The sequence below is a fragment of the Clostridium sp. AF34-10BH genome (genome assembly GCF_003478095.1).
GTDB classification, from domain to species: Bacteria; Bacillota; Clostridia; order Lachnospirales; family Lachnospiraceae; genus Acetatifactor; species Acetatifactor acetigignens.
The window spans coordinates 1-57671 of record NZ_QUEC01000017.1; the positions used below are offsets into that span (position 1 = coordinate 1).

A 57671-nucleotide genomic window follows, 5' to 3' on the forward strand; every position below is an offset into this window, starting at 1 on the left:
TCGCATGCTCCGGGAGTTCGTGGATTTTGCCAATGTATTTCACTAACTCTCAAGTTAGTTTGGTGTAAAAACTCTAAAAACAATGAATTCCGTACAAAAAAATTCCCAAATCCGGAATTTTTGTACGGAATTTCTTCATTTTGCACGCTCAGCGAAAATAACAGCTTTTTGCATGGCAAAATCTCCTGTTTTTGTATTTTTTTTAGAAAAAATAGCGTTTTTAATACAAACAGAACTCCCCGCGTAACTCTCCATCAACTACGCTTGGCAGCATGTTCCAAATAGAGAAAAAAAGCCACATTCAGAACAATGCCCACTGCAGTAGAGATGGGGGCTGCGAGGCCGATATTGGTGAGACTTGCGTCCGGTTGGATACTCATATAGTAAGCGAAAGGAAGTCGGACGAGAAGTGTCTGGATCAGTCCCTGAAGCATGACCCACACGGTCTTGCCATTACCGTTAAAATATCCCATCATGCTGAACAGCACAGCAGTCAATAGTGTTTCCGGTGCGAAACCTTTCAGATACTCATATCCTCTCTGCACCACTGCCGCATCCGCGGAGAAGATACCTGCCAGCAGATCCCCCCGGAAGAACACCAGTGAAAAGGCAAAGCATCCCACCAAAAGTCCGATGCCGATACCGGTGAACATGGTCTTCTTCGCCCGCTTCTGTTCTCCGGCACCTACATTCTGTGACACGAAAGAAGAAGTGGACTGCATCAGTGCACTGGGGATCAGCATGGCAAAGTTAACGATTTTGCATGCCACGCCGTAGCCGGAGGAAGCTTCCAGTCCCAGGCGGTTGACAAAGGCACACAGTGCCAGGAAAGAGCCTTGCGTCAGACACTCCTGCAAAGCTAACGGCAGACCAATCTGCAGGAATTTACCACACTGGGGATTCCAACGGAAATCGTATCCAGTAATGGTAAAGGGCAGTCCCTTTTTCACAAGGCGTACAATTGCAAACACTACGCTCAATGCCTGTGCAAAAACAGTAGCCAGCGCTGCTCCCATGGCATCCATGCCCAGTCCTGCCACCAGCACCAGATCACCCACGACATTGACAATGCACGCCACGAATACAAACAGCAACGGGGAATTGCTGTCACCCAGTCCACGGAAAATGGCTGACAATACATTATATGCCACAATAAAAAAGATTCCGGCACCGCAGATCCGGATGTAAGCAACGGTCAGCCCTACCGCCTCTTCCGGTGCCTGCATGAGAACCGCAATAGGACGGGCAAAGCCCACCATAATTACAAACAGCACCAGCGAGATCGCTGCAAATACAACGGTTCCGCCGCCGATGATACTGCCGATCTGATCCTCTCTCTTCTCCCCGAGATACCGGGCAATCAGCACGGTGATACCCATGGCCAGCTGAGTCACCACAAAGGTCACCAGATTCAGCACCTGACTGCCGGTGGATACACCGGAAAGTCCGGAGGTGGAGCCGAAACGTCCCACTACCAGCAGATCCACTGCACCGTAGGCCGCCTGTAAGATCAGTGCTCCCAAAATAGGAACCATAAAGCGAAGCAACTTTTTCAAAATACTTCCCTGTGTAAAATCCATCATGTCATTTTCTTTATTTTTCAAAATACTCTCTCCTCTCGCACATCACCTGATAAAAGGTCTCTATGGTCTGTATCATCACTTTCGCATCTGCTTCGGAAATGCTCTCCAGATACGGTGCCAGACCGGAAAAATAATTCTCGTTATATTTTTCCGACAGCTTTCGTCCCTCTTCGGTCAGGGAAATATAGGTGATCCTACCGTCTTCCGCCGCATTGGCTTTCCGCAGATACCCCTTTTCTTCCATTTCTTTTACTGTCCGTGTCACGCCGGGACGGGGGATATTCAGATAGTCACTGATATCTGAAATCTTCACAGCAACCCCCTGCCTCTCCATGATCTGGATCACATCCAGAAAATGAATATAAGAGGGTGTCACGCCTGAGGGCAGCGCGGGAAGCATCTCCCGGATTCTTTTTGCCTGATAACAGGCATCCAACATTCGTTTTATGGTCTGAACCGTCATTCTTTTTCCTCTCTGATATCTTTTTTCTATTCTCTAATTGTCTTTATAGTTACCACTAGTAATTATCTTTGGTAATTATATGGAGCCAATTTCAATTTGTCAATGAGATATTTTCATAAACACAAAAACAGCAGACTCTTTTGGAGAATCTGCTGTTTTCCTTTCTCTTCATTCAGATCATGAAGTTTCCACCTGGATGATTGTTTACGCATCCGATCTGGCATAGGCATTTTTCATCTGTCCGCTAAGTTCGTACAGTACCTTGTCCAGCGTGTCGGCTGCTGCCTCCCGCAGCATTTGGGCCGTCTTTTCGTTGGCTTCTTCCTGCAATTTCTTACATTTGTCCTCTTCGTTCTCCTGCTCCAGCAATGTATCGTAACGGTTCAGGATCTCGTGGCTTTTCGCTGCCACCTTTTCCTGATAACGTTCGATATGGAACACGGATTTGCTATAAGAAGCATCTGCCATGGCTGCGATCATACGGCTCATCCAGTAGAAGTTCTCCGTGGAGACTTTTCCGGTGGTCGCTGACAGGTACTCAGGTGTCCTATCGATGCCGGTATAAAAAGGTGCCAGTACATTAAAGGCATTAGAGGCCAGCGCCAGCCACTGAACCGGCTCTCCCTCCGGACGCATCTGGATCAGGGTCATGACGTCATTGCGGTTGATGCCGATGGAACGATAGGCTCCCCGCATGGACTTATCTCCATAAGCCGCATAAGGATCGTAGGGCGTTCCCTGATAATGGGAAGACAGCACATATTTCACATCTTCCACCGTGATTTTCTTCTCCGGCACCATGCACCAGGGCAGATCATCGGAAAACGGTGTGTACTCTGCATTCGGGCCATCCCAGACCTTTGTACGGGGATTCAGGGTCCGCAGCATATACCAGGCTCTTGCGGTATTGTATACATGGTCGGAATCGTCATGGCTTCCAAAGGCATCTCTGGCGGAAAAACTGCCGTCCTGTGACAGATCCAGGTAGTTCTTTTCAATAAATTCTTTCAGATCCGCGGAACACATATGCTCCTTTTGCTCCGTCAGCGCATCTTCTAGATCAAAGGCATCGATTCCGAACTGGTTCGGCATCACCACATAAGCGTCGTCCGGCACTCTCCGGGCAATCCAGTGATGGCCGCCGATGGTCTCCAGCCACCAGATCTCGTTTTTATCGGAAAAAGCAATACCGTTCATCTCGTAGGTACCGTATTTCTCCAACAGGCTTCCCAGACGTGTGACACCCTCTCTGGCACTGTGAATGTAAGGAAGCACCAGAGACACAATGTCCTCCTCGCCGATGCCGCCGGAGATCTCTTCCACACCATCCTTCGCCGGAACATATTCCACCAGTGGATCCGCTCCCAGAACTCTGGCATTGGAAGTGATGGTCTCTGTGGCCGTCATGCCCACACCTGCCGCATTGACACCGTGCGCTGCCCAGATACCCTCTCCGTCCAGTGCATTGGGGACTGCGGTATAACGCATGGGATCCTCCGGCAGATCGATCTCCACATGGGAAAGCACGGATTCGTATTTTTTCGGCTGTTCTTCCGGATGCACCACAACGAATTTCTTCGGTGTGAACTGCCCCGAAGGAGAATCGTCATTCCGGGCGATCATGGTGGAACCGTCATAAGATGCTTTTTTTCCTACTAATATGGTTGTACATGGCATAATCATTACCTCCTGATACTGTGTTTCAAAATTTTCTTCTCCGGCACCGGAAATCTGTGTTCCAGTCCTGGCACTTATGCCAGCTTCTGTCCGTTAATGACTACATTTTGAATTGTCTCCGGCCTGCCCTGTAAAGGCTCGATCTTTGTGAACTGTCTGCAGCCGGTGACTTCAATATTCTCCATCTGCAGATTTCTGAAATACGGGATGTCGTCCTCATTTTCCATGGCAATGGTCTCTTCCCGGTTCAGGGAATTGAGCACATAGGACATGGTCAGGATCACTGCCTCGCCCTTGATCTCGCTCATATGGATATTGCGGAGAGTGATATTTTCTACCACGCCGCCGCGGCCCAGCGCACTCTTCATGCGGACACCCACATCGGTTCCCACGAAAGTACAGTTCTCCACCAGAATATCCTTTACTCCGCGGGACATCTCACTGCCGATGACGAAACCGCCATGGCCTTCGTTCACCAGACAGTCATGGATGTAAACATTGCTGCAGGGCCCCTGAATCTTGCGGGCAATGGCATTTTTGCCGGACTTCATGCAGATGGCATCATCTCCGGTCTCAAAAACACTGTGATGAATATGCACATTAGTGCAGGACTCCACATCAATGCCGTCACCGTTCTGGGCATAATAAGGATTGCGGACCTGTATATGCTCCACCGTAAGGTTCTCGCAGAAATAGGGGTGGATATTCCATGCCGGAGAGTTCATGAACGTTACGCCTTGCAGAAGCACATTTTTGCAATGGCGCAGACTGATCATCACCGGGCGGTAAAAATCGTAATAGGGTGCCGCGGCGGCCAGTGCTTCCTCGGTGTTTCCCTGAATATTGTGGTGATTTCCTTTTAAAATCGACTCTGTGGGCATCCAGATCGCTGTTTCTTTCGTCTCTAACACATAAGGACTGATGGTAAACAACGCATCCCACTGCTTTTCCGTCATCTTAAACTTCTTGACCGGACGCCATTTATCACCGCTGCCGTCAATGATGCCTTCTCCGGTAATGGCGATGTTTTCTGCATTTTCCGCGGTAACGGGAGATACGGTGCGAATGCAGTCCTGACCTTCATAGCTGGTGATCCGCAGCGGATAGTCCTCTTTGGACTTGATGAATTTTAACATAGCCTGACTGTCCAGATGAAGATTGACACCGCTTAACAGCCGGAGCGGAGCCACCGCCCAGATGCCTGCGGGAACTCTTACCGTACCGCCCCCCTGCTCCGACACTTCGCAGATCGCGCGGTTAATGGCCTCCGCATTGTGTCTGCCGGTCTCGATCTGCAAATCGCCGCTCTTCGCGCCGTATTCTGCTATGGACACCTCCCGGTCCGGGAACTGGGGAAGTTCTACTTTATAATTCTGATTATACATGGTTATTGTTTTCTCCTTTGAATATTTTCATGGATACTTTCACATTTTCTACGTTTCTGATTCTAGCGTGTTCCGTTTCGGACTTCCACCCGGTTTTTGCGTTTTTCCGAAGGGTTCTACTGCTTATTTGTGCCCTTCCGCGCAGATCCAGTCCTCGCCGTCTTTTAAGTGAATCCGTACCTCTTCAAATCCTGCATTTTCCAGCAGTTCCCGGAATTCTTCCGGTGTGGGATTAAACAGATGGAATCTTTGAATGTTTTCCCGTACCTGTTCCGGCAGATTCTCCTTCTGGTAAATGTCGGCCACCAGTAAAAAGGTTCCCTGCTCCTTCAATACCCGGTAGACTTCTTTCAGATTCTCCGCGGGATCCGGCCAGAAATAAAAGCTTTCCACCGTAATGATCTTGTCAAAAGCATTGTCCGCAAAGGGCAGTTTTTCCACTGAGGCTTCCACGAGATCCATTTTTCCCTGCTGCAGTGCTTCTGCATTGGTTTTCCCGGAAAGCTCCAGTGAAGTGGCGGAATAATCCACTCCGATCAGATGTCCGTCACGCACCTCTTCACTCATGCGTTTCAGAGTTGCTCCTCCACCGCAGCCGATGTCCAGAATCCGGTCATTCTCCCGGATCTTCCAGTGTTCCAGCGCCCAGCCGGTCACTGCGTAGTGGCTTTCGTTCATGCGGCACAGCATCTTCTCCCCATCCTCCCCGACCGGTTTCCCGGGGTTGCCGGAGATGGTGATCTCCTGCTGGGTGCGTTCGTTGGTGGTTAGGTTTATGGTATTATTTTCTGTTTTTTCAGTCATGATCTTTATTCCTTCTTCCAGCCGCTTTCTTTTTGGATCTTTGCGGTTTTCTTTGCAATTTTTACTATCTCTATTATAATAGTAACTGTTTATAATCATGTAAAGGGCAATCCCGTTATTGAGAATATCTCTGAATAAGGGATTTGGCAAAACACCCGATACAAAGTACAATCTGCGAAAGCATACGCCGGAATGCAACGGAACGCTTGCAGGTTACGGAAAGGCATACATTTTTTATGAAATATTATCTTGCCCCCATGGAGGGACTGACCACTTATAATTTCCGCACTAACTGGAACCGCTGTTACGGCGGCATGGACAAATATTTTACCCCTTTTATCTCCAATCGGCACATGAACAGCAGAGAACGCAACGATGTGCTTCCGGAACATAATGTGGGCATGTACACCGTACCGCAGATCCTGACCAATAAGGTGGAGGATTTTCTGTCGCTGGCAGAGCAGCTGGCCGGATATGGCTACCACGAGGTCAATCTGAATCTGGGCTGTCCTTCCGGGACGGTGGTGGCAAGAAACCGTGGTGCCGGCTTCTTAGGCACGCCCCGGGAACTGGAGGATTTTCTGGACGAGATCTTCGAAAAATGTCCACTGGAAATCTCCATCAAGACCCGCATCGGCATGGACTACATGGATGAATGGGCTCCACTGCTTAAAATATATCAAAAATTCCCCATGAAGGAACTGATCATTCACCCCAGACTGCAAAAGGAAGGTTACAAGGGGACACCCCATCTGGAAGCTTTCGCAGAGGCGGTGGAAGCCCTGCAATGTCCGCTGTGCTATAACGGGGATATTACCTCTCCGGAGTCGCTAACGCAGATTCTTACGAAGCTTCCCAGTATCGATACGGTCATGATCGGCCGGGGAATTTTGCAGAATCCGGGATTATTGCAGGAATTGAAGGCTGCCTCCACGGAGAGTGTTGCGCTGCCGTCTTGTGAAGAGCGGCTGGCTGTCCTGAAGGAATTCCACACTTCCCTCCTGACCGGTTATCAGGAGATCATGTCCGGCGATACCAATACGCTCTATAAGATGAAGGATCTCTGGACTTTCTTAAGCCACAGCTTCGAATCTCCGGACAAATACGTAAAAAAGATCCGCAAAGCCACAGATGCCAGCGACTATAAGCTGGCCGTCAATGCGTTATTCCGGGAGTGCGCATTGAAGTCGGAGAATTCTTGATCCTGACATCATCCCATACCTTTATTCCCCGGTGTCGAACTGTTCTCCTTCGTTGGCGTCTTCCATGACGACCTCCGGCTCCGGGATGCCTGCATTTTCCACATAGCTGAAATGAATGACCGCCTGTGGCCAGTTGAAGCTGATCCGGGCGGTCTTCTGCCGCTCCTCGCCTGCCTTGCGGATCAGTTCCAACAGTTCCTGCAAGACTTCTCTGGTCAGATAGCCTCCCCGCCACTGGAACGTCATGGCCCGGCCTTTTTTCGCCATCTGCTGTGCTCTTTTATATACTTCTTCCGTTTTCGTAAAGGAAAGTTTTTTCTCCTTGTAATAAAAATGATCGTTGTCCGGACAGCCGGGTGCCGGGGCGATCAACGGTTCATGATCCCGGAACACTGCTTTATCTCCCAGATTGAAATAGTCGTAGCGGATCTCTCCGGGTGCTTCCGCATTGCCCTGATGTTTTCCCAATGTATTGTCAAATGTGGCATCCAGATGATAATACTGCCCGCCGATCCGCACAATATTCCAGGTGTGACGGTACTTGATCCCTTTCTCCGGATTGTTGCCGCAGATAGCGATTACACACCACACACCCAGCGCATCACAAAGCACCTTCACCGATTTGGCAATGCCCTCGCAGACACCCACGCCCTGTCCCAGCGGTCCGATAATCTCATGGGAATAGGGCTTTTTCAACTTATCGTAGGTGATATTTTCGCAGATAAAGTCGTGAATGTACTTCTCTTTTTCCCACTCTGTGAACTTTGCGGCAGGTCTTGCCAGCTTTTCCACCCGGGACTGCATGGCTTTCTGATGTTCTCTGATCTTATTTTTCTCAAACAGATACTCCGGCACGAAGATGATGTTGGGGGAGTCCTGATAATATCTATACCGATAACTCACCACCCAGAAGATCTCCGGATGATCCAGCCGCAGTCGGAAAAATACGTCATACAATTCTTCCGCCGGGATCCGCGGCAGCTGGATCTCGTCTGCCAGCGCCAGCACTCCCTGCTGCATAGCGTGATAGGCGGCCTGCTGGGGCTTGTTCATTTTCTGGTAGTAATATGCTTCCATAGTAGTTTCCTGTTCTATTGTTTTCATCTGTCTTATTTTTACATTTTAACAGAAGGTTTTTCTTTTGGGTGGATGTTTTTGATATTTTTTTGATATTTTTTTGATATTTTTGAAACTTTTGCAGCAGATGCATAGTCTAACCATCAGAGACCTGTAAGATATGGTTTTATTTAAGAGAGGAGTTTTACTTATGAAAAACAAAATGATCTGTGCACTTTTAACTACTGTGATGGTATTGTCTTTTGCTGCCTGTGGCAGTCAGGGAAATGGAGCAGCTTCGGCGGAAAGTACGGTGACTTCCGAAAGCGGTGCGGAGGCTTCTACTGCTGAAAGTTCTGCTGCTGAAGCTAGTGCTGAGACAACTACAGAAGTTTCTGCTGATGCGGCCAATGGTACTTCATATGAAGACAACTTTGCAGTTTCCACAGAGGATGCTGCCGCTTTCGCTAAAAAGATCCAGGATGCCGTAGCCGCTGAAGACCTGAATGCTCTCGCTGATCTGGTCAATTATCCGGTCTATGTTGCTCTGGGCGATGGCAGTGTGATCGAAACCAGGGAAGACCTGATTGCCTTAGGTGCAGACAAAATCTTCACCCCTGAGCTGAAAGACTCTATGGCTAATGCTGATCTGTCCGAATTAAGCCCCAGTATGGCAGGCTTCACCCTTTACAGCACCGGTGACGGCCCCAACATCACCTTCAATGTCCAGAACGGAGTACTCGGCATCAGCGGTATCAATTACTAATCATTCTCGTACAAATCGGGGGAGCCTTTCATCAGGCTCCCCTTACTCGTTCCGAAACAACCGTTGTCAACGGTACCATAGTGATATCTATGTTCCCGTCTGTCTTACGCGTGATCAGCGTGGCTCCCCGCTGGATATATTGCTTCGCGATGCCGGAATATCCCAGATAATCAATGGACATTCCGTAAGTCATGCGGATACCTTTATAGGTCAATGACAACGTATTCAGATGATCGTGTCCACAGAAAATCCATTTCAGCCAGCCGTTATCCACCGCTTTTTCAAAAAAATGAGGTGGTCGGTTCGATATTCCGAAATACTCATCCTTTTCTCCGATACTACCATGTTCATAGATCACAGTGTGATCGCCTAGCTTCATCTTCTCGTAGGCTTCCTTGAACTCCGCGGGCGGCATGTGGAAAAATGCCATAGCCGGTACCTTTCTCTCGTTCAATTTCTCCATGCACCAGTCCGTCTGGTCCTCATGAATGCAGTCGAAACCACTGAAAAACCAGCCGTCACCATACATGTTGGAATCCAGCAGAATCAGCGGAAGTAACAGTTTTCCCTGATCATCTGTGAGGTCTACTACAAAATTCCCTACGCCGGTAATGGGATTCTGAGGACTGTGTTCATATCTTCCTTTGGTAAAAACGGCATATTTTCCCGTAGTGAAAATCTCCGCCAGCTGTTCCTTATTGCAGGTGGAGCCCATTTCACAGTCATGGTTACCAAAGACCAGAGTATAGGGAATCTGAAAACCATCCAGAAATGCCAGCAGTTTTTCTGCCTGCTTTCGGTTGTTCATGGTACCGCTTTTCGGGAAAAACGGGAAAACAGAATCTCCGGTCAGGACCATCAGATCCGGTTCCGTCCGGTGGATCAGCTCCGCCACCGCTTCCAGAGCCAGTTTGTCCTTTTTCCCGGAAAACATGCCGAAACCAAGGTGCAGATCCGTCAGCTGCAATATTTTATAATCTCTGTCCGTCGGGATGCAAAGGGAAAAAGTCTCTTCGTCCCGGATCTGAAAGTTTTTGGAAGTATACATAAGAATCTCTTTTCTTTTTGGGGATTAACTCAACGGGATCAATGCTCCTATTGCAGAAAGTACTGTTGAAATCACCATCAGCACCTGAAAAGGCACCGTGCCGATCACACCGCAGATAGGACTGCTGCCCGCCTTTTTTCTGGATTTACCGTATGTCAGCACCAGCATGATGCTCACCAGTACCACTACACCGCTCATAATCCGCGTCAGAACAATAAAGCTGTTCACGCCGAACACGGCAAACAAAATGCAGGGAACCGTAGCGATCAGCCAGCTGATGCGGTTGCCGCTGCCGATCTGCTCATGAACCACATCGCGGAGGGCGAGAGTATTGCTCCAGAACGTGGTAAGTAAAGCAAACAGGGAAAATACGCCTGCCAGGATCATCGCCCAGGTACCGATACTTTCTCCCAACTGCATGTATGCCAGTTCTTTTTCCAGCGCTCCCTTGGTTCCCAGGAGAACCGTGCCCGTTACGACCAGGACAAACACTGAGGAAAGCCCAAAACCGATGAAAATGGAACGGCGGATCTGTTTCGCGTTGCCATCCAGGCCTTTCACCACCTGGATCACTGCCTGATTGGCGGAAGTTGCGAATACCACCATGCTGTACAGCGCCAACAGATTGTTCCAGTGGAACTGTGCCCGTTGTAAGGAATTCAGTGGATGCAGGAATGTGCCTACCGTCATCACCGCCACAATTCCCATGAGGACAATGACTGCGTACTTCTGTGCGATGCCTACGGCTTTCATGCCGATAAATACCACAACTCCGGCGATCACATAGTACAAAACCTGCGCTGCCACGAAAGGCATTCCGAACCAGTTCACAAAAATCTGTGCTCCGCCGTTGATATTACCGCTCACACCGATCATAATTGCCAACCCATAGACGATAAATACACTCCAGCTGAAGATCTGCTTCATTTTCCCATGAAACAGCTCTCCTTCAAAGCTTTTCACTAGTTGGACACCACCATTATTGTAAGACAACTCAGCAATGATCAGGTGCAGGATCACGTTCACACAATAGGCGATCAATACCATCCACACGACATCCAGCATGCTATTTTTCGTGGCAAGATACGGAACGGCGATGATGCCAGTGCCGATGCTGTTGCCGACGATCATGCTGATGGCTTCAAAGGTCGTGAGATGGGCTTCGGATTGGATGGGGTGGGACATGGGGAGGACCTCCTTGGTAAAAATACTGATTTTCTATAGTTATAAAAGTTTAGCGGTAAGTGCTTCCTGCAATACTTTGGAGCAATTGATTCCTCGCTTATCGGCAAGTTTGGACATCCATGCCGGAAGCGAGACATTTTTGCGAACTGCCTTGGTGTCAGTCATGCTACGATATTTTATAGTGTCTGCCTGAATGATCGTAAGAATATCTGTCGGTAAATGAGGAATCTCTGACTGCGGTGTAGGCTCATTCGGAGTAATTTCCTCATCTTCCAGACCAACAAGACAAAGATTCAATGCATCTGTAATAAGGGCAATCGCCTCTGCCAAAGTCGATGCTGTAGTAATACACCCGTCCACATCCGGAACCTTTGCATAGAAAGTGCCATCTTTTTCAGTAATAACTGCGGTATATGTGTATTGCATGTCATTTGCCTCCTTCTATATTTGCTTCTTTGAAGATATAGCGCATATCATCTTCATTAAAATCATGACGTTTTACAGGAATTGTCTGCTTGGTATTCGGTTGAAAATACAAATCATGACTTGCTCCATGTCTTTTAAAAATAAAACCGTTCTTTTCCAATTCTTTAATTGTTTTCTTTCGTGGATGCATTCTTTTCTCCTTTTATATTATACACAATCTTACACAAAATCAATAGCGAAATACACAAATTTACACAAAGCCATGCGACATAACATTAAAAATTCAAATTGTTACGTAGGAAATATAAATAGATTTTCTTAAAACTGACTTTAAAAGATATTGTAATTATCAACATGTTGTACAATATCAGACATAAAATAGAATAGTATAAGAAATTATTACAATCTGTTTTGATTTCAATATAAAGTATTTCTTGTCTGTAAATAAAAAAATCCAAAGAACTAATTATGCTTTCATGTTCTCTTCTTGCATCCAAAGTGGCATATAGTTTCCATCTTTTTGCTTATAAAAATTTTTACTCAAATATCTGTTTTCCATCTCGTATTCTTCCGGTGTCATTCCGTTTCTCCAAAATAGGGCTTCCATATGCGTTTCCGTTGCCCAATCACTTTGCCTAACCGTCTTACTCAATTAGATATCCTCCTTCTATGTAATCACATAGTACATGATATACGATTGTCTTTTCTATTTCAATGGTCGCTCCCGCAAGGGGAGCGACCATGTTGAAAAAACAGATTATCCCCATCGTCCGTGCATTTCAATCCGCGCTCCCGCGAGGGGAGCGACAACAGATTGGAGGCAGTCCGGATGAAGACAGAAATATTTCAATCCACGCTCCCACGAGGGGAGCGACTTCCTGACGCCGGAGTCCGCAGTCTAACATCAGATATTTCAATCCACGCTCCCACGAGGGGAGCGACCCTATACCGGAGGCTATGGTGGTAGTGTTACCGATTTCAATCCACGCTCCCACGAGGGGAGCGACCGCAGTTGGACAGATGCGTTGATGTGAATTTGATATTTCAATCCACGCTCCCACGAGGGGAGCGACGTCCTGACCCGGACGATTTACCTTTATTTTCCGGAATTTCAATCCACGCTCCCACGAGGGGAGCGACCTTTTCCAGTTACTAACCAGTCAAGGCTTACTTTATTTCAATCCACGCTCCCACGAGGGGAGCGACATAGATGAGGCACAGCTGCTCTTTAACTCCAGGATTTCAATCCACGCTCCCACGAGGGGAGCGACTTGCCTGTGTCTTGATAAATACCGGCTCATACATATTTCAATCCACGCTCCCACGAGGGGAGCGACCACCGGCTCCGGAAACCTCTTCGGTGATAGCATCATTTCAATCCACGCTCCCACGAGGGGAGCGACGCCGATGCTGCAACTAAGGTACAGCCGGAAACCGATTTCAATCCACGCTCCCACGAGGGGAGCGACGGAAAGCTCTTCGCAGCACACGCTGTATTGACATATTTCAATCCACGCTCCCACGAGGGGAGCGACAATTGGCTTGCACGCCATTTACGCTACCCCGGTAATTTCAATCCACGCTCCCACGAGGGGAGCGACGTACAACGGGGCAAAATATTTTATTCATTGCGCAGATTTCAATCCACGCTCCCACGAGGGGAGCGACAAAGCAATATCGTGCAAAAACAAACGTAAATGCAAAATTTCAATCCACGCTCCCACGAGGGGAGCGACAGATATCAACTTATCCGGTATTGTGGCGACAGAAATTTCAATCCACGCTCCCACGAGGGGAGCGACTTCCTGTGCAGATAAACATTCTGCCTGCTCTTTTTATTTCAATCCACGCTCCCACGAGGGGAGCGACGATCGCACGCGTAGAGCAGTAGTGTAAGCCATGGTAGATTTCAATCCACGCTCCCACGAGGGGAGCGACCATTGTGTATATTGTAAATTGTGACGGATATATAGATTTCAATCCACGCTCCCACGAGGGGAGCGACTCCGAAGACCGAATCAACATCTATCAGGTAAATATTTCAATCCACGCTCCCACGAGGGGAGCGACCCCTGTCAGTACTCCCATTCCGGGAATACACTGCATATTTCAATCCACGCTCCCACGAGGGGAGCGACCCCTGCCAGTACTCCCATTCCGGGAATACACTGCATATTTCAATCCACGCTCCCACGAGGGGAGCGACGGATAACGGGCGCGTGCTGGAAGCAGAGTACTTGAATTTCAATCCACGCTCCCACGAGGGGAGCGACCTTAAAGATCGGTGGCGGTGCAGCTCCCATTGAGAATTTCAATCCACGCTCCCACGAGGGGAGCGACTGGAGGAAAAGATATTATCGGAGGAGCTTCAGAAATTTCAATCCACGCTCCCACGAGGGGAGCGACGGATGAATGCCGGGCATGGAAAGAGAAGCATAATGCATTTCAATCCACGCTCCCACGAGGGGAGCGACCAAACTGCTTTGATCATTGCCAGGGAGAGATGGATATTTCAATCCACGCTCCCACGAGGGGAGCGACGCTTACAGATTTGGGTTATGAAGTGCAGTTTAAGATTTCAATCCACGCTCCCACGAGGGGAGCGACGGATGTGTAGCCATGTAGAGTAATTCACCGTTCTATTTCAATCCACGCTCCCACGAGGGGAGCGACTTTTAAGGACTGCTACAGGCTTTTGTGCTGGATATTTCAATCCACGCTCCCACGAGGGGAGCGACAGTATTTTCATTTCTGCTCAAAGATGCTGAAAAAGATTTCAATCCACGCTCCCACGAGGGGAGCGACGACTTTCCCTGGAACATTCCGTTCCACATATAACTATTTCAATCCACGCTCCCACGAGGGGAGCGACAGAAAGTGAGGTAGTTTGATGTCGCATTCTGTTATTTCAATCCACGCTCCCACGAGGGGAGCGACACCGTGTTAAATGTAAGCGGACACTCCGGATCCCATTTCAATCCACGCTCCCACGAGGGGAGCGACTATTGATGTTTTGCTTAATAGTGCCTCTGCTCAATTTCAATCCACGCTCCCACGAGGGGAGCGACATATTACCGGTGCCACCACCTGCAGCCGTCTCAATTTCAATCCACGCTCCCACGAGGGGAGCGACAACGGAGATTTCTTAAGTTTCCCTCAGAGCAAGGATTTCAATCCACGCTCCCACGAGGGGAGCGACAGTCATATATTCCCACAAAAAAGAGAGTAGACGATTTCAATCCACGCTCCCACGAGGGGAGCGACGCAGGAGTAGCCACAAGTGTATCTAGTGCCGTAGATTTCAATCCACGCTCCCACGAGGGGAGCGACCACAGATTGATCGGTGCATAGACGTTAATCTTATATTTCAATCCACGCTCCCACGAGGGGAGCGACACTAACATGAGCCTTGACAAAGCTACAGCCAATATTTCAATCCACGCTCCCACGAGGGGAGCGACATATGTTGCCGCCGTCCGAAGCATTCCGGGAAAAATTTCAATCCACGCTCCCACGAGGGGAGCGACGAGAAAACCTGACAACAATAGTAACAATAGTAAATTTCAATCCACGCTCCCACGAGGGGAGCGACGCAGAGCAACAGAAAAGAGTGAGGTGAACAAAGTATTTCAATCCACGCTCCCACGAGGGGAGCGACACAAGAGACCTCTTTTCTTTGTGTGTGAGGCAAATTTCAATCCACGCTCCCACGAGGGGAGCGACCAGACCTTGAGTTCGGTGAGATGTTCTCCGCAGATTTCAATCCACGCTCCCACGAGGGGAGCGACCGTAGGTATCATAGACCGGAAAGAGATCCTCTATTTCAATCCACGCTCCCACGAGGGGAGCGACATGGTTCCAGTCAGTTCTCTGGTATGCCGGTGGTAATTTCAATCCACGCTCCCACGAGGGGAGCGACGCATGGGAGCGCTAACCAGTATAAAAGCAATCTCATATTTCAATCCACGCTCCCACGAGGGGAGCGACGTCTTGATACTAAAGCCATGAAGTGCAACAACAAAATTTCAATCCACGCTCCCACGAGGGGAGCGACAGCGGTAGAAAACCCGGTGGGAATTATAAGTGGGATTTCAATCCACGCTCCCACGAGGGGAGCGACTGATCTGTCACGCAACTCTTCCCCTATCACTGGGATTTCAATCCACGCTCCCACGAGGGGAGCGACGAATGTGACGAATTTATGAACCAACAGTTTATTATTTCAATCCACGCTCCCACGAGGGGAGCGACACAAACCGATCGAATACGAGACAGACAATCTTATAATTTCAATCCACGCTCCCACGAGGGGAGCGACTATAACGTGCAACTATATGCGGCGGCGGTGACGATTTCAATCCACGCTCCCACGAGGGGAGCGACCTTTGTTCTATTGATAACGCATACATTTATATACATTTCAATCCACGCTCCCACGAGGGGAGCGACGGTGCATATTATGCCGCCCAGTGCAGATTTCATAATTTCAATCCACGCTCCCACGAGGGGAGCGACGCAAGCTGTACTTTCCTTAATTGATAGCCTTATCATTTCAATCCACGCTCCCACGAGGGGAGCGACGATTCTACTCTAATATCTGCTAAATAATTAGGCTATTTCAATCCACGCTCCCACGAGGGGAGCGACGGTAATGTGGTTGCTACTTGTTCAACACCAAAATATATTTCAATCCACGCTCCCACGAGGGGAGCGACTGTTGGTGATGCTATCTGCTTATATGAGTTGATAATTTCAATCCACGCTCCCACGAGGGGAGCGACGTAAGCTATATCAAATTAAATGTCAGCTAAAGTATATTTCAATCCACGCTCCCACGAGGGGAGCGACAGGCAAAAGATCATATAAAAAGGAGTTCCAACATATTTCAATCCACGCTCCCACGAGGGGAGCGACCAAATACAGTAAAACCACCAAAATAACATTCGAGATTTCAATCCACGCTCCCACGAGGGGAGCGACGGTAAAGATTATTTTATGGGTGTCTACGAGCACATTTCAATCCACGCTCCCACGAGGGGAGCGACGTTCCTGTTGTAACAAGGTTACCGTGATTCTTGATTTCAATCCACGCTCCCACGAGGGGAGCGACGTAATGTGGTTGCTACTTGCTCAACGCCAAAATGTATTTCAATCCACGCTCCCACGAGGGGAGCGACTTTGTTCTATTGATAACGCATACATTTATATACATTTCAATCCACGCTCCCACGAGGGGAGCGACGTCTGATGATTCGTCTTTTAAATACGCATACTTATTTCAATCCACGCTCCCACGAGGGGAGCGACGGTAGCTTAGACTTGTATTATAACTATTTACTAATTTCAATCCACGCTCCCACGAGGGGAGCGACTTTCACCAGAATCGTTCATTACTTCCATTATCTATTTCAATCCACGCTCCCACGAGGGGAGCGACCACATACTACTCACTCAGTTGACGGCATATGGGATTTCAATCCACGCTCCCACGAGGGGAGCGACGAGTGACTATGGGAGATAAAACATTATCCCATAAATTTCAATCCACGCTCCCACGAGGGGAGCGACGTTATTCGCCGGGTACGGTTCACAGGCAATGGCACTATTTCAATCCACGCTCCCACGAGGGGAGCGACGTGCAGAAGCTGGTTGACAAGTTATCAGATATTACAGATTTCAATCCACGCTCCCACGAGGGGAGCGACTATGACAAGCGTGAGCGGCTGAATACTGACGAGGTATTTCAATCCACGCTCCCACGAGGGGAGCGACGATGTATTAATGACTTATGCATCAGAGATACGCAATTTCAATCCACGCTCCCACGAGGGGAGCGACCAAACCGGACTGTAAATTAGTCGCAACTGTACTATTTCAATCCACGCTCCCACGAGGGGAGCGACTGTTGTCTTCTCCGCAGATGCACCGGATTACTCGATTTCAATCCACGCTCCCACGAGGGGAGCGACGAGGATCAGCATGAGTGGTTTGGATATGCACAAAAATTTCAATCCACGCTCCCACGAGGGGAGCGACGCCAGGGGCTCGAACCCTGGACACCCTGATTAAGAATTTCAATCCACGCTCCCACGAGGGGAGCGACATGTAGATCGAGCTGATAAGCCTACTTATACAGGATTTCAATCCACGCTCCCACGAGGGGAGCGACAATGCCGACTTAAATATGAGATCGAGCAAGCAGAAATTTCAATCCACGCTCCCACGAGGGGAGCGACATAGACCGCAAATTAATCAACGAGCATGACAACCTAATTTCAATCCACGCTCCCACGAGGGGAGCGACACGGCATTTATAACCGAGTAAAAGCAGACGACGATTTCAATCCACGCTCCCACGAGGGGAGCGACGTGCACCGTATAGTGTATCGCAGATCAATATGTACTGATTTCAATCCACGCTCCCACGAGGGGAGCGACACAGCCGCTAAAGAAATATTTGATGCATTAGACATTTCAATCCACGCTCCCACGAGGGGAGCGACTTGCTAATGCTAACTATGACAAGCGTGAGCGGTTATTTCAATCCACGCTCCCACGAGGGGAGCGACGCGGCGGTAGATGCTCTGGACTACTTAAAAGCAAATTTCAATCCACGCTCCCACGAGGGGAGCGACTAGGTGTAGTTACAAGCTAACTAATATGTCGTTAATTTCAATCCACGCTCCCACGAGGGGAGCGACATTCTCAAGGCGATTGAAGACAAGCTTAACGGCTATTTCAATCCACGCTCCCACGAGGGGAGCGACCATTTATGACAGCTAGCAACGTAGCAATGATTGACGATTTCAATCCACGCTCCCACGAGGGGAGCGACGACAAAAGATTCTATAAAAAGGAGTTCCAACATATTTCAATCCACGCTCCCACGAGGGGAGCGACTGTGGAAGTCTGGCCATGTGGGTGTTTATATTGATTTCAATCCACGCTCCCACGAGGGGAGCGACAAGGTAAAGACCGCAGCAACGTCAACCTCGGAATATTTCAATCCACGCTCCCACGAGGGGAGCGACAGAGAACTATATGGTTGTTCGGAAGGGAGATAAGATTTCAATCCACGCTCCCACGAGGGGAGCGACAGCAATTTTCGCCAAAAAGTTCTCTTTTCTCTCAGCAAAAATTGTCTAAAATATTTAATCTTAACAACAAATTATTTTAATTAAAAATATCTTTGTATGTTATTTCAATAAATCGCATAATTTATAAGGTGCGAATCCCCCAGGCATTTTATGTATGCTTGGCTTTCGCATCAGTTACAAAATCAGTGTCTGATCCGGGGCGATTCCTCTGTCTACCCCGATATGTTCAATCTTGGTCTGATATTTATTACCCAGATAGTAGAATCGAAGACTGTCCTTTTCTGTATCAATAATATCCTCAAGTGTTGCCTTCAATGCAATGCTCTGAGCATTATCCAAAATACATTCAAACACAGAATTCTGAACTCTTCTGCCATAATTAACGCATTGTTTTGCCACTTTGCGTAATCTCGCTTTTCCGGTCGCATTTTCTGTGTTGACATCGTATGTGATCAATACTAACATATCGCACCTCACTTCCACAGGAATGCAGGATAACCGTCCAGATCCCCACGTAGATACCGCGCCAACAGCATTGCCTGCACATAGGGTACCATGCCCCATTCCAACTTTTCCTGCAAATAGGGATGTGTTATGGTTTCTTTTTTTCGATTCTGCCACTCCGTCAGTATCAGTCTTCGTCCATCATCATCCAGGAGAACCGCACCGTTTTCCTTTTGGGTAAAATTCTTGGCTGTGATCATCCGTTTATTTACCAACGACAACACAAAGCGATCTGCCAGCACGGATCGCAGTTCCTCCATCATGTCCAATGCCAAAGATACTCTGCCCGGGCGTTCTGTATGTAGATATCCAACACAGGGATCCAGTCCTACACACTCCAGTGCAGATGCCTCCGTATTCGTCAGCAACGTATACACAAAAGACAGCATCGCATTCATTTTGTCGAGAGGCGGTCTCTTATTCCTGCCCTGAAATGTAAAATCTTTTTTCTGCTGCAGAATCAATTCGTCAAACACGCTAAAATAAATACTGGCTGCCTCTCCTTCATATCCCCTGAGTTCGTCCCTGGATGTGCTATTCTGAATCAACATCAGAGAATTTTTCAGCATTTCAGATGCCTTTTTTACCCGCTCTGCATCAATCTGCATACTATGATCTCTGACTGCCCGCTCCAGAACCCACCTGGCATTATGTACTTTTCCAAGGATACAATTTTGAGCAATCTCCAATCCCACCTGTTCATCTTTGCTGCTGGCATACTGTTGTTCCCGCAGAATCACGTTACCCCGCACTTTCCCGGTGACCCGTGCCAGGAATTTTCCCTGGGGAGTCATGTAACACAGAGAAATATTTCGTTCTGCACAGGCACCCATAAGTGCCGGGCTGGTTCCCCGATATCCGAATGATACAATTCCCTCAAGATTATGCAGCGGAACTCTGCCCAATTCTTTCTTGTCATCATAAATTACAATATTTTCACCATCCAGAGCAAGATAACTGTTTTCGGAAGTAACATATAACGTATTCAATAATTTTTTCATACGTTTTCCTCCATAAGTACCTGATCCATATAGTTTTTCACAGAACCGGTTTTTGCAAGTCTTGGCATGCAAATCTCCTTTAAAGAGCAGGAAGTACAGTGCTTTCCCATCTTTACTTTCGGTGTATACCGCCGTTCATAATATTGATGCATTTCTTGAAACATCTCACGCACTTTGCTGCGAAGTTCTTCCGTGATCTCCACGATTTCCCTCCGTTTTGTCTCTCCGTAAAACAGTGCACCTTCCGGAATCTGTGTGGAAAACATTTCTTCCAGGCACATTGCCTGCGCAGCTAATTGTAATTTGTCTTCCTCTGTGATCTTCGGTTTTCCCTTTTTGTATTCGATCGGATATACCGAAAAATTGCCCCTGTGCCCATGCAGACGGATTCCATCCTCACATCTGTGAAATTCCACCACATCACACTCACCCGTGACGCCCATTTCTCTGGACGCCACGGGTAATGCTCTCGCTATGATTGTGTCTCTTCTTTTTTCGGTAAGATATGGATCATGTGCTTTCTTATGCATTAATTCACCGATTACCGTATGTTCATTTTCAGCCCACTGTTGCTCTATATGGATCAGCGCCCACTGTCTTTTGCAGAATCTGAAATGCTGGATCCCTGATATCATGAGATAATCATCTTCTGCATATTCCATTAATTCATCCTTCTTACTTCCACGGAATCAGGAATCTGTTCCTCGTGAACGGTAACCGTATAGTCCTGATATTTTCTGGGATATTCCACGCCCTCGTTTCTCTTTACTTCTACGGCATCGAACAATTTATAAGCCGGGCAGTCTCCCAGTTCTTTGCTATGCTTGAATACAATCAGTTCCCGCACTGCCATATTGCCTCTCGCTGCAGAATGGTCTACCTCGAACATGTTAAGAATTGCTTCCCATAGCAATTCCAAATCGTCTTCGGAAAATCCGGTTACTTTCCGCGCCAGATTTGCGGAAATATAGCCTTCTGCCCGGTACAGTCCATAAGGAACGATGGTCTTTCTACCCATTTCCGTATTCTTGTTTTCCGCGTCCTTTTCTGTGGTGATGGCAACTCTGGTGATAGTTACTTCTTGGCTGATGATCGGATCGATACTTCTGGCAAATCCAATCTGCACGGGTCCTCTCACCTGACCGCAGTTCAACGATGCTTTTACAAAAGTAGTCATTACGGCACCAAACGTACGGATATCATAGAAATTCCGGCACATATAATCCTTCAATTTAAGATCTACACCGGGATCATTTTTCTTTAACTTTTTAAGTTCCTCTGTCACCTTTTTATCATCCGTTTCGGTGATTCCCATATCCGCACAGGCTTCTCTGTCACTGCGATTTAAGGGTACATCTTCTTTGATGTAAATCTTATATCCCTGAGCATCCTCTTTTACGGTCTCGACATAATTGCGGATCTTACGTTTCAGGCAGACATCCGTTACCAAGCCCAGTCCGCTCTCTGGATCGACTCTTGGCATATTGCCCGCATCAGGATCTCCATTGGGATTACCGTTCTCCACATCAAATAATACTACGAACTCATATCTGTTTTTAATAGCTTCACTCATTTATTTGTCCTCCCCTTTTTTATATTTTTCCTGCTGTTGATGATAGTAGCCAAGTGCAAACTGCCCCTGCTGTTCCAGGGATAAGCGTTTCGGGAAATCGTCAAATTTGCCCATAATTTTCCCAACTTCTTTTTCGTAATAGACTTTCGCTCCGCCTTTATCCCGTTCCAACTTTTTCATATGGCTGTTTTTCAGTTTGAGCAACACCGGGAAAATAACTGCCGGCGTAGCACATGCGGAATTAAAGTAGCGGTCATGAATTGTCGTAGTGATTGTCGGGTTTGCTTCTTTTTGTATGCTTTCCAATACGGAAAACAATCTTCCCAATACATAGGCTATATCATTGCGGTCTTCGTTCAATCCCATGAGATTTTCTCCTTTCATACAATTATAATTTTTGATCAAAAATGCTTTGATGATAGCAGCACGTTTCCAGTTCACGTTACCGCACTCTGCCCGAATGCGGATCAGTGTGTAGGTATACAGACTTGCCGGATATCGTCCGCCCGACAGAATCGCCTGCAATACAAGGGCTGCCATGTTCGGAACCGGTGTCTTATCTTTTGATTTCTGATTCACGGTTTCATTCAGCATGTCACGAATCCCCAGATAATCCTGTTCTTCCCATGCCGGTTTTACAATCTTGAGCCGCTCATAATGGTCTGCTATATTCTGTATGATTTTCCCAAACGAATTTACATAGAAAAAACGGACCGACAATCGTGCTGCATTTGGTGCCAGCGCCAGTATGTAAAAATTCTGTTTCGGATCCATCTCCGCATCTTCTAAGTAAACCCTGGTGCCTTCTTTCAGGCTATCGAAAATGTCCTTCAGTTTTTTCTGATTATCTTTCGTGGGTTTAAACATATTCAGAAAACACTTCTGATACTGCTCTTTACCGCTTTCTGCCCAGTACACGATCATGGAATCCCCCAGGGAAAAGGTGTAATCCCGCTGGGACAGCAGATAATTCAGTGCCGTGGTATATGCAAATTCCGCATATTTTCCCACCGGCGCATTATAACTCTGTTCCTTTCCATAAGACTCAAATGACAGTGCATTGAATGATACCAGCGCCGCTCCGCTGGACTGTGCCCCGGGTACCCCTTTGATTGCTTTATGGATTCGTGATATCTCGGCTTTTTTACCGGTAACCAGGCAAATGCCGTTATCTTCTCCACCATTCCGCGCCCGATAGTTTTCCCAACAGTCTCGAATCTCCGGATCTTCCTGTGCTTCCTGCCCTTCCACAGAGAAAATAAGATTGCCGCCTTCTGTCAATTCTTCCCAGTTTTCCCGAATCACAGGATGTTCTGATGCTTTCTGCGGATCCCATTTTTCAAAATAGGCTAAAATTGCCCGGGCTGTTTTTCCCTGTGCAGATTGCAGAATCTGTCCATGCTTTTCTTTCGTCGCCTGGAAGCAATCCACTACACGTGAGTTCGTTCCATCTGCGTCAATACCCAGCATATACTTGGAATTGTCGCACAGAAAATTAGCTGCCACACCGGAAGATCTGGTCACCATCTCCGGCACGACGAGATTTGCCGGTACCCAGACTACTTTCTTACCACGCATATCCGCTATTTTTCGGGAAGTAATACCTATGATATCCCCCTCCGAAGACAAATTGATTTCATAGGACACTTTCGCATGGCACCATCCCAACCTGGATACTTTCCCCTGTTCTGCCAGATTTTCATAGTATTTTACCAGTGCCTGTAGTATCATCGCAGCACCTCGCAATCTCTCAGATCCACCACGCCGTGACGCATTATTGCCCGGAAAAACATAGGCTGGATATTTTCCGGATCACTGTAATCCATGTCAAACAGCATGATGCCAAGATCTTTTTCTTCTACTACATCATAGGCGGTATGAATTTCTTCTTCCTCGCAGAGAGCAAAATGCGCCGAGAATTCTCTACAACCGAAGTATGGCATATAATAAAATTCTCCTTTACGCAGCCGTCTCATGATAATGTCCTTAAATTTTCCGGGATTATCAGAAGCGTTGGCTTTCTCTGTCATTTCAAAATGAGCTTCGATGGTGTAGCTTACATTGCAGAGCAGCTGTGATGCTCTCTGTACAATGTCCTCCTTCGTACTAATATACAATGTTTTGTCTGCACCGTTGTATGCCTGCAATACATTGCTTGCCAGGATCTTGCTTTTTACTTCATTTCGTCGTACACTTGTAAATTGGATAGGGTTTTTGACATAGATTTTGTCGATGATCCACCGCATTCCCGGATGCCAGTAAATGGCTTCCAAAATACCGCGTGCCGCTGAGGGCGTGATGATGTCATAGCTGTAGCGTTCAACTTTGAGTTCGGGTCTCGAAAACAATGCATAGTCTCCCCATACATTTACTTTTACTCCGACTCCCATTTATTCCACCTTCTTTCCACAATTAAAGCGCTGTTCCCGTTTACTGTTCCTTTGTAGTACTATTTTCTGTCTGACAATAATACCCCCTTTGTAAAATACTGTCTTTTCGCAGATATGATATGACAATATTTTAGTTTATCTGTATTTATCTGACAAATTCACTATACTACAAGTCTAATATATTTGCAATGCTTATTTTTATTCGTAATGATAATTTCAATTGAAATTATCGCTAAAACTATTAGATTTTTTTGAATTATATGTTATACTTTCAATGTCAGGTATATCCTGTGGATTGAAATAATTGTAATTTTCATTAACTTACAAGAGTAGCGGTACACTTTTCCATCGTGTACCGCCACTTCCATTTCCTGCAATATTAAACCATCATCATTCCGCCCAATTCCACTTCCAGTTTCAATCCGGTGTCTTCCCGGTATTGTTCCTCCTGCGTCAGCACATAAAAATCCTGCGCATCCGGGTCTACCGCTTCTACCATCCCCGCATCACGCATTTCTTCAAACAACATATTCCGTTTCTCATATTCCCCTTTTTTCCGAACACTTACACAATATTGCCCTGCTTTTCGCATACGGCTCTTTGTCAGTCCCTGCTGCCGAATTTCCTGCAAAAGAGCCTCCGCTTCCGGTTCTCTGTTGATATATACCGTAACTGTATTTTCCTCAATCAGATTAAATTCTCCGGCTACTGTTGCAAATTGATAATTTCCGTCCTTGAACTTGTCCAATATTTTCTTTATATCCAGGCTTTCGCCCTTGATGCGATATAGTCTCCGAAAATATTCTGTGATATTATCCAGTGCAGTAATATCTCTGCCCTCCGCCAGCAGATTTTTCGTCGTGTCGATCTGCTGCCGCTGTCCGGATACCCTTTCCTTGTCTTCCCACTGGAAGATGCGGACAATGCTCTCTTCCTTTCCTCTTTTATCATTTCGATTACAACGTCCTGCTGCCTGAATAATGGAATCCACACCGGCTAGTTCCCGATATACCGAAGTAAAATCCAGATCCACTCCGGCTTCCACGAGACTGGTCGAAATGACGATACATTTTTTTCCTTTTTTGTCATCCAAACGTTCTCTAATCTCCGCAAGCACTCGTCTTCTATGCGCCGGATACATGGTGGTTGATAAATGATAAACGCCCTCTCCCTGCAGCCGTTCGTAAAGCCGCTGTGCTCTTTTTCGCGTGTTCACGATACACAGTGCATGCCACTCCTGCTGTAGTTTCTCCGCCATTTCCTCTTCCGTGATGGTATCAATATTCTGATAGGTTACCCTTTCAAAAAATCGAAATTGTTCCTCTCTCCGTGGGCATAATTCCCGGGCAACATACTTTTCAGGCAGAAACTGCTGTAATGCCGGTTGTGTCGCCGTACACAGCACGATACTCGTGCCATATTGTTGCAACAGTTCCTCTATCATTGCCATGCACGGTTTCAAATAATTCGCAGGAAGCATCTGCGCTTCATCGAATATGATGACACTGTTTACTATATTATGTAATTTCCTGCATTTGGAGGACTTATTGGCATACAGGGATTCAAAAAACTGGACATTTGTGGTAACCACCACCGGTTTATCCCAGTTTTCCGCCGCCAACTGCATGGGTTTGAACTCTTCCGAGCTCTCATAGTCTACATTGCTGTGATTTTCCAACACATTTTCACTACCCAGGATTTCCCTGAACACCTGCGCATTCTGCTCGATAATACTGGTATAGGGAATCACATAAATCACACGGTCCATATGGTTCTCCACCGCATGCTGCAACGCAAATGCCAGAGAAGCCACAGTTTTGCCACCACCGGTGGGTACCGTAAGCTGAAACAATCCTTTGGAGGACTTTCCCATTTCCAGACAGTTCCGGAGAATTTCAGATCGTCTTCCATCAATCGTAGTATCATTCCGATTTATAAGCCATTTTGCTATGTAATTTTGCAATTTTTCCAAAAGAACATCCATGTTCTCTCCGGAATCCCTTTGAACCGTTCCGTTGTTCATAAACTGTTCTGTATCCAGAAAATCGGCATCCACCAGGCAGGAATACAGCATGCGAATAAATACACTCAGCGCAAAGTTTGGATCCTTTTCCGGATTCATGGCAATGGGTGGTGTGGTAATTTGAGGGATTTCTATTTCCTTTTCATACGCACTGTAATCGCACAACCTTTTCTTAAGTCTCCCCAGCAAAGAGGACGGCAATCCCTCTCGTCCCAGATCCGGCAACCCTGCATGATGCCCTGCTATGCAGTAAGTCAGAAGCCAATAGCAGCCATCTAAATTTTCGCAGACCTTCGCCCCGGCAGTGGAATGATCCACCCAGATATCCAGATTTTCTTTGATCTTCTTTTGAAATTCCGCGGAATATTTTCCAATGTCATGTAACATCCCACAACAATATCCCCAGTCCGCTTTCCTGAATTTTGCAGCAAATTTTTCTGCAAGCTCTGCGGTTCCCTGTAAATGTTCTTTTACTGATTGCTCTCTGTCCCCATCAATGTGTGCAAGGTATTTCATGTTCTTCCCCTCTTTTCTACAATCTATTCCCTCCGCTCCGGCAGCATCCCCTTGATCTTCGCTCCACTCAGGTCCACATCCAACACAATCTTCACCATCCAGAAGAACAGTAACAGCACCAGCATCGGGATCACGCAGGAAGTAATGATCATCACAGCCACTGCCTCAATAAAATGATTTAAGGAATTCTCCACTTTCTGCACCAGTTCTTCGGTAGAAACCGTCACGTTTTCCACAACATTTGTCACTGAATCTTTAGCGCCGGAAATAGCGTCTTTTGCCCAGTCGAAAATGTTTGAGACAGATCCTGAGTTATTGCTTTCCTTCTCCTGCACGTTACCTGTAACAGTTCCAGGAACTTCTGTTGTTCCGATTCCAGGTGTTTCCGTCGCATTAGTGTCATCGTCATCATCCGCCACGCCACTGTTTTCCAGTATATTCTGTGTGTTCCTGGCATCCTCAATGGTAGCTTCGATCTGGGCCTGATAGGTGTCTCCGATAAGGTCAGAAATCTTTACACTGGCCGGAACCACGAAGGAGATTGCCAAGCCAAACACCACCAGTTTTGTTGCCAGTTTTCGCAAGGTGGCATTTGCAAAAATCAGGTTGAATATCCACAAGCCACAGGCAATCGGAATCAGGTAGGTAAATGCCACATATCCGGTAATCGTCACTAGATATTTTTCAAGATAAATGGCGCAGAGAACCACCAGCAGATACCCGCTGACATCCGCCATTTTCTCCGCAATGGGCGTTGCCGTGTCTCCCGGAAGCAGGGTGATCAGCGCCGAAGTCACCGTGGATGCCGCCGTCAGCTCCATGACCGTCTGTTTTTTCTCATCCAGAGAGGCTATGGTTTTCTGGTGATTTTCCGGGGCGGAGGCGTATTTTCCGATAACGGTTATGGATAGAATAGCGACCAACAGCAAAATCACTGCCGTAATGCATTTTTGTTTGTTAAAGTTCATGTGATTACCTTCTTTCCTTCTCGATTTCGATATTATTTCCCACAAATACCCTGCCATTACATTTTTCAGGACGTAATATGAACTATACGCTACACTTTTCAGGACGTAATCCAATGTTATCTTACACTTTTCAGGACATAACTTCTATTTTAGGATGACGTTACTTCAAAAATCTCCGTAACATCTTCTCTTTCATCTCATCATACCTCTGGTACCGTATCGGCAGATCCGTCCATGTCTTTTTATCCACAATACTTCTATAATGGCTGAAAGTCTCGAATCCGGCGCGTCCATGGTAGCCGCCCATGCCGCTCTCGCCCACGCCGCCGAAGGGCATGGCGCTGGTGGCTAGGTGGATGATGGTGTCGTTGATGCAACCGCCGCCAAAATGGCAGTGATCCAAGATCCGTCTCTGGGCTTTTTTATCTTCACTGAAGAAATACAGTGCCAGCGGATGAGGATGTTCCTCCACACAGCGGATCGCCCAATCCACAAAGTCTCCCGTGGCTGCATGCGTCCCGGAAGCATCCCTGCAAAAATCATTTTGTGCAACACCTTTCTCTGCATCATGTGCATTATACGTCAGCACCGGCAGGATCGGTCCGAAGATTTCTTCTCCCATCACGGCATCTTCCCAGGTCACATCCGTCATCACTGTGGGAGCAATCCGCAAAGTCTTTTCGTCATACTGCCCGCCGCAGACGGTCTTTTCCGCATCCATCAGCCCCAGCAGTCTGTGAAAATGCTTTTCGTTGATGATTTTTCCATAATCCGGATTTTGCAGGGGATCCGCACCAAACTGTCTCGAGATCTCCGCCCGGATAGCTTCCACCAATCGGTCGCGGATCCTAACATCACACAACACATAATCTGGTGCCACACAGGTCTGCCCGCAGTTTAGATATTTTCCGAATACGATCCTCCTCGCCGCCAACGGAAGCTTCGCCGTAGCATCCACGATGCAGGGACTTTTCCCGCCCAGCTCCAGCGTCACCGGGGTCAAATATTCCGCAGCGCTTCTAAGCACCTCCCGTCCCACGGTCTTGCCTCCGGTGAAAAATATCATATCAAACCGCTGCTGCAATAATGCCTGATTCTCCGTTCTGCCGCCGGTGATCACAGCCACGTATTCTATCGGAAAACATTCTTCCAGAATATTTTTCAGCACAGCTGCCGTCGCCGGAGCATATGCACTGGGCTTCACCACCGCCGTATTTCCGGCAGCTATGGCATCGATCAGCGGATCCAGCGTCAGTAACACCGGGTAATTCCAGGGGCTCATGATCAGCACGGTGCCATAGGGTGACGGAGAGCGAAAGCTTATCGCTGCGAACTGTGACAGCGGTGTCGGCACTCTCTTTTCCTGCATCAGCCCCCGCAGATGTTTCTGCATCCAGGTCAGCTCCGAGAGCGTCAGTCCGATCTCGCACATATAGCTCTCCATCCGGCTTTTTCCCAGATCCTGTTGCAGTGCAGCATTCAGTTCCTCTTCATGGCGCTGCAGGGAGGCCTTTAATTTTCCCAGCTGTTCTGCCCGAAATTTCCGGGAAAGTGTGGCTCCCGTAGCAAAATATTCTCTTTGTCTGTTCAATATCGTCCGGATCTCCTGCTCTGTCATAGATGTCTCCTGCTTCTATTCTTTATACTGCCATAACTATTCACAAAACCACCTCTGAATAATTACATACTACCCAATTTTGAGTCTCGGTGCAACCGCTTCCCTGCTCATCCTATACACAAAAACGGCAGAGTTCTCACCCCACCGTCGTTTGTCTCTTCCTATCTTGATCTCATTTCTCCTATTTCCACGCAAAATTCACTATTCCGTACACATAAATGAACAACACCGCCGCCGGCACAAAATATTTGAACACCGGCTTCATCCACGGCTGCACCTTTAAGCCTTTGCCGGCATTGGCTTCCTCCAGGAATTTGTCCCAGCCCCAGCCGACCTTATAACAGCAAAATACCGCCAGCAAGATCGAACCTATAGGCATGATGTTATTCGACACCAGGAAATCCCAGAAGTCCAGCCAGGTCGTTCCCGCCGCAAAGGGTTGAAAATGGATCACGCTGAAGCCCAACGCCGTTGTCAATGCCAACAGAAACGTTCCCACACCGCAGACGATACATCCTACCGGTCTGGACCATCCGGTCAGTTCCCGGACCATGGCCAGAATATTTTCACACACGCCCAGCACTGTGGACATGGCTGCGAACACCATGAACAGGAAAAATAAGGTTCCCCACCATCTGCCGCCTGCCATGTTGTTAAATACTGTCGCCATAGTATCGAACAGAAGGCTGGGACCCGCCGTCACTTCCACATCATAAGTAAAGCATGCCGGAAATATAATGATACCGGCAATCACTGCCACCAGTGTATCCAGGATAATAATATGGATAGACTCTCCCATGAGAGAACGGTCCTTGCCGATATAACTTCCGAAGATCGCCATACCGCCCATTCCCACGGACAAGGTGAAAAATGCCTGATTCATGGCGCCCACCACCACAGAACCTGTGATTTTGGAAAAATGAGGGATCAGATAGAAGCTCAATCCCTCTCCTGCTCCCGGAAGTGTAAAGCTGTGCACCGCCAGCACCAACATCAGCACGATCAAGGCTGACATCATATATTTGGTAATACGTTCCAGCCCACCCTGCAGATGGAAGCTTAAAATGACAAAAGCGATCAGTAAGGTGAACAACAGATATGTCACATTCACCGAGGGCGTCGTGATCATTTTTTCAAATCCGAAATCCTGATTCTGCCCTGTCAGAAATTTTACAAAATAATAGAGGATCCATCCGGACACCACCGCATAGAAAGCGATCAGCGCAATGTTTCCGATGAGACAGACGATGCCCCACAGATTCCATTTGCCCCTGCCGCCGGATAATTTCCGATACATATAAAGTGGACTCGTCTGCGCCGCACGCCCCACGGAGAATTCCATGATCATGGTAGGCAGGCCAAGCACAATCAGGCAGATCACGTAGATCAGCATGAAGCTTCCGCCACCGTTCTGCCCGCACATCCACGGGAATTTCCACACATTTCCGCAGCCGATGGCGCACCCCGCCGACAGCATGATAAATCCCAAACGACTCCCCAGTCTTTCTCTGTTTTCCATACCCATGATCCTTCCCAAAACTACTTATTCTAAACATGGGATACGACATATATTTTTGCTGTTTTCCCATATTTTCGCCATCTTTTCACATTGACAGCCTTATTTTCTCATTATATAATTTTCATAAATATTTGAAAAACGAATTATTTTTATCATATTGATCGAATAACTCAATCGAGAAGGTGCAATTATTTTATGGATGTCAAAAATCTGGAAACCTTTGTTATGGTGAACGAACTGAAGAGCTTTACGCTGGCGGCCGGGCGTCTGGGTTATACCCAGTCCACCGTATCCTTTCAGATCAAACAATTGGAAAAGGAGCTGTCCATCCCTCTGTTTGAACGGATCGGGCATACCGTAACCCTGACCAATGAAGGAGAAAAGCTGCTGCCCCTGGCCCAGCAGATTCTGCGGCTTGCTGCGGAAGCCACCCACATCAGCGGTAATACCGCCCCGGAGGGTCTGGTGCGGATCGCCATTGCAGAGTCCCTGGCCAGCTGGGAATTTCACAGCCGTTTTAAGGATTTTCATGAAAAATATCCGGGCATCCGCCTGAAGATCATTGCTACCAGTACTGACGAAATGTTCCAGATGCTGGGGCAGAATCAAGTGGACATTGTATACACGCTGGACCGCCGTATTTTTAATCACAATTATGTGACCGCTTTCGAAGCTCCAGTGGATATTCATTTTGTCACCGGTGCCGGTCACCCCTTAGCCGGACAGACTCAGATCACCCTGGAACAGATTTTGGAATATCCGCTGATCCTGACGGAGAAAAACATGAGTTACCGGGCTGCTCTGGATGATCTGCTCTCCCAAAACGGTAAGGAGACAATGCCCATCATGGAGGTGGGTGATACCCAGCTGATCCGCAATCTTCTGTGTCAGGGTCTCGGTATCTCCTATCTGCCGGAGTTCGTTGTAGCGGACGATCTGGCAAAAGGAAATCTCGTCAGCCTCCCCATGACGGAGATTCAGCCGGATATCTGGCGGCAGCTTTTATATCATAGGAACAAATGGATCTCACCGGAACTGAAATGTGTAATAAAATACCTGCAGGAGGAATAATCCCCTGCAGGTTTTCTATTATATATGGATGCCGGGGGCAAAAGCCCCACCTTTAATTCCTACGAATTGTTTCGTGCTGCGCACTCCCAAACTTCTACCCAATATTCGCTTATCGAGGAATTTTCATCCCAGAAGCATTCCGATTCCATGTACCAAAAAGGCTGCCACCCATGCCACAAGACACTGCCAGAGTACCACGGCAATGGCCCATTTTCCACCCAGTTCTCTGCGGACAGAAGCGATGGCTGCCACGCAGGGCGTATACAGCAGACTGAATACCAGTAATGTAGCGGCTGCCAGTGGGGTAAGTACCGTGGCAATGCTGTCGCCGAACAATACTTCCAGGGTTGCTACCACACTTTCTTTTGCCATAAATCCGCTGATCAGAGACGTACAGATCCGCCAGTCTCCCAATCCCAGCGGCCGGAACACCGGAACCAACAGACCTGATAGCATTGCCAGCATACTGTTGGCTGAATTCTCTACCAGATTCAGTTTCAGATCAAAACTCTGTAAAAACCATACTACAATCGTTGCAATGAAGATCACAGTAAATGCCTTCTGTAAAAAATCTTTCGCCTTTTCCCACAACAACTGTCCTACATTTTTCGCTCCGGGCAGACGATAATTAGGCAGTTCCATTACAAAAGGCACCGGTTCTCCCTGGAACAACGTGCCCCGATATAAAAATGCTACCAGAATTCCCATAAGGATACCAAACAGATACAATGCCGACATGATCAGTCCACCCTTTCCCGGGAAAAATACGCTCACAAAGAAGGAATAAATTGGCAGTTTCGCAGAACAGCTCATAAACGGAGTGAGCAAAATCGTCATTTTACGATCTCTCTCACTGGTCAGCGTCCGCGTCGCCATGACTGCCGGAACCGTACAGCCGAAACCAATCAGCATGGGTACGATGCTTCGTCCGGACAGACCGATCTTTCGAAGCAACTTATCCATCACGAATGCCACACGGGCAATATAACCGCTGTCTTCCATAAGTGAAAGGAAGAAAAACAAGGTCACCACAATAGGCAGGAAACTCAATACGCTGCCCACCCCGGTAAAAATACCGTCGATCACAAGACTTTGTACTGCACTGTTGACATGGGCCGCTGTCATGGCTGCATCCGCAAGTTCTGTCAGTCTGCCGATTCCCAGTTCCAAAAGCCCTTGCAGCCAGGCTCCGATCACATTAAATGTCAAATAAAACACCAATATCATGATCACAATAAAACAAGGGATTGCCGTATATTTTCCGGTAAGGATCCGATCGATCTTCTCACTGCGGATCCGTTCTTTGCTTTCCTTCGGCTTTACTACCGTCTGTTCACATAATCTCTCGATAAAATCAAACCGCATGTCCGCGATAGCCGCACTCCGGTCCACACCACGCTCTGTCTCCATCTGGCAGACAATATGCTCCAGCATTTCTTTTTCATTTTCATCCAGCTGCAGCTTCTCCAAGATCAGATGATCTCCTTCAATGGCTTTGTTGGCTGCGAAACGCAGGGGCAGCTTTGCAGTCTCCGCATGATCCTCGATCAGATGCCCCACCGCATGGATGCAGCGGTGTACGGAACCATCATGATCGTTTTTATCGCAGAAATCCTGCCGCAGCGGCCGTTCCTGATATTTTGCGACATGGACTGCATGGCGGATCAGTTCGTCCACACCTTCGTTTTTCGCAGCAGAAATGGGAATTACGGGTACTCCCAGGAATGCCTCCATGGCATTCACATCGATGGAACCGTGATTGCCGGTGACTTCATCCATCATGTTCAGGGCTACGACCATGGGAATGTTCATTTCCAACAACTGCATGGTCAGATACAGATTACGCTCGATATTCGTGGCATCCACGATATTGATGATAGCTCTGGGTTTCTCATACAGAATAAAATTACGGGATACGATCTCTTCACTGCTGTAAGGGGACATGGAATAAATACCGGGCAGGTCTGTCACCAAAGTATCCGGATACCCTTTGATGGAACCGTCCTTACGGTCTACGGTAACTCCGGGGAAATTTCCCACATGCTGATTCGAACCGGTGAGCTGATTGAACAGTGTAGTCTTGCCGCAGTTCTGATTTCCCGCCAGGGCGAACGTAAGTGTCGTTCCCTCCGGCAGAGGATTCTCATCTTTTTTCGAATGGTATTTTCCATCCTCACCTAATCCCGGGTGCTCCGCATCCGTCACCCGATCCAGTCCCTTATGTTCTCTTGTTCTCTTCGATATGGGTACGATCTCGATCTGATCCGCTTCCGCCAAACGCAACGTTAGTTCATAGCCGTGCACCTGCAATTCCATGGGGTCACCCATCGGAGCCAGCTTTACCACCGTCACCTCCGCTCCCGGGATCATACCCATATCCAGGAAATGCTGTCTGAGTTCTCCGGAACCACCGACGGTTTCAATCACGGCGCTTTTACCGATTTCCAATTCTTTCAGTGTCATAACACTTCTGTATCCTTTCGTATCTCAACATTTTAATGTTCTGTGTTGTAACAGAAGTATTATAGCGCATTTGGTATTGAAAATCAGTATCAATTTGTTTTTTTTATTTCCATATTTTTTTAAAAAATGGAACAAAAATGTAGAAAAAATTGATGAAAGCAGTTACAATTAAAATAGTATCAATAGAAAAGGGAGGGAACTTATGAATATGAAAGAAAATAATAAATATCGTTATACGGATACTTCGGAACGCAATATCAGAATGAACCGGTTCTATATTATCGCTACTTCGCTTTTGGCGATCGTGTTCCTATTTTATCTGTGGTTAAAACTGGCAAATCACAACATTGCACCCATTGTTACATACGCAAATACCATTCTGATTGCCGTTTTCTGTGTGGTAAATGTCGTGACACACCTTCTAAATAAGGCGACACGACTATTAAAAGTCTTCGCTACCATCGAGATCGGCATTGAGTATCTGTTAGTCGGTTTACAGACAGATGCAAGTTTCATTCACTATGCGCTGATCGCCATTTTCATATTACAGATTCCTTATTATGAGAAAAAATCTCTGAAGAAAACCGCTGTGGGATTATTCGTGCTCTACCTGATCGTCATGATCGTTCAGGCTACGAAGGGAATCTACGGTCAGGATGTGAATGCCGTCTGCTCTACCCTGCTGGTATTCCTGATCGGAATTATTATTCTGGAGACCGGTAAGATCACAATACTTTTTAATAATGACGCCATCGGTTCTTCCCGGGAAGAACATAACCGTGTAAAAGAAGTACTGGATAATCTTCTGGACGTATCCCAGACCGTACATCAGGAAACCACCAAAACCACAGATCTTATGAACCAGCTGGTACAGACGACGGAATCCGTTGCCAACAGCATGCAGGAAATCTCCGATGCTACCAATATGACCGCCACCAGTATTGAAGAACAAAACCAGATGACCGGCACGATTCAGCGTGCTATCGAGCAGACCGGTCACATTTCCGAACAGATGGTTCAGATTGCCGAGGATTCCAACGAAAGTATCCGTAAAAACATGGCTGCCATGGAAGACTTAAAACAACAGTCCGCTATGATCAAAGATACCAACCATTCCGTCACGGATGCCATGGAAAAGTTACAGGAAAAGACGAAAGAAGTGGAAGAGATCGCCGGAAGCATCATGGCAATCTCCGGTCAGACCAATCTTCTGGCATTGAACGCTTCCATTGAAAGTGCCCGTGCCGGGGAGGCCGGACGCGGTTTCGCCGTTGTTGCCCAGCAAATCCGGCAGTTGGCAGAACAGACCAAGAGCTTTACCGAAGAGATTACGAAGATCACCAATGAGCTGAATGCCAATGCCAACATGGTAGTCAACACGATCAGCGGCTCCATTGAAGCTACCGAACAGCAGGGCGAAAAGATCCTGGCTGCTTCCGAGACTTTCGAACAGCTGAACAAAAATATGGAAGCACTGGCTTCCCAGGTGGAAGAAGTAAATCACCACATTCTGGGATTGTCAGAATCCAATAATAAGATTATGGAAAACATCTCCCAGCTGTCTGCTGTAACTGAAGAAGTTACCGCCAATGCCGAGCAGGTACACACCATGAGCCAGAACAACCTGGATTGCGCAGAACAAGTAAAAACGGCAGTAGAACATATCCGCTCTACCACCGATGAGATGGGGACGCAGGAGGGTTAAACCTCCTGCGTTCTTTGATCTTACTATTTCAATTTCAAACCGTCTTTAAAAGCATTTCCTACTTTATCTCCCATTGCAAGATAAGTATTATTCACAGGATCATAGCTGATTGGCTTCAATTTCTTCGGATCGATCTTGCCATCCGTCAGGATGCTTTCGTCCGCATTGACGTTGACGATATCGCCCACCAGAATGCCGTCTTCAAAACTTTTCATCTTACATTCCAGCGCCATGGGAAGTTCATCGATCAACGGTGCATTGACAAAATCACTCTTGGCTGCATGGAAACCAGACTTTGAGAATTTATCAGGTACTTTCTTCGCAGATTCCACGCCCACATAGTCGCAGGCTACCACGGTATCTTCGGTTCCGATACTTACGGTAAATGCTCCGGTCTTTGCCAGATTCTCCGTGGTCTTATGCTCTGACATACTGATGGAGATCTCATTCATGTCCGTAATGATTCCCCATGCTGCGTTCATGGCATCGGGTACTCTATTTTCGTCATAAGTTGCAATGATCAGCACCGGCATGGGATACATTACCGGCTTTGCTCCAAAATTTACTCTGCTCATATTCGTCCTCCTTGTACTAAATTAATTTTTCCTTCCATTCTGCTTCCCGGAATCCGGTCAACACCAGATCCCCGTCCACGACAAACGGCCGCTTTACCAGCATTCCGTCCGTGGCCAGCAGCCGAAGTTGTTCCTCTTCCGTCATGTTCGGAAGCTTGTCCTCTCAATTAAATCTGCCTTGAAACAAAATGTACCGTTTCTTTTCTCTGCTCAAGTATGTAAGGTATCAGTTCCAATGGATATACCTTCGTGTCCTTCCTTAGTTCCTCCAGCGGAATCCAGCAGAAATCCAGATTGATTCTCTCATGATCCAATTCATCATATCCATGAAACACCCCATCCATAGGAATACTATCGTCCAGTAAATGAACATTATAATATAAGCAGATCTGGTGGCAGGGTCTCTTTCCCCATGGAAAATAAATTTCGCCTATAGCCAGCAGATTATCTACCTCTATCTCAGCGTGAAGTTCTTCTTCAAACTCCCGTTTCAGCGTTTCCATGCTGGTCTCCATAGCAGCAACATGCCCGCCGATGATAGTATAGTCATCATTTTTCGGACGTTGCAACAGGATCTTTTCATTATGGATCAATATACCGCCAACCCTGTAGGAAAATACAAAATCATCGTTTTTAAATAGAATGTCCATGTGATCTCCCTTCACGTCAGATATACTCATCCTGTTTTACCTAAACTTTAAAATCAAAACTGTTATTCCCACGGAAATCATCATAAGTCCAAGCAAAATGACCAGCGCAATAACCTTTGCATTTTTCTCCATAAATCGGATAGGTGTCCCATACTTTTCATCAATGTTTGCATCTCTTCGCTCATTCCTGATATTCTGCGCCCACTCCAGATCCTTCAGTTTCATATATTCGTCATAATGGCGTTTTTCCAGACGGTCTTCCTCTTCGCGTACCAATAATTCCAGGTTTTCTTTATAAGAAGCCCCACAATTACTACACCCCTTTTCGTCTGTGCTTTTTCCCCTTATCTTATTATCACAGTATTCACAGGTAAATTCATAATCACTTGCAGGTTTATAAACCGGAGGCTCGCCGATTTCAAAATTGTAGTATTTATGACGTATCAGCTTATATTTTTGAATTGCCTGCATTGTAGTACTTATATATTCCGTTTCCTGTGTAATGGCTTCTTCCTGGGATTTCATATACTCTAAATACCTTTGATGCATGGCCCGTTTCTTTAACTGATACTCCTTGTTCTTTCCAAAATTACCGCCACAGGTTGGACATTTTTCATCCGCAGAAGATACCTTGGATCTGCAAAACTCACAGGTAAATTCAAAATTCTCCTGAAAATGATCCTTTTTGTAGGAAATGTACTTAACCGGTTTCAGGTCCTTACGTGCTCTAATGCCGGAAAAGAAAAACGAGTATATAAGTAATAACAGGCCAAAGGTAATTGCTATATTAAAAAATACTGTTGAAAACAAACTGAAAAATTCCATAATAATGTGTCATTCCACTTTCGTATTAAATATAATTCTTAACTAATCATATCATAGTAAATCCTATTTTTCATCTAAATCCTAAGAATGTACTGATTACAACTCTTGATACTTCATGCATGGGAAATATCTTAGAAAAATCCAGTTGCCATATCTCCATTTTCTGCTACAATTTGATCATAATAGTTGCGAAGCAACGGCCATCGTCGCAGAGTCAGAAAACGCATCTACTGCCACAGAACCGGATGCCGGGCAGAGTGAAACGAACGCAGAAACCGAACGCACTGAAACCACAGAAGTGATAACGGAAGATTCCACAGAAACTCCGGCACCGGTGGAAGTATCAGGAAGCACGGAGAATAGCACCATTTTGCCTCTCTCTTATGAGGATTTTAATGTTAATGGATTTGGATATAGCAATTACGTAGACTTATATGGAGCCGGAAACGGCTATGAAGATGTAGAACGTATTTCTATTATGACTACAAATTGTACGGCATATACTGAATACCCCGATCAAATGTCATCAGACACAGAAACTTTGCGTGGTATAAAATTAGGCCATTCCAGGGAACAAGTGATTGCTGCTTATGGAGATCCTAAAAAAGAGGTAGTGTATAAAAATAAGGCCTATAATCATGATGGCCTGGAAAGCCAATACAATTTGTGCTATTCCTATATTGACGAAAGCTACCCGAAAGTCTTTTTCAATTTATCCTTCAGTATGGATCAAAATGATAATGTGCTGACCGTCCATTTCCAACAAGCTTAATCCTACCCTTATCAGACATCTTTTTCAACAAACGATAAGCTTCTGTATTAGTTCCATAATCCATACTTGTCTCCATAGCTACAACATGCCAGCCAATAATAGCATAATCATCATTCTTCGGGCACTGTAACAAGATTTTACCATTACACATCAATATACCGCCAACTCTGTATGAAAATACAAAATCATCATTTTTAAATAAAATATCCACTTAACCACCTACCAATCATTACCTTGAAATACATATCATATTTATACATTACTCCGCACACAAATAGAGCCAAACTAGAGCCATTTGATAAAACAAATGCCGGAAGCCCGCATAAAGGCAGGCTCACATAAGGATACTTTTAAAAAGTGACCGATTGAGAGCAGCACAACGCCACAGAGATTTAAAACTCCGTGGCGTTGTGCTTTTTTATAGCTAACAGGAAAATGATTAGTAAAAATTTTGATTTTTGATTAAGGTTGCGGGCGTAACAGTTACTGCAAAGTGATTTATTCTACAATGGCGGCGTCCGTCAGTCTGGAATAGTGAGCAGTATATTTACGTAAAAACAGCAAAGCCGCCCGGTTTCGGACGGCTAATTGGCACAGGCTGTGTTTTATACTCCCAAAAGCAACATGCCGAGTGCGGCAGAAAAGAGTATCATTATAATCGGCGACGGTGCAGTTTTTTTGATTCTTTTATATCCGAAATGTGTCAGCCACAGAATGGCAAAGACCAAAATGGATTTAGGATCCGGAGCAAGCGGACCGGGTATCGATTCTGAAACGGCAATGAAATTTAAGAATTCGCTTTCCGTTAGCCAGCCGTTTGAAATGACTGTTTCTCTTACAAGGGAAACCATTCCGTATCCGCCGCCGAAGGTAAAGGCGCCGATTTTAAGAAAGGTGAGAAACAAAGTCCTCTCTTTTCTCATTGCCGCACCGCCTGTCTTTTACGGATGATAAAAAGTATAACGATACCGAGAATAATCAGGCAGCCGGACAGCACCTGTGATACACGGATACCCGGAAGGAGATAAAGGCTGTCGGAGCGCAGCCCCTCCACAAAAAGCCGTATCGTTCCGTACCCGATCATATAAAACGGAAGAAGATAGCCTTTTCGCCTGAAATGCGGGCAGCATATCAGCATGGCGGTGAGTAAAGCTAAATTCAATGCAGATTCGTAGAAAAAGGTTGCCTGCCGCCATTGGCCGATTTCTTCTATGTAAACGCCGTAAGGGAAAAAGCAGAGCGAAGGATTTGTAATTTGGTTTCCGTATGCCTCTTGATTGACAAAATTCCCCCAACGCCCCATAGCTTGCCCAAGCACAAGGCTCGGCATCAGGGTATCGGCAAGTGACCAAAAGGAAATCCGTTTTACTTTACAGTAAATCAATGCGACTGCGACACCTCCGAACACTCCGCCGTAAATGGCAAGACCCCCTCGGTTAATTTCAAAAACAGAAAGCAGGTCGTTTTTGTAATTATCCCATTCGAAAATCACATAGTAGGCTCTTGCACAAATAATGCATACGGGGATCAGACAAAGAGCAAGATCGTATATATGCTCCTTGTTGATGCCGGTTTTTCTGCATCGGTATATCGCCAAAGCAAAGCCAAGCACCATACCGCAGGCGATAATGATTCCGTACCAAGCGATATTCAGCCCTTCAATTCCGAAAAGATTTTCTATTGCATATCGGTTCAATTCCTTGTTTTCTCGCTTTTCTCAGTCTACCCGCAGCATACGGTAACCGACGCCGATATGCGTCTGAATGTATTGCGGACTGTCCTTTTGCGGCTCCAGCTTTTTGCGCAGTGTCGCCATAAATACTCTCAGGGAAGCAATATCGTTTTCCCAGCTGCTGCCCCAAATCTGCTGCGTGATATAGGTGTGCGTCAGCACCTTTCCAACATTATGAGAGAGCAGACACAAAAGCTTGTATTCAATCGGGGTCAGGTGCAATTCCTCCCCATTTAGATAAGCGCAGCCGGCGGCATAATCAATTTTAAGCTTGCCGTTTTGGAAAACGGGTGAGTCGGCGTCGCCGCTTGCCTGAAGAAGCAGCAGCCGTCTTTGCGTGACCCGAAGGCGTGCCAAAAGTTCCTCTACGGAAAAGGGCTTTGTCAGATAGTCATCCGCCCCGGCATCCAGCGCCGTGATTTTGTCTTTATCCTCGCTGCGCGCACTGATCACAATAATGGGCATATTTGACCATGAGCGAATATTTTCGATTACCAGCGTGCCGTCGATATCCGGCAGACCCAGATCCAGCAGAACGATATCCGGATTATGGGAGGTTGCCTCCATAATGGCACCGTGTCCGTTCTCCGCGGTCAGGTAGCGGTAATCGTGCGCCTTTAATGTTGTTACGATCAGATTGCGGACGGGACGGTCGTCCTCCACGACGAGTACAAGGGGTTTATTCATTCAGAGTCACCTCGCTGAGCGGTAAAGTAAAGGTAAATATGCAACCGTGCGGTACGTTATCCGTAAGCGTCAGCGTTCCGCCGTGCAGCTCTACGATAGATTTACACAGGGTAAGCCCGATCCCGAAGCTTCTGCGGCTGTCTGCGACGGTATTTTTCCCGGTGTAAAACATTTCAAAAATATGCGGTTTCATATCGTCTGCAATTCCGTTTCCGTTATCGGCGACTCGGATCACGGCATCCCCGCCCTGTTTTTCGGCACTTACGCAGATCTCGGAGCCTTGTTCGGTATATTTCAAAGCATTATCAATAAGGTTGACAATGACCTGCACGATAAGCTGTGCGTCCATACGGGCAAGGATCAAATCGTCGCACCTTACCGTCACCTTGTGTCCGACGGATTTTTTCTTCAAATGCGAAACGGCTTCGTTGACCACTTCGTCTACAAGCTGGTCGGTAAGCTCCAGCTTCAGGCGTCCGTCATTCAGCCGTGTAACATACAGCAGATTTTCCACCACGCCGATCAGCCATTCGGAATCGTCATAAATATCTTTATAGATCTGATGCTTGGTTGCTTCGTCCAGGCAGTTTCCGTTATGCAAAAGCGTGTCCGCATTACCCGAAACGGAGCAAAGCGGCGTGCGCAGATCGTGTGAGATCGACCGCAAAAGGTCGGCGCGCAGCTGCTCGCTTTTTGCAAGATCTGCCGCCCGTTCCTTTTCGGCGGCGTTGTGAGCATTATCCATTGCCAGCGCACATTCGTTCACGACCGACAGCACGATGCTGCTCTCAAACGAATCGGGCTTTTCGGGTCTCATCGGTATCCCGATTACACCGTATACTCTGCCGCCTGCACGGATCGCAAGATAAAGACATTCGGATTTGCCAAACTGTGCTGTCGTTGCTCCTGCACGGCGGCCGTTTTGAAGCACCCATTCTGCGGTCTGCCGCTCTGCATCGCTTAGCAGCTTTTCAGCGTGTGTATCCTTTTTTTCGGCATACAGCCGCCCGGACAACATTCCGTTTTCGCCTTTCGTATAGGCAACAATACTACGATCAAGCAGCCGCGAGATCTGCATACAGGTCACGCTTAAAACATCATCGTTGCTTTTTGCTTTTTGCAGCAGACGGTCAGTGTCAAACAGCACCTGCACACGAAACGCGGAGCGAGCCGAGAGCCTTGCATGATCTTTCAACTTCGAGGCAAGCGTGCCGGTGAGAACGGAAGACGCCAGCATGACTGCAAAGGTAACGGGATAGCCTACGGCATAGGTCTGAAAGGACAACCTGGGTTCGGTAAGGAAAAATCCGAACAATACAACACTTAGAAGTGAGCCTGCCATACTGCAAAGGTATCCTTTGGTCAAAACGGAGATCATCAGCACACCGAGGATGTATACCGTAACGATATTGGTATCGGGAAAGTCGAGATGATCGAACAGAAACCCGATCGCCGTGCATACGGCAAGCGCCAGGACGGTTATGGCAATATCCCGCAGCGACGGTATCTCTGCACCAAGGAACAAACGGCGTCTGTGCGGCTTTGTATAGTTCAGCGCATCGGGAATAATATGAATGTCAACATCAGGGGCGGAGGCGATCAGCTTTTCGGTGAGAGTCGGTCTTCCGAACAGCCCTCTGCGTCTGGCACTGCTTTGCCCGATCACGATTTTTGTGACATCGGAAAGTCGGACATATTCCGAGATCTGCAGCGGTACATCCTCGCCGTGCGTCATAACGATCTCGGCGCCGAGCCTTTGTGCGAGCTGTATGTTCTGCGAAAGCCGGGACTGATCCTCATCATTTATGACCGTATCCGTCTGCACATAGATGGCGGTAAATCTTGCATGAAGGACCTTAGCCATCTTTGCGGCGGTGTGTATGATCCTTGCATTGGACGGCGAAGAAGATAGGCAGACAAGGATATGCTCGTCTGCGCCTTTTTTTGACTGCTCGGTTTGTGTTCTCATCCGGTTCACCGTCCTTTTGCTTTATTATACATCAAAATCGTGAAATAATATACCGCAAACTAATACTCATCTTCTTTCCCGTCGGAAAGAATTATATCGACATTTCTGTGCGTTTCACGAAAACGGCGGATCGCACATAATATTTCACTTTCGGACAGTCCCTGCGGCAACAGAATTTCGGAAGGCTCACGGGATTCGTTTTCCTTTAACAGTGCTTTTCTGTTTTCTTCAAGAAATCGATCCAGCCTGCACATGATATAAAATCCGAAAGCAAATATGCCAAGCAGACTGACGATCAGCAATAGCTCAGCCATCCTCATTCACCTCTGTTAAATGCGAAAACACTTTTGCAGTTCTTTGTAAGCACCGAGAACCAAAAGAGTGATATTGTCCGTAAGAACGGTTTCCGGTGAAACTGCCATATTGATTTTTCCGTTCTCCTTGGTTGCCATAATATTGATGCTGTATTTTCTGCGGATATCCAGTTCTCCGACGGTTTTGCCGATCCATTCCTCCGGCACCTCTACTTCAAAAATGGCATGAGCATCATCAACCTCAATGTAATCCCGAATATGATCGGCGGTGTACCGAATAGCAGCCCAATTTGCTACCTGTTTTTCCGGGTAAACGACCTCGTCCGCTCCGTTGCGCAGAAGAAATTTTTCCTGCACATCACGCTCGGCGCGGGACACAACTAATTTTGCGCCGAGTTCTTTCAGCAAAGAAGTGGTTTCCAGCGAGTTTTGAAAATTTCCGCCGATGGTGACGATGCACACATCAAAGTTTCCGATGCCGAGCGACTTTAAAAACTCCGTGTTTGTGCTGTCGCCGATCTGCGCGTTGGTGACGATCGGCAGAATCTCATTGACTCTTTCTTCGTTGCTGTCTACCGCCATTACCTCGTGTCCGAGCTTATTCAGCTGCAAAGCAATATGCCTACCGAATCTGCCAAGACCTATTAACAATATGTTTTTCATAATATAGTAACTCCTTTATCCGACTGTGATTTTTTCGAGCGGCAGCTTTGCTCCGCTCTGATTTTTGTTGGAAATCGCCGCGTAAATCAGGGTAAGTCCGCCGACTCTGCCGAGATACATCAAGACGATCAAAATAAGCTGAGAAAGAACACCGAGCTGCGGTGTGATCCCAAGGGTAAGCCCGACCGTTCCGACAGCGGACGCCGTTTCGTAAAGGCAGGTGCTAAGCGGCAGACCTTCTGCCGTGCTGATAACAATGCCGCCGACAAAAAACAGCAGGAAATACATTACGGCAACGGTTGCGGCGTTTTTCACTGCCGAACCGTCAATGCGCCTGCCGCAGACTTCGGCATCGTCCTTTTTGCGACAGACGGAGAATGCACTCAGAATCAGAACGGCAAGCGTAGTCGTTTTCATACCGCCTGCCGTGGAGCCGGGCGATCCGCCGACGAGCATCAGCAGAATCATAATTGCCTTAGAGGAACCGGTCATAGCGGGAAGATCGGCGGTATTGAAACCGGCGGTTCTCGGTGTGACAGACTGAAAAAGCGACGCAAGAATCCTTTCGGCGAGCGGCAGCCCCGTAAAATCGCAGAAGAAAAAGAATACTGCGGGAGCGATAATGAGGATTGCCGTTGTTACCAATATGACCTTACTTTGCATACGGTATTTTTTGAAATGCCACTTGTTTGTGTAAATATCGTCCCAGGTCAAAAATCCAATACCGCCCACAATAATTAAAAGCATAATTGCAATGTTTATTGTAGGCTCTCCGATGTATCCCGTAAGAGACGGGTATTTGTTTTCTGCGGTGCCAAGTATGTCAAAGCCGGCGTTGCAAAAGGCGGAAATCGAATGAAATGCCGCCATCCAAATTCCCTTAATACCAAAGTTTCCGCAAAATGTCGGCAGCATGACGATCATTCCGATAAGCTCGATCAAAAAAGTTCCCCGTACAATAAAGCGGGTCAGGCGGACGATCCCGCCGACCTTCGGGGCAGAGATGGCGTCCTGCATGGTACTGCGCTGCATCAGCGATATTTTTCTGCCGGACAGCATAGCGAAAAATGCCGCAACTGTCACAACACCAAGCCCGCCTATCTGGATCATCAGCAGTATTACCGTCTGCCCGAAAGCGGACCAATAACTGCCCGTATCCTGCACAACCAGCCCCGTAACGCAAACGGCCGAGGTCGATGTGAACAGCGCCTCGTGAAACGGCGTAACAACTCCGGCAGTCGATGAAAACGGCAGCATCAATATCAGTGCTCCGAGCAAAATAACCCCGGCAAAGCCCAAAACGATCAGTTTAAAGGATGACAGTCGCTTTTTTCTATGTGTAATTTCAGGCATATATACTTCTCCTGTTTTTGTTTGTTTACAAAGAGTATATTATGAAATATAAAAAAACGGTGTAATGATCCGGTGTGCTGTATTAAGATTGCATTAAGGCGCTCATTCTTTGAAAAAACAGTGCAGAGTATCAGCAAATGATATCACTTAGACATCACCCACTTCTGGTCCAATGGACCAGAAGCTAATAAACCATCTCCAATAATCTCTCATATGTTGACTGCAGGGACCCCCGGCTGTGTAAGAAGGCATAAAGAAAGGCCCCAACTCTCAAAACAATTTGTTCTAAGAAATCGGAGCCTTCCGGCAGGAACAGCCTAGCACAGCCGTAACCTACAGTAAACATATGTAATTTTAATCTTCATCATCAAAAGAGCTTCCAAATGAGCTATTGCTTTCAACAATATGCATCTCGCCAGATTCCATATCCATTGCTACTCCACCTCCTATATCCTGCATAAGATTCCCATCTGAATCCATCATCATATTGCCACCCATATCAAAGCAGTAATCTCCATCTGAGTAATCAAATCTTAATTCCATAAGTTCATCTCCTATTTAATCTGAAAAATATCGTGACCATCCTCTGTTTTTTTCACTTGGTATAAACAATCGTCAATCCAAAAAGTAATCTTATCTGCGGCCTCATCGTTTGTGGCAATATTAGTACAGATCAAATTACTAATTGCATTAGTTCCTCCGCATGTCTTTGGAAGTATATGATGAATATTCCATCCGCAATATATTCTCTCCTTCCCATCACAAACGTAATAATCCGGATCTCCATACCCTTCTCGGCACATTAAATATCCATGGAAATCCTCTGCGAAATTGTTGTCACCAAAACACATCTCCCATAATCTCAGAGCATTTTTCTTATTGATTCGCATTCTTTTCACCTCCAAGCCTGACCCAAAATAAAAAAGCCTGTACGCTATGCATGTGCAGACTAACAGGTCAGACTTCAGACTTTACACACATAGTTAGTAAAGTGCTTTGTAACCAAAACACTTCAATAAAAATATGTGTAAAGCTTCGAAACAATAATTTACGCACCTAAGGTTTATCATTACTTTCTCCAGAAATCAACTAGAATAAACGTCCCCGGATAGTTTCGTAAGATTTACTTTATACACAATACCATTACTCCTTTTCTTCCGATAGCATATCAGACTATGTCTATGCATGACCTCTAGTAAGAACACCATAAACAGCTTCATAACATGTACCATCGGAGGTAATAATGATCTTTACACATTAAATTATACTCTGTTATTAAATATGCTGCAATAAAAATAACTTCTAATTTATTTTCAATATCTTCTAAAAAATCATCCTCCGGTTCTACTCTATCTATCCATGGTATCTTTCTAGAATTAGTCCTTTTCCCTAAATATCTCCTACAAGCTACTACATACCCATATATTGCTTGCCTGTCTTTTTATCCCTATTCGCCGGCATGTTGTACCTCCTTTACTTCTGTTTCGTTTTCTCCTCCATAGAAACGCTCTTCGAAATATTTCCTGTTGACTCTTCCCGGGATAACCATGTATCCTTTATCAGCAAGCTCCTTATTCAAATCGCGAACTATTCCATAAGACTTAGATTCAGAAACACCGAGTACTTCGCCGATTTCTTTTACTGTGATAAATGTTCTGCATTCAAACATATCTTCCACCTCCGATTACGAATTTTTTCTTTCGTAATACATTTGGGGTGGTTTTTTGCTCATTACTAAATCTCAGCAAAAATTTTTATTTTTTTGAAATCTGTGGAAAATAAAAGATAAGAAACAGAATTGGACTCTTTAATTGGAGTTATTTCGCTTCTGCTTCTTTCAGAAAAAAAATAGAAGCATATTAGAAGCGATGACCAAAAAAAGACCTGAAACCGTGTTATTTCACACGGCCTCAGGCCTTGAAAATACTGGATTTTTGAAGCTAACCTCTAAGCCACTTACAGGTCACTCAAACTCTTTTTCTGGTTTGATTTTTCTTGTTAATCTTATGTTATCAAGTATCAAAACCGTATCATTTTGATGCTTTTTGCACCTCGTCAATATAGTTTCAAAACTACTGTACCCAAATTGTACCCAGCAAATCACTATATAGTCATCAGCTTTATCTATTAAATGCCATCCTAAGTCGTAAACATTTATCCCAACTTTGCTCTATAGCAACCTGTGGCAACAATGGATCCATTTTCTTCCAACATTCATAATCTAACTCCGATTTTTCTAACCTATGATAAATAACCTCATATACAAAATTTATTACTTCATCCGGTGTTTTATCATACTTCAAAACAATTGGCAACAAAAAAATGGACGATAAATATTCTTTTTTTCTAATTTGTGATAAATTTTTTTCACAAACAGAAATCCAAGCTCCTAACTCAGGATATGAACTAATAGCATAACTATCTACATTTTCCATAAGTACAAACAAAATGTCAATATTGGAAACCTGAGGTAAATAATCAATATATTTTTCTTTATCTTTTGTTAAATAAGGTATCCAAATATTAATTTGCTTTTCTTCATGCATAAAGCCATTTTTACAGTAATAAAATAAATAATTGATCAACTCCTTTCCAAAGATTTCATATACTTCATTGCTTATATTCTCTTTTGTATTATCAAGTATGCAAGACAAAATATCCTTACAATATGGTACTTGCCTGCCTCTAACACAACTTAACATTTCCAATTGATAATTTCGATCTTTTTCCCAAATATCTTTACAAAGCAAAAAACGGGAATCAGTACTCACTAACACACTACATATGTTTTTGTTCATATCAAACAACTCAAATAAATCACTCGGCTTAAGTAATCCTATAATTTCTTTTACAATACTTTCAGCATTGCTATTTAATTCTTTATGAATAAATTTTTCGAATATGCAATATATTCGTTCTTTATTTTTCTCTTTATATATCCTCTTCGCTTGTTTTTTAATAGAATTGTCTTTAAGCCTTTTTTTCACAAATACTCCTTCTTTTTTTCCCATTTCCAATACTAATTGATTTATAATACTATTCTCACTAAACCATTCATCCATTTCTCCCGTATCTTTAATGAACAACGATTCTAACGTTTTGACTTTTATTTCAGTTTCTATATCTAATTTTTCTGATAATTGCACAAAAGTACCTAAATTTACTTTTGTACGAAATTCTTTGACCGCATATAATAATTTCGAAAATTCCCTTATGAAATTCCTGTCATAATTTTGATATACTATACAATATTTATACAATTCTTCTTGTCTATTTTCTATAAATTTTTCAGAAATATACTTTACCCATAAAGGATATTCCTCAATCTCATTTTTACCTTTATAAAAAATCGGATCCTCTATATCTCTCGATAGCTGTTTAGCATTTCCTGAATATGTAGCTTGATATGAAAACACTTCATTATCAATATATCTATTTGAACAAGCACATGTACATATAGATAGCCCCATTAATATCTGTTTAGGTAATTTTGTTAAAACATCTAAAATTGTTAATTCATACTCCTCCGATGAATCAGTTTCAATTAATGCCTTTTTATTACTATAAAACAGAGTATAAATAACATAATAATAGTATGATGAATCAAAGAATACCTGTTCTTTTTTCAAAAGAAGTGTACTTTTATATTCATCATAATTGTTTCCTATATTCGGACGATGAAATAATGATTGCAAGTTTATATAACCCATATTGCACTCAATATCTTCAAAACGTATTAGTAACATATGCGTCCACACGCATCCTGGTCTTTTCATTTCTTCAGCATACCACGTTTTTGAAAATACATAATAACCGTCTTCTACAAGAGGAAAACAACTAATATAATTATTAAATTTTCCATTTCCAGATGCATCACTCAAAATCTCAACATCTTTTTGTTGAACTAACGGCTTCTTGAGAGATGTGCTTAACACTCTATGTCCATTATCATAACCACAGAGTAGTTGTTCTATCTTTATTTCATCCATATTTAAACTCCATTTATTTTAATAAAATAGATATATCATGTGTCACCTGTTTATTATCATTAACAACGATAATTCTTTCAATTGCATTACTCATGCCTTGCAATTTTTCTTTTTCTTCTTGATTCGTTAAGTCTCCACCTTGAGCACTTATTCCCCAATATTCACATTCATAAATTTCACAATTTGCTGTGAGATATTGCCAAAGCAATGGTAATCTATTTTTCAACAATTCGCTTGGTGACATTTCTGTTTCGTATTCATCCCAAGCCGAAATAACAATTTTTATTTTAGTTCTGCATTTCCGTAATGCATAAACGTCTTGTAAAATAGATACATATTGCGTTTGTTCGTGCATAATACTATTATCTAAAGCACTAACTTTTTCTTGTGATACATTTCTATATTCTGGTGCCAAATCCTTTATAAACAAATCATTTGAAATCTTACTTGGATTTACAAATAAAAAAATATTATCACAAACAGCTATTTCATTATACATTGTATTATTCATACTTCTGTTATTTACTATATACTCAAATTCTTCTCCGGACTGATCCGGAATATATAACTCCAATTTATTATTATCTTTGTCTTTCAATTGCAGCTTAGTATTAACATAACTATTTCTTTTTGTCCGGTCCATTTCCTTACATTGTGACCATGTATTAGCTAAACTCTTTATATAGTCAAGATTGTCTATCGAATCTATTTCATACACATTTTCCTCAACAGTGTTGCTCAATAACGAATATCCTAATGCGCCCAAAAAAGTAGTCTTTCCACTAGCAGGCAATCCTATAATATAGCTTTTTGTTACCATCTTAATACCTTTCTCCAAACCTATTAAAATCGTTATGTATATCTTTAGCCACTTTATTGCTTATTTCTTTCATTTCTTCATTTCTGTTGGTTATCCAATACTTAAGCAAGTCTATTAATTCTATGCTATTTTCAGTATCCATTATACATGAGCCATTTATTGCTTCAATTCTAAAATAATTTATAAAAAAATCTTTTTCAAAACTTCTAAATTGATTTTCTATATTGTCAATAAAATCATTCTTATCCTGTTTCGTTTTATCATAAATAACATCATTTTTACTTATGACAATGTCAATATTAGGTTTTCCATTATAAAATCTAGAAGATTTAAATGTCTTTAAGAAACACTTAATCTTCATAACACTCCCTTGACGTTCACTATTATCTAATAACGACTCCCCATCCATAAACAAAACAATATTTTTCGCCATATCTAAACATGGTAAATCTTGCTCCATATTAGCTCTATTAGAATTACAATTTTCAAATGTTTCGCCCGATATATCCGAAAAAACCAAATTGTAATGATAATTTAATTTTACGTCTAATAAGTTCAAATGCAAAAAACATCTTCTTTCATCTTTATTTGTTCTCTCCATCTGTGCATCTGAATTACCGGATTTAATACGCAAATAATTTAATCTCTCCTCAAATCCCACTAATGTTTCTGAACCAGCAAATAATATTTTTTTATCAATATTTTTTAAAAAGAAAGCATATAACATCGACTCAAAAGTCGTTTTTCCGCTTCTCACAGGTCCTAGTACATAAATAATACGCATTGGTACTTTTGATGACAATCGATATAATTCTTTTTCATTTAATGCTTTTCCAAGAGAAAGCATATAATCATCTGCTTCAACTTTCTCGCCTTCAAAATTAACTTCTAAGTCCTTATCCGAATCATTAAAAATGTCTTGTTCCAAATTGTCAACATTGTCAATTTCTAAATCATTTATATTATCCAACATATATCACCTGCTTTCCAATGGTTTAATGTAAAACATTACAAATCAGACACTCTATATACATTTCATAAGCCACTTCTACTGCCAAAAAACTTTCTTTTTTTAAACAATATTCCTTATTAAAAGCTTGTCTCCAACAATTTTCGCCATTTTCCATCTTTTTTTTCAAAGCAAATAAAATCGGTGTATGAATCTCTATATCATTTTTTTCTAATAAGCTCATTATAATATCATCATCTACTGAATCAATATATTTTTCCAATGACGATTCTGGCTCTTTTTCACTAAATTCTAGTACTTTTCTCAGCAATGCCTTTGCAGAATATGGTCCAGGAACGACTGATACACGTTGCGCCAAATCTTTTCCTGCCAAAATAGCCGCAAAATGCGGCTCAATATTTAAGTATCTTGTCTCCTTATCGTCGGAGCATTCTGTCATCAGCCACCATAACAATTGTAAATCTTCATATATAATCGATTCATGGTGTAATGTGATTTTGTTAATACTATTAAGTTGATTTGACAACTCATTTACCTTTTTAACAACAATATCTAATTTTTCAATAACAGCGGAATTATATTCTTCCGTTTCATCCTCTTTTATTGAAAAGCAAAACTCTTTTCCCAAACCATTTATAGGTGATTTATTTTCAAATGATAAGTCCTCACGCAAGGCAAGCATCCTATTCTCTAAATCTTTTTGTAACATTATTGAAATATCATCAACAACAGAACTATAACCCAAAAATAAATATGTTTGTGCATACATTTCAATTAATTCTATAATGTCTTTCGATTTTCCTCTTTCTATCATTTCAAAAATTATTATACCTGCCAACACCGTTATTTCTTGCTTCATATCGTCAGAGAATGTATTATCGACTTCATAAAAAGTATCTACTAGAGATTCAAAAAAATCTTCATTACATTTTCCCGTAAAATAAAGCTTTGTAATTTCTTTTGCATCTTCCTTAGTCATTTTCTTTTTAAGGAAGTTATCGATTCCCTCTTCTCTTAAATTTACAATTTCATTAGTAATAGCAATACCTGCTGTTCTCATCCATTTTGCCAATTCCCTGCTCATTCTTCTTCTCCTTTGATAATATTATTTTTTCATTGCATTTAAAAAATCCATTTCAAGATTGTTATTTCTTAGTTGTTGCAACAATATATATAAATCTTGTTCAATAGTATAATCTATCTTCTGAAATGACCGAAGCAATCTTTTTTTATCAGAATCTGATAAAATTGAAAAACGGTAAATAATTTCCTTTGTAATTATGTCAGTACTGCGTACTTCTCTTTGTTCTAGTATCTCAGACTTTCTCTTTGCTTTTTCGTTTGCATTATCTGAAAGCTGCATCTCGATCAATCGATATTCTTTATCCATATCACAGGATTTAACATCCGATATAAATATTCCATTAGTATCTTCAAATACCCTAGGATAAATCTTAACGAATAGTGTATCTTCCTCAATCCATATCTCGAGCCAATTATATCTTGGGTTCCATTCCCAACCCCTTTCTGGGTGCAGAGCTCCTGAACCAATCCGCACCCTTTTATCATTAACTTCAATATGTTGAATATGCTTATGTCCATATAACTGAATTCTAACTCTTGAATCCATAAATGCTTCTAGATTGTCATTGTTCCAACACTCTGGTGGATGGTGACACAAAGAAAGATAAATAACATTTTCGCAATAATCTGGAATCTGTTTTCTATTGATAACCATTTTTCGTTCCGCATCGATAAGTTTATTTCCATCTTTATCTAAATGATCCTTATGATTAGATACCAAAACAGAATTCATTCCATAAATAGCTAACGTATATTTTTCACTTAGCATCATTAGAGATTGCCATGTTGGTTCTTCGATTGAATAATCACTAGCCATTTCTTTTACGCATTTATTGTAAGCTGAAAGCGGTTCATATAATACGCCCTTTATGAACTGATCATTTTGGATTTTTCTAATTTCCGCATCAAGATAATCTGGTTCGTTCTTATCTATTAATACCAAATCATCTTGTATACACTCTAATATTCTTGAATTACGTGCAATAGATTGATCAACATCATGATTTCCTGCGACACAAAAAACATCCTTTAATGATATTCCAAATATTTTTGTCACGTCATTCAAGAAATTTTTGGCTACACTAAATTCACTTTCTTGCCCACTAAACGCCAAATCACCACATACCAGTACCCCACACACATTGACCAATTCCTTTTTCGCTTTATATTCTAAATCAGTCAACATAGCTTTTCTCAATTCATTGTCAATATCATATGGGTCTCCGCTCTCTTTTCTAAAATGTATATCAGAAATATGTATAAATGATAACACTCTTTTTTCTTCCATAAATAATCCTCTTAGTAATATTAACTAAATGTCCATTGTCACTATTATTCTTTAATCCGATGTCATATTTCCATATATATCGTTAAACTATTAGTTCCTCTTTTACCGCCTTTGCCACATACCAAAACATCACCGGTGGAATAGCATTTCCCAAGGCTCTATACTGAGCAGCCTCACTTCCAACAAGCTCAAAATCATCTGGGAAAGACTGTATTCTTGCCACTTCTCTAGGTGTAAATCTCCGGTATCTCTTTCCTTCCATAAGCACTGGATCAGTACTGTTCAAAGATACTTTTGCCAAATGCGCCCCCACCGTATTACAAGGCTTATTAATATCTTGTGCCCTTCCCTTGTTCATACTCTCTCTTTTTTTCATCATTCCAGCTACAGCACGTTCGCTAAAAAAATATTTTTCATCCACTTTTTTCTCAATGACCTTTTTTAATGGTGCAAAATTATTTTCATCTTCTATCTCCACATCTGGAAATGAAAAATTTACATTTAAATCTTTTCTAAATCCAACAATAATCACACGTTCCCTCTTTTGTGGCACTCCATAATTGGCTGAATTCAAAATGCGGTACTGAACATCATACCCACTTTCTTCAAATTCTTTCATGATTAATGGAAATGCACTTTTTTTATTTGCTGTAAGAATCCCCTTTACATTCTCTGCAATAAAACATTTAGGTTGTCTTTCCCTTAATATCCTGCACATCTCGAAAAACAGCTTTCCTCTTTCATCCTTTACGCCGAGACGTTTGGGATTCTGTGCAATAATAGAAAAAGACTGACATGGGAAACCACCTGTCAAAATATCAAACTCTGGGATCTCTTCCGACTTTACCTCTCTGATATCGCGGTTATCAGGCGTAATTCCAAAATTCTCTTTAAAAATATTACAAGCATTATCATCAATATCATTGGCATAAACTATCTCCATGCCATTAGACTCATAATGTTTACCCAAGAAATCAAAATCACCCAACAATCCAACATCCGTTCCGCCACATCCACAAAACAATGATGCTACTTTTAATTTTTCCATGTTAACAACTCCTCAAATTGTCCCACTTGCTTGGGATCAAATGTTATATCCGCTCCATCCGCAGGTATCATATCGATCTTATCTTGCTTATAAAGTCCTACCGGATCTTGTAACAAAAACATTTTTCGTTCCGATTTACTAAGAAGCAAACGATATACAAAATATCTATCATGAGTACTGCTCGCTGTATTCCACTCATTTTTTGTCAAATGAATTCTGTTAAAATGTAATGGTTTTGAACTAATAGTCGTTTTGACTTCAATATATCTCTTTCGCTCATCCAGCTCTACCGAACTAATATCATATCCAACGGCAAATTGCGTAGGTATTCGCTTAATCAAATGAATCAAATCCTCACGACCACCTAATTTAATTCTCATGCACTCATGCCCATGAACCAGACTTTCACCTATGTCACCTATGTCTTTTGTTGTCAGCATATCATAATATGTAGCAATACGCTTTTCAATCACATCATCCCTTTCAATAAAGTCTGCTAATCCAGCATCTTTGGCATTTCTTGCATTTTCTTTAAGCTGCTTTAATTCTTCCGCATCATTTGCAATATATGCCAAAATATCTGTTGAAAAATCCGTACTCTTCATATCTCTATTGACATATGCAAACCAGCCGTCACTACAGGCTTTCACCGTCTCCAAACTTCCATGACGACTTTGTATCATATTGTCATATCCATCAAACCACTCATTGGATTCACAAAATTTTATAATCGATTCTTCTTCCAACGTATTAAGATAGTATGTTCTACTATCATAAGTCTTCAAAAGATTTGCAATCTCCATGTAATCCAAAATATCGCCTGCATAACGTACCACATCTCCAGTTTGATCATACGTCATTTTATTCTTTCGATTATCTGAAATCCTCTTCCATGTACTCTCAACACCTTCGTGATCTCTAGTCACACGCAAATCGTTAAATATACAATGGCATGCCTCTGGTTTAGTTATCCCAATAGAATTTTCACCTTCTCTATTAGCATATCTTAATAATTGCAAAACATATTGTGCAGGTTTGAATTTTATGCCTTGCTCTATCTGCTCCAATACCGCCCTAGGCTTTATATGTGCACCCGGATATTGAAAATTGTATAGAAATACTTTAAAACACTCAACCAAATCTTGATTATTAGCTAATTCTATTGCTCGTCTACCCGGTTTGTCTGTTATCTCCGTATGTTGTATAAATCCAAACAATGCTGAAATCTCTGTTCTCCAATTATTTATTGTTTTTAATTCCCTATGTGCATTTCCCGGATATCGAAACAGGGCAGCATTTACATCAGCAACAAAATCATCCGTTGCTTTCTCACCTACCCTTGCAATTTCCTCTGCAACATATATTAAAACATTTTCTATATCTCCTTTAAAGCGAGGTCTAACATGATGCAACCTAAAATAATACTCTTTTGGTATTTGATATTCAGCCATTATTTTCATCTCCTAACGCTTTTGTTAATTGCTCTGCAATACACTGTGCCATAAGCGGTGGCACTGCATTTCCCACTTGTCTAAACTGTTGTGTTTTGTTGCCTAAAAAAATAAAATCATCTGGAAATGATTGTAATCTTGCACACTCCCTAACCGTTGGTACTCGATTATATTTATAATGAAAATGATGTCTATGTCCTGTATCAATAGTAGGTGCAGGTTTATCACTTGCAAATCTTGTCCATGCAACATGAAAATTTCTACTATTTCTATATTCTTCTGGTAAATCCTTATAGTTTCCACCATCTGGAACCAAAGATATTATTTTTTTGACTTTTTCAGAATGATTTGCAGCAACATGATTTCTAACCACACTTGAATTTTTTCTCATTAGTTTTTGATAATCGTTCTGTGCATCTGTGAGATATAGCGCATTCTCACAACCTAATTCACTCTCTAATGTGGGAAGATCTGACAATGCCATGCTACAACTTACAATTTTAGTGATAGCTTTCGGATATTCGTAGTGTCCCTTTTTCATTCCCACAAACACTACACGTTTTCTATTTTGCGGCACCCCATAATCTGATGCACATAATACTTTATATTGAATTTCATAGCCCAAATCAGTAAATTTCTTGATAATACTATCTTTGATCTGTCCACCAAATAAGCTTACAAGCCCCGGAACATTTTCAATTACAAACGCTTTCGGCTTGATTTCTTCCACTAAACGTATATATGTCAAATAAAGCTTATTTCTAGGATCATCAAATTTTCTCGGTCCTGAAAGTGACATTCCCTGACAAGGAGGTCCACCTATAATGACATCTATAGTTTTATCTCCAATTAATGGTTTTATATCCTTTTCATATGTTAATTCTGTTATATCTCCACAAATCGATTTTGACCCTTTGTGATTTAATTCAAATGTTTCTAAGGCTTTAGCATCATTATCTATTCCCAGCAAAATATTGTAGCCTGCCTTTTCAAATCCATAAGATAAACCTCCACATCCACAAAATAAATCAATGGCGTTTAGACTTGTTTTCATTTTGTTTTTTTACCTTTCTATTATCCTCTGGTTTCTCTGCATTCTCTGGAATTGCCCAAGCTTCTCCCAACTTAAATGTACCTTTTATCCGGTTTTCAGAGCATAATATTTGTACTCTGCGTTGAGAAATATTCCATTTTTTTGAAGCTTGATTTGCTGTCATATAACCCATATTATTTACCTCAACTTTCATATATCATTATATTCTACGGGGCGAACAAAAGCAACCTGATCTTTTTCTCATTTCAGTTCTCATTTCATTCCAATCACATACAGTTAAAAAGAGACATCGTTTTCATTGATGTCTCTCCAACTATTTCTTATCAGCCATATAATATTTCTGTTCTTACAATCTCCTCAGCTCTCTCCCGAATATTGTTCATCC

General features: G+C 44.1%; 50 protein-coding genes, 1 pseudogene and 1 CRISPR repeat array (1 of these 52 running past the window's edge). Of the genes and pseudogenes, 5 read left to right on the forward strand and 46 right to left on the reverse strand.

Going from position 1 to position 57671, the window contains the following annotated elements:
* Positions 1-254: 254 nt before the first annotated feature.
* The 5 genes from DWZ61_RS11705 to DWZ61_RS11725 all read right to left on the reverse strand — a co-directional run bounded on the left by DWZ61_RS11705 (position 255) and on the right by DWZ61_RS11725 (position 5912).
* Positions 255-1604: an MATE family efflux transporter gene (locus tag DWZ61_RS11705; RefSeq protein WP_347475438.1), complete on the reverse strand. Its 1350-nt coding sequence runs from the start codon at positions 1602-1604 to the stop codon at positions 255-257.
* The gene (locus DWZ61_RS11710; RefSeq protein ID WP_118538638.1) at positions 1594-2046 is read right to left on the reverse strand and encodes a MarR family transcriptional regulator; all 453 of its coding nucleotides are present in this window, start codon (positions 2044-2046) and stop codon (positions 1594-1596) included. The genes DWZ61_RS11705 and DWZ61_RS11710 overlap by 11 nt, the downstream gene beginning before the upstream one ends.
* 204 nt (positions 2047-2250) lie before the next feature.
* Positions 2251-3723, reverse strand: coding sequence for a C69 family dipeptidase (locus DWZ61_RS11715; protein WP_118538640.1), 1473 nt, complete (start codon positions 3721-3723; stop codon positions 2251-2253).
* Positions 3724-3797: 74 nt separating this feature from the next.
* Positions 3798-5108, reverse strand: coding sequence for a glycoside hydrolase family 28 protein (locus DWZ61_RS11720; protein WP_118538642.1), 1311 nt, complete (start codon positions 5106-5108; stop codon positions 3798-3800).
* 123 nt (positions 5109-5231) lie between these two features.
* Complete coding sequence (locus DWZ61_RS11725; RefSeq protein WP_118538734.1) at positions 5232-5912, reverse strand: class I SAM-dependent methyltransferase; 681 nt, start codon at positions 5910-5912, stop codon at positions 5232-5234.
* A gap of 236 nt (positions 5913-6148) precedes the next feature.
* Here DWZ61_RS11725 and DWZ61_RS11730 point away from each other — a divergent pair, with 236 nt between their 5' ends.
* Positions 6149-7114 carry a tRNA-dihydrouridine synthase family protein gene (locus DWZ61_RS11730; protein ID WP_118538644.1) on the forward strand — a complete coding sequence of 322 codons (966 nt, stop codon included), beginning with the start codon at positions 6149-6151 and terminating at the stop codon, positions 7112-7114.
* A gap of 21 nt (positions 7115-7135) precedes the next feature.
* On the opposite strand, the gene DWZ61_RS11735 is transcribed toward DWZ61_RS11730, so the two are convergent.
* Entirely contained in the window at positions 7136-8218 is a 1083-nt protein-coding gene (locus DWZ61_RS11735; protein WP_347475439.1) for a transglutaminase domain-containing protein, read from the reverse strand.
* A 163-nt stretch (positions 8219-8381) separates the two neighbouring features.
* Between DWZ61_RS11735 and DWZ61_RS11740 the strand changes: the two genes are divergently transcribed.
* Positions 8382-8936, forward strand: coding sequence for a hypothetical protein (locus DWZ61_RS11740; RefSeq protein ID WP_118538648.1), 555 nt, complete (start codon positions 8382-8384; stop codon positions 8934-8936).
* A 31-nt stretch (positions 8937-8967) separates the two neighbouring features.
* On the opposite strand, the gene DWZ61_RS11745 is transcribed toward DWZ61_RS11740, so the two are convergent.
* From DWZ61_RS11745 to DWZ61_RS11815, 15 genes are all read right to left on the reverse strand, one after another.
* Positions 8968-9984, reverse strand: a complete 1017-nt coding sequence (locus DWZ61_RS11745) for a metallophosphoesterase (protein WP_118538650.1) — start codon at positions 9982-9984, stop codon at positions 8968-8970.
* A gap of 24 nt (positions 9985-10008) precedes the next feature.
* Complete coding sequence (locus tag DWZ61_RS11750; protein ID WP_118538652.1) at positions 10009-11169, reverse strand: aromatic amino acid transport family protein; 1161 nt, start codon at positions 11167-11169, stop codon at positions 10009-10011.
* A 39-nt stretch (positions 11170-11208) separates the two neighbouring features.
* Positions 11209-11595: a type II toxin-antitoxin system HicB family antitoxin gene (locus tag DWZ61_RS11755; RefSeq protein ID WP_118538654.1), complete on the reverse strand. Its 387-nt coding sequence runs from the start codon at positions 11593-11595 to the stop codon at positions 11209-11211.
* Position 11596: 1 nt separating this feature from the next.
* Positions 11597-11785, reverse strand: a complete 189-nt coding sequence (locus DWZ61_RS11760; RefSeq protein WP_118538655.1) for a type II toxin-antitoxin system HicA family toxin — start codon at positions 11783-11785, stop codon at positions 11597-11599.
* 276 nt (positions 11786-12061) lie between these two features.
* A complete protein-coding gene (locus DWZ61_RS11765) occupies positions 12062-12247 on the reverse strand; it encodes a hypothetical protein (protein ID WP_118538657.1) in 186 nt (61 codons plus the stop codon).
* Between the two features lie 56 nt (positions 12248-12303).
* Positions 12304-18692: direct repeats of the CRISPR family, unit length 32 nt; unit sequence ATTTCAATCCACGCTCCCACGAGGGGAGCGAC.
* Positions 18693-18866: 174 nt separating this feature from the next.
* Positions 18867-19157, reverse strand: a complete 291-nt coding sequence (gene cas2 / locus DWZ61_RS11770; RefSeq protein WP_118538659.1) for a CRISPR-associated endonuclease Cas2 — start codon at positions 19155-19157, stop codon at positions 18867-18869.
* A gap of 8 nt (positions 19158-19165) precedes the next feature.
* The gene (gene cas1c / locus DWZ61_RS11775) at positions 19166-20197 is read right to left on the reverse strand and encodes a type I-C CRISPR-associated endonuclease Cas1c (RefSeq protein WP_118538661.1); all 1032 of its coding nucleotides are present in this window, start codon (positions 20195-20197) and stop codon (positions 19166-19168) included.
* Positions 20194-20859: a CRISPR-associated protein Cas4 gene (cas4, locus tag DWZ61_RS11780; protein ID WP_118538663.1), complete on the reverse strand. Its 666-nt coding sequence runs from the start codon at positions 20857-20859 to the stop codon at positions 20194-20196. The genes cas1c and cas4 overlap by 4 nt, the downstream gene beginning before the upstream one ends.
* On the reverse strand, positions 20859-21770 hold the full coding sequence (cas7c, locus tag DWZ61_RS11785) for a type I-C CRISPR-associated protein Cas7/Csd2 (RefSeq protein ID WP_118538665.1): 912 nt from the start codon (positions 21768-21770) through the stop codon (positions 20859-20861). Before cas7c ends, cas4 begins: the two co-directional genes overlap by 1 nt.
* Positions 21771-23501: a type I-C CRISPR-associated protein Cas8c/Csd1 gene (cas8c, locus tag DWZ61_RS11790; RefSeq protein ID WP_118538667.1), complete on the reverse strand. Its 1731-nt coding sequence runs from the start codon at positions 23499-23501 to the stop codon at positions 21771-21773. It lies immediately after the preceding gene.
* The gene (cas5c, locus tag DWZ61_RS11795; protein ID WP_118538669.1) at positions 23498-24160 is read right to left on the reverse strand and encodes a type I-C CRISPR-associated protein Cas5c; all 663 of its coding nucleotides are present in this window, start codon (positions 24158-24160) and stop codon (positions 23498-23500) included. The genes cas8c and cas5c overlap by 4 nt, the downstream gene beginning before the upstream one ends.
* Before the next feature lie 379 nt (positions 24161-24539).
* Positions 24540-26699, reverse strand: coding sequence for a CRISPR-associated helicase Cas3' (gene cas3, locus DWZ61_RS11800; RefSeq protein ID WP_118538671.1), 2160 nt, complete (start codon positions 26697-26699; stop codon positions 24540-24542).
* 23 nt (positions 26700-26722) lie between these two features.
* Positions 26723-27667 carry a hypothetical protein gene (locus tag DWZ61_RS11805; protein ID WP_118538673.1) on the reverse strand — a complete coding sequence of 315 codons (945 nt, stop codon included), beginning with the start codon at positions 27665-27667 and terminating at the stop codon, positions 26723-26725.
* A gap of 160 nt (positions 27668-27827) precedes the next feature.
* Positions 27828-29285, reverse strand: coding sequence for an aldehyde dehydrogenase (locus DWZ61_RS11810; protein WP_118538675.1), 1458 nt, complete (start codon positions 29283-29285; stop codon positions 27828-27830).
* 181 nt (positions 29286-29466) lie between these two features.
* Entirely contained in the window at positions 29467-30804 is a 1338-nt protein-coding gene (locus tag DWZ61_RS11815; protein WP_118538736.1) for a sodium-dependent transporter, read from the reverse strand.
* A 195-nt stretch (positions 30805-30999) separates the two neighbouring features.
* On the opposite strand from DWZ61_RS11815, the gene DWZ61_RS11820 reads away from it, so the two are divergent.
* Positions 31000-31875, forward strand: coding sequence for a LysR family transcriptional regulator (locus DWZ61_RS11820; RefSeq protein ID WP_118538677.1), 876 nt, complete (start codon positions 31000-31002; stop codon positions 31873-31875).
* A gap of 123 nt (positions 31876-31998) precedes the next feature.
* On the opposite strand, the gene feoB is transcribed toward DWZ61_RS11820, so the two are convergent.
* Positions 31999-34338, reverse strand: coding sequence for a ferrous iron transport protein B (feoB, locus tag DWZ61_RS11825; RefSeq protein WP_118538679.1), 2340 nt, complete (start codon positions 34336-34338; stop codon positions 31999-32001).
* Positions 34339-34540: 202 nt separating this feature from the next.
* On the opposite strand from feoB, the gene DWZ61_RS11830 reads away from it, so the two are divergent.
* Positions 34541-36043: a methyl-accepting chemotaxis protein gene (locus DWZ61_RS11830; protein WP_243026395.1), complete on the forward strand. Its 1503-nt coding sequence runs from the start codon at positions 34541-34543 to the stop codon at positions 36041-36043.
* A gap of 23 nt (positions 36044-36066) precedes the next feature.
* On the opposite strand, the gene DWZ61_RS11835 is transcribed toward DWZ61_RS11830, so the two are convergent.
* The 4 genes and pseudogenes from DWZ61_RS11835 to DWZ61_RS11850 form a co-directional block, all read right to left on the reverse strand.
* The gene (locus DWZ61_RS11835; protein WP_118538681.1) at positions 36067-36618 is read right to left on the reverse strand and encodes a flavin reductase; all 552 of its coding nucleotides are present in this window, start codon (positions 36616-36618) and stop codon (positions 36067-36069) included.
* A gap of 16 nt (positions 36619-36634) precedes the next feature.
* A pseudogene (locus tag DWZ61_RS11840) lies at positions 36635-36781 on the reverse strand (ArsC/Spx/MgsR family protein); the annotation flags it as partial.
* A 4-nt stretch (positions 36782-36785) separates the two neighbouring features.
* Entirely contained in the window at positions 36786-37268 is a 483-nt protein-coding gene (locus DWZ61_RS11845; protein ID WP_117466548.1) for an NUDIX domain-containing protein, read from the reverse strand.
* A gap of 36 nt (positions 37269-37304) precedes the next feature.
* The gene (locus DWZ61_RS11850) at positions 37305-38093 is read right to left on the reverse strand and encodes a hypothetical protein (RefSeq protein ID WP_118538684.1); all 789 of its coding nucleotides are present in this window, start codon (positions 38091-38093) and stop codon (positions 37305-37307) included.
* Positions 38094-38208: 115 nt separating this feature from the next.
* Here DWZ61_RS11850 and DWZ61_RS11855 point away from each other — a divergent pair, with 115 nt between their 5' ends.
* The gene (locus DWZ61_RS11855) at positions 38209-38865 is read left to right on the forward strand and encodes a hypothetical protein (protein WP_118538686.1); all 657 of its coding nucleotides are present in this window, start codon (positions 38209-38211) and stop codon (positions 38863-38865) included.
* A gap of 605 nt (positions 38866-39470) precedes the next feature.
* Here the strand turns inward: DWZ61_RS11855 and DWZ61_RS11865 are convergent.
* From DWZ61_RS11865 to DWZ61_RS11960, 20 genes are all read right to left on the reverse strand, one after another.
* Positions 39471-39788 carry a chromate transporter gene (locus tag DWZ61_RS11865; RefSeq protein ID WP_118538688.1) on the reverse strand — a complete coding sequence of 106 codons (318 nt, stop codon included), beginning with the start codon at positions 39786-39788 and terminating at the stop codon, positions 39471-39473.
* Positions 39785-40561, reverse strand: a complete 777-nt coding sequence (gene lgt, locus DWZ61_RS11870; protein ID WP_118538690.1) for a prolipoprotein diacylglyceryl transferase — start codon at positions 40559-40561, stop codon at positions 39785-39787. The genes DWZ61_RS11865 and lgt overlap by 4 nt, the downstream gene beginning before the upstream one ends.
* A 21-nt stretch (positions 40562-40582) precedes the next feature.
* Positions 40583-41284: a response regulator transcription factor gene (locus DWZ61_RS11875; protein ID WP_118505250.1), complete on the reverse strand. Its 702-nt coding sequence runs from the start codon at positions 41282-41284 to the stop codon at positions 40583-40585.
* Entirely contained in the window at positions 41277-43253 is a 1977-nt protein-coding gene (locus DWZ61_RS11880; protein WP_118538692.1) for a DUF4118 domain-containing protein, read from the reverse strand. Before DWZ61_RS11880 ends, DWZ61_RS11875 begins: the two co-directional genes overlap by 8 nt.
* Before the next feature lie 59 nt (positions 43254-43312).
* Positions 43313-43567, reverse strand: coding sequence for a hypothetical protein (locus DWZ61_RS11885; protein WP_117466553.1), 255 nt, complete (start codon positions 43565-43567; stop codon positions 43313-43315).
* A gap of 15 nt (positions 43568-43582) precedes the next feature.
* Positions 43583-44230, reverse strand: a complete 648-nt coding sequence (locus DWZ61_RS11890) for a TrkA family potassium uptake protein (protein WP_117466554.1) — start codon at positions 44228-44230, stop codon at positions 43583-43585.
* Between the two features lie 15 nt (positions 44231-44245).
* The gene (locus tag DWZ61_RS11895; protein WP_117569227.1) at positions 44246-45583 is read right to left on the reverse strand and encodes a potassium transporter TrkG; all 1338 of its coding nucleotides are present in this window, start codon (positions 45581-45583) and stop codon (positions 44246-44248) included.
* A gap of 354 nt (positions 45584-45937) precedes the next feature.
* Entirely contained in the window at positions 45938-46126 is a 189-nt protein-coding gene (locus tag DWZ61_RS11900; protein WP_117466555.1) for a hypothetical protein, read from the reverse strand.
* 11 nt (positions 46127-46137) lie between these two features.
* Positions 46138-46473, reverse strand: a complete 336-nt coding sequence (locus tag DWZ61_RS11905) for a hypothetical protein (protein WP_117466556.1) — start codon at positions 46471-46473, stop codon at positions 46138-46140.
* Positions 46474-47030: 557 nt separating this feature from the next.
* A complete protein-coding gene (locus tag DWZ61_RS11910) occupies positions 47031-47252 on the reverse strand; it encodes a DNA-binding protein (RefSeq protein ID WP_117466557.1) in 222 nt (73 codons plus the stop codon).
* A gap of 451 nt (positions 47253-47703) precedes the next feature.
* Positions 47704-49572 (reverse strand): hypothetical protein, encoded by a 1869-nt coding sequence (locus DWZ61_RS11915; RefSeq protein WP_118538694.1) that lies wholly within the window; start codon positions 49570-49572, stop codon positions 47704-47706.
* 13 nt (positions 49573-49585) lie between these two features.
* Positions 49586-50392, reverse strand: coding sequence for a hypothetical protein (locus tag DWZ61_RS11920; protein WP_118538696.1), 807 nt, complete (start codon positions 50390-50392; stop codon positions 49586-49588).
* A gap of 1 nt (position 50393) precedes the next feature.
* Entirely contained in the window at positions 50394-51365 is a 972-nt protein-coding gene (locus DWZ61_RS11925) for a hypothetical protein (protein ID WP_118538698.1), read from the reverse strand.
* Between the two features lie 22 nt (positions 51366-51387).
* Positions 51388-52446 (reverse strand): GTPase-associated system all-helical protein GASH, encoded by a 1059-nt coding sequence (locus DWZ61_RS11930; protein WP_118538700.1) that lies wholly within the window; start codon positions 52444-52446, stop codon positions 51388-51390.
* A 21-nt stretch (positions 52447-52467) separates the two neighbouring features.
* Complete coding sequence (locus DWZ61_RS11935) at positions 52468-53733, reverse strand: metallophosphoesterase (protein ID WP_118538702.1); 1266 nt, start codon at positions 53731-53733, stop codon at positions 52468-52470.
* Positions 53734-53815: 82 nt separating this feature from the next.
* The gene (gene dcm / locus DWZ61_RS11940) at positions 53816-54781 is read right to left on the reverse strand and encodes a DNA (cytosine-5-)-methyltransferase (protein WP_118538704.1); all 966 of its coding nucleotides are present in this window, start codon (positions 54779-54781) and stop codon (positions 53816-53818) included.
* Positions 54769-56232 carry a DUF3883 domain-containing protein gene (locus tag DWZ61_RS11945; protein ID WP_182427062.1) on the reverse strand — a complete coding sequence of 488 codons (1464 nt, stop codon included), beginning with the start codon at positions 56230-56232 and terminating at the stop codon, positions 54769-54771. The genes dcm and DWZ61_RS11945 overlap by 13 nt, the downstream gene beginning before the upstream one ends.
* The gene (locus DWZ61_RS11950; RefSeq protein ID WP_118538708.1) at positions 56225-57286 is read right to left on the reverse strand and encodes a DNA cytosine methyltransferase; all 1062 of its coding nucleotides are present in this window, start codon (positions 57284-57286) and stop codon (positions 56225-56227) included. The genes DWZ61_RS11945 and DWZ61_RS11950 overlap by 8 nt, the downstream gene beginning before the upstream one ends.
* On the reverse strand, positions 57261-57479 hold the full coding sequence (locus tag DWZ61_RS11955; protein WP_243026396.1) for a helix-turn-helix domain-containing protein: 219 nt from the start codon (positions 57477-57479) through the stop codon (positions 57261-57263). Before DWZ61_RS11955 ends, DWZ61_RS11950 begins: the two co-directional genes overlap by 26 nt.
* Positions 57480-57609: 130 nt before the next feature.
* Positions 57610-57671 carry the end of a TnpV protein gene (locus tag DWZ61_RS11960; protein WP_118538712.1) on the reverse strand. Its footprint extends 289 nt past the window's final position, so 62 of the gene's 351 nt are visible here — the last part of the coding sequence; its start codon lies off the right edge, out of view; its stop codon occupies positions 57610-57612.

Excerpts from the sequence above, each read along its gene's own strand:
- DWZ61_RS11725 (WP_118538734.1), bottom strand. The coding sequence starts at position 5,912 with ATGACTGAAAAAACAGAAAATAATACCATAAACCTAACCACCAACGAA.
- DWZ61_RS11920 (WP_118538696.1), bottom strand. The coding sequence starts at position 50,392 with ATGGTAACAAAAAGCTATATTATAGGATTGCCTGCTAGTGGAAAGACT.
- DWZ61_RS11810 (WP_118538675.1), bottom strand. The coding sequence starts at position 29,285 with ATGACAGAGCAGGAGATCCGGACGATATTGAACAGACAAAGAGAATAT.
- DWZ61_RS11740 (WP_118538648.1), top strand. The coding sequence starts at position 8,382 with ATGAAAAACAAAATGATCTGTGCACTTTTAACTACTGTGATGGTATTG.
- DWZ61_RS11830 (WP_243026395.1), top strand. The coding sequence starts at position 34,541 with ATGAATATGAAAGAAAATAATAAATATCGTTATACGGATACTTCGGAA.
- DWZ61_RS11945 (WP_182427062.1), bottom strand. The coding sequence starts at position 56,232 with ATGGCTGAATATCAAATACCAAAAGAGTATTATTTTAGGTTGCATCAT.
- cas2 (WP_118538659.1), bottom strand. The coding sequence starts at position 19,157 with ATGTTAGTATTGATCACATACGATGTCAACACAGAAAATGCGACCGGA.
- DWZ61_RS11875 (WP_118505250.1), bottom strand. The coding sequence starts at position 41,284 with ATGAATAAACCCCTTGTACTCGTCGTGGAGGACGACCGTCCCGTCCGC.
- DWZ61_RS11760 (WP_118538655.1), bottom strand. The coding sequence starts at position 11,785 with ATGCATCCACGAAAGAAAACAATTAAAGAATTGGAAAAGAACGGTTTT.
- cas8c (WP_118538667.1), bottom strand. The coding sequence starts at position 23,501 with ATGATACTACAGGCACTGGTAAAATACTATGAAAATCTGGCAGAACAG.
- DWZ61_RS11865 (WP_118538688.1), bottom strand. The coding sequence starts at position 39,788 with ATGAGAAAAGAGAGGACTTTGTTTCTCACCTTTCTTAAAATCGGCGCC.
- DWZ61_RS11905 (WP_117466556.1), bottom strand. The coding sequence starts at position 46,473 with ATGCGAATCAATAAGAAAAATGCTCTGAGATTATGGGAGATGTGTTTT.
- feoB (WP_118538679.1), bottom strand. The coding sequence starts at position 34,338 with ATGACACTGAAAGAATTGGAAATCGGTAAAAGCGCCGTGATTGAAACC.
- DWZ61_RS11820 (WP_118538677.1), top strand. The coding sequence starts at position 31,000 with ATGGATGTCAAAAATCTGGAAACCTTTGTTATGGTGAACGAACTGAAG.
- DWZ61_RS11885 (WP_117466553.1), bottom strand. The coding sequence starts at position 43,567 with ATGGCTGAGCTATTGCTGATCGTCAGTCTGCTTGGCATATTTGCTTTC.
- DWZ61_RS11890 (WP_117466554.1), bottom strand. The coding sequence starts at position 44,230 with ATGAAAAACATATTGTTAATAGGTCTTGGCAGATTCGGTAGGCATATT.
- DWZ61_RS11915 (WP_118538694.1), bottom strand. The coding sequence starts at position 49,572 with ATGGATGAAATAAAGATAGAACAACTACTCTGTGGTTATGATAATGGA.
- DWZ61_RS11835 (WP_118538681.1), bottom strand. The coding sequence starts at position 36,618 with ATGAGCAGAGTAAATTTTGGAGCAAAGCCGGTAATGTATCCCATGCCG.
- DWZ61_RS11895 (WP_117569227.1), bottom strand. The coding sequence starts at position 45,583 with ATGCCTGAAATTACACATAGAAAAAAGCGACTGTCATCCTTTAAACTG.
- DWZ61_RS11735 (WP_347475439.1), bottom strand. The coding sequence starts at position 8,218 with ATGAAAACAATAGAACAGGAAACTACTATGGAAGCATATTACTACCAG.
- DWZ61_RS11850 (WP_118538684.1), bottom strand. The coding sequence starts at position 38,093 with ATGGAATTTTTCAGTTTGTTTTCAACAGTATTTTTTAATATAGCAATT.
- cas1c (WP_118538661.1), bottom strand. The coding sequence starts at position 20,197 with ATGAAAAAATTATTGAATACGTTATATGTTACTTCCGAAAACAGTTAT.
- DWZ61_RS11745 (WP_118538650.1), bottom strand. The coding sequence starts at position 9,984 with ATGTATACTTCCAAAAACTTTCAGATCCGGGACGAAGAGACTTTTTCC.
- cas5c (WP_118538669.1), bottom strand. The coding sequence starts at position 24,160 with ATGGGAGTCGGAGTAAAAGTAAATGTATGGGGAGACTATGCATTGTTT.
- DWZ61_RS11750 (WP_118538652.1), bottom strand. The coding sequence starts at position 11,169 with ATGTCCCACCCCATCCAATCCGAAGCCCATCTCACGACCTTTGAAGCC.
- DWZ61_RS11855 (WP_118538686.1), top strand. The coding sequence starts at position 38,209 with ATGCATGGGAAATATCTTAGAAAAATCCAGTTGCCATATCTCCATTTT.
- DWZ61_RS11955 (WP_243026396.1), bottom strand. The coding sequence starts at position 57,479 with ATGAAAGTTGAGGTAAATAATATGGGTTATATGACAGCAAATCAAGCT.
- DWZ61_RS11730 (WP_118538644.1), top strand. The coding sequence starts at position 6,149 with ATGAAATATTATCTTGCCCCCATGGAGGGACTGACCACTTATAATTTC.
- DWZ61_RS11720 (WP_118538642.1), bottom strand. The coding sequence starts at position 5,108 with ATGTATAATCAGAATTATAAAGTAGAACTTCCCCAGTTCCCGGACCGG.
- DWZ61_RS11950 (WP_118538708.1), bottom strand. The coding sequence starts at position 57,286 with ATGAAAACAAGTCTAAACGCCATTGATTTATTTTGTGGATGTGGAGGT.
- DWZ61_RS11815 (WP_118538736.1), bottom strand. The coding sequence starts at position 30,804 with ATGGAAAACAGAGAAAGACTGGGGAGTCGTTTGGGATTTATCATGCTG.
- DWZ61_RS11935 (WP_118538702.1), bottom strand. The coding sequence starts at position 53,733 with ATGGAAGAAAAAAGAGTGTTATCATTTATACATATTTCTGATATACAT.
- cas3 (WP_118538671.1), bottom strand. The coding sequence starts at position 26,699 with ATGAAATACCTTGCACACATTGATGGGGACAGAGAGCAATCAGTAAAA.
- cas7c (WP_118538665.1), bottom strand. The coding sequence starts at position 21,770 with ATGAGTGAAGCTATTAAAAACAGATATGAGTTCGTAGTATTATTTGAT.
- DWZ61_RS11930 (WP_118538700.1), bottom strand. The coding sequence starts at position 52,446 with ATGAGCAGGGAATTGGCAAAATGGATGAGAACAGCAGGTATTGCTATT.
- DWZ61_RS11710 (WP_118538638.1), bottom strand. The coding sequence starts at position 2,046 with ATGACGGTTCAGACCATAAAACGAATGTTGGATGCCTGTTATCAGGCA.
- DWZ61_RS11715 (WP_118538640.1), bottom strand. The coding sequence starts at position 3,723 with ATGCCATGTACAACCATATTAGTAGGAAAAAAAGCATCTTATGACGGT.
- DWZ61_RS11755 (WP_118538654.1), bottom strand. The coding sequence starts at position 11,595 with ATGCAATACACATATACCGCAGTTATTACTGAAAAAGATGGCACTTTC.
- DWZ61_RS11880 (WP_118538692.1), bottom strand. The coding sequence starts at position 43,253 with ATGAGAACACAAACCGAGCAGTCAAAAAAAGGCGCAGACGAGCATATC.
- DWZ61_RS11805 (WP_118538673.1), bottom strand. The coding sequence starts at position 27,667 with ATGAACTTTAACAAACAAAAATGCATTACGGCAGTGATTTTGCTGTTG.
- DWZ61_RS11925 (WP_118538698.1), bottom strand. The coding sequence starts at position 51,365 with ATGTTGGATAATATAAATGATTTAGAAATTGACAATGTTGACAATTTG.
- DWZ61_RS11910 (WP_117466557.1), bottom strand. The coding sequence starts at position 47,252 with ATGTTTGAATGCAGAACATTTATCACAGTAAAAGAAATCGGCGAAGTA.
- dcm (WP_118538704.1), bottom strand. The coding sequence starts at position 54,781 with ATGGAAAAATTAAAAGTAGCATCATTGTTTTGTGGATGTGGCGGAACG.
- DWZ61_RS11845 (WP_117466548.1), bottom strand. The coding sequence starts at position 37,268 with ATGGACATTCTATTTAAAAACGATGATTTTGTATTTTCCTACAGGGTT.
- cas4 (WP_118538663.1), bottom strand. The coding sequence starts at position 20,859 with ATGGAATATGCAGAAGATGATTATCTCATGATATCAGGGATCCAGCAT.
- DWZ61_RS11900 (WP_117466555.1), bottom strand. The coding sequence starts at position 46,126 with ATGGAATTAAGATTTGATTACTCAGATGGAGATTACTGCTTTGATATG.